General features: G+C 47.0%; 47 protein-coding genes and 1 riboswitch. Of the genes, 19 read left to right on the top strand and 28 right to left on the bottom strand.

Going from position 1 to position 53,950, the window contains the following annotated elements; all coding sequences use genetic code 11:
* Nucleotides 1-286: 286 nt before the first annotated feature.
* Both ampE and ampD read right to left on the bottom strand, forming a co-directional pair.
* Nucleotides 287-1,159: a beta-lactamase regulator AmpE gene (gene ampE / locus ACXAH6_RS16555; protein WP_474878614.1), complete on the bottom strand. Its 873-nt coding sequence runs from the start codon at nucleotides 1,157-1,159 to the stop codon at nucleotides 287-289.
* Between the two features lie 6 nt (nucleotides 1,160-1,165).
* Nucleotides 1,166-1,723: a 1,6-anhydro-N-acetylmuramyl-L-alanine amidase AmpD gene (gene ampD / locus ACXAH6_RS16550; protein ID WP_474878612.1), complete on the bottom strand. Its 558-nt coding sequence runs from the start codon at nucleotides 1,721-1,723 to the stop codon at nucleotides 1,166-1,168.
* Nucleotides 1,724-1,805: 82 nt separating this feature from the next.
* On the opposite strand from ampD, the gene ACXAH6_RS16545 reads away from it, so the two are divergent.
* The 10 genes from ACXAH6_RS16545 (at nucleotide 1,806) to ACXAH6_RS16500 (ending at nucleotide 9,404) form a co-directional block, all read left to right on the top strand.
* Nucleotides 1,806-2,321 carry a retropepsin-like aspartic protease family protein gene (locus ACXAH6_RS16545; protein ID WP_474878610.1) on the top strand — a complete coding sequence of 172 codons (516 nt, stop codon included), beginning with the start codon at nucleotides 1,806-1,808 and terminating at the stop codon, nucleotides 2,319-2,321.
* A 20-nt stretch (nucleotides 2,322-2,341) separates the two neighbouring features.
* Nucleotides 2,342-3,202 (top strand): carboxylating nicotinate-nucleotide diphosphorylase, encoded by an 861-nt coding sequence (gene nadC / locus ACXAH6_RS16540; RefSeq protein ID WP_474878609.1) that lies wholly within the window; start codon nucleotides 2,342-2,344, stop codon nucleotides 3,200-3,202.
* 242 nt (nucleotides 3,203-3,444) lie between these two features.
* The gene (locus tag ACXAH6_RS16535; RefSeq protein WP_474878607.1) at nucleotides 3,445-3,888 is read left to right on the top strand and encodes a pilin; all 444 of its coding nucleotides are present in this window, start codon (nucleotides 3,445-3,447) and stop codon (nucleotides 3,886-3,888) included.
* A 90-nt stretch (nucleotides 3,889-3,978) separates the two neighbouring features.
* Nucleotides 3,979-5,190, top strand: a complete 1,212-nt coding sequence (locus ACXAH6_RS16530; RefSeq protein WP_474878606.1) for a type II secretion system F family protein — start codon at nucleotides 3,979-3,981, stop codon at nucleotides 5,188-5,190.
* A gap of 62 nt (nucleotides 5,191-5,252) precedes the next feature.
* Nucleotides 5,253-6,137, top strand: coding sequence for a prepilin peptidase (locus ACXAH6_RS16525; protein ID WP_474878604.1), 885 nt, complete (start codon nucleotides 5,253-5,255; stop codon nucleotides 6,135-6,137).
* Nucleotides 6,137-6,760: a dephospho-CoA kinase gene (coaE, locus tag ACXAH6_RS16520; RefSeq protein ID WP_474878602.1), complete on the top strand. Its 624-nt coding sequence runs from the start codon at nucleotides 6,137-6,139 to the stop codon at nucleotides 6,758-6,760. Before ACXAH6_RS16525 ends, coaE begins: the two co-directional genes overlap by 1 nt.
* 99 nt (nucleotides 6,761-6,859) lie before the next feature.
* Complete coding sequence (gene zapD / locus ACXAH6_RS16515; protein ID WP_474878600.1) at nucleotides 6,860-7,612, top strand: cell division protein ZapD; 753 nt, start codon at nucleotides 6,860-6,862, stop codon at nucleotides 7,610-7,612.
* Nucleotides 7,613-7,614: 2 nt separating this feature from the next.
* On the top strand, nucleotides 7,615-7,842 hold the full coding sequence (gene yacG / locus ACXAH6_RS16510; protein WP_474878598.1) for a DNA gyrase inhibitor YacG: 228 nt from the start codon (nucleotides 7,615-7,617) through the stop codon (nucleotides 7,840-7,842).
* Nucleotides 7,843-7,850: 8 nt separating this feature from the next.
* Nucleotides 7,851-8,720: an aspartoacylase gene (locus ACXAH6_RS16505; protein WP_474878596.1), complete on the top strand. Its 870-nt coding sequence runs from the start codon at nucleotides 7,851-7,853 to the stop codon at nucleotides 8,718-8,720.
* A gap of 246 nt (nucleotides 8,721-8,966) precedes the next feature.
* Nucleotides 8,967-9,404 carry a (R)-mandelonitrile lyase gene (locus ACXAH6_RS16500; protein WP_474878595.1) on the top strand — a complete coding sequence of 146 codons (438 nt, stop codon included), beginning with the start codon at nucleotides 8,967-8,969 and terminating at the stop codon, nucleotides 9,402-9,404.
* An 87-nt stretch (nucleotides 9,405-9,491) separates the two neighbouring features.
* On the opposite strand, the gene mutT is transcribed toward ACXAH6_RS16500, so the two are convergent.
* The 20 genes from mutT to ACXAH6_RS16400 form a co-directional block, all read right to left on the bottom strand.
* Nucleotides 9,492-9,875, bottom strand: a complete 384-nt coding sequence (mutT, locus tag ACXAH6_RS16495; protein ID WP_474878593.1) for an 8-oxo-dGTP diphosphatase MutT — start codon at nucleotides 9,873-9,875, stop codon at nucleotides 9,492-9,494.
* Nucleotides 9,875-12,577 carry a preprotein translocase subunit SecA gene (gene secA, locus ACXAH6_RS16490; RefSeq protein ID WP_474878591.1) on the bottom strand — a complete coding sequence of 901 codons (2,703 nt, stop codon included), beginning with the start codon at nucleotides 12,575-12,577 and terminating at the stop codon, nucleotides 9,875-9,877. The genes mutT and secA overlap by 1 nt, the downstream gene beginning before the upstream one ends.
* Nucleotides 12,578-12,753: 176 nt before the next feature.
* Nucleotides 12,754-13,647: a M23 family metallopeptidase gene (locus ACXAH6_RS16485; RefSeq protein WP_474878589.1), complete on the bottom strand. Its 894-nt coding sequence runs from the start codon at nucleotides 13,645-13,647 to the stop codon at nucleotides 12,754-12,756.
* Between the two features lie 166 nt (nucleotides 13,648-13,813).
* The gene (gene lpxC, locus ACXAH6_RS16480) at nucleotides 13,814-14,725 is read right to left on the bottom strand and encodes a UDP-3-O-acyl-N-acetylglucosamine deacetylase (RefSeq protein ID WP_474878587.1); all 912 of its coding nucleotides are present in this window, start codon (nucleotides 14,723-14,725) and stop codon (nucleotides 13,814-13,816) included.
* Between the two features lie 153 nt (nucleotides 14,726-14,878).
* On the bottom strand, nucleotides 14,879-16,036 hold the full coding sequence (gene ftsZ, locus ACXAH6_RS16475; RefSeq protein ID WP_474878586.1) for a cell division protein FtsZ: 1,158 nt from the start codon (nucleotides 16,034-16,036) through the stop codon (nucleotides 14,879-14,881).
* A gap of 108 nt (nucleotides 16,037-16,144) precedes the next feature.
* Nucleotides 16,145-17,374, bottom strand: a complete 1,230-nt coding sequence (ftsA, locus tag ACXAH6_RS16470) for a cell division protein FtsA (RefSeq protein WP_474878584.1) — start codon at nucleotides 17,372-17,374, stop codon at nucleotides 16,145-16,147.
* Between the two features lie 22 nt (nucleotides 17,375-17,396).
* Complete coding sequence (locus tag ACXAH6_RS16465; RefSeq protein WP_474878583.1) at nucleotides 17,397-18,137, bottom strand: cell division protein FtsQ/DivIB; 741 nt, start codon at nucleotides 18,135-18,137, stop codon at nucleotides 17,397-17,399.
* Nucleotides 18,137-19,087, bottom strand: coding sequence for a D-alanine--D-alanine ligase (locus ACXAH6_RS16460; protein WP_474878581.1), 951 nt, complete (start codon nucleotides 19,085-19,087; stop codon nucleotides 18,137-18,139). Before ACXAH6_RS16460 ends, ACXAH6_RS16465 begins: the two co-directional genes overlap by 1 nt.
* Nucleotides 19,087-20,532, bottom strand: coding sequence for a UDP-N-acetylmuramate--L-alanine ligase (gene murC, locus ACXAH6_RS16455; protein WP_474878579.1), 1,446 nt, complete (start codon nucleotides 20,530-20,532; stop codon nucleotides 19,087-19,089). The genes ACXAH6_RS16460 and murC overlap by 1 nt, the downstream gene beginning before the upstream one ends.
* Entirely contained in the window at nucleotides 20,532-21,599 is a 1,068-nt protein-coding gene (murG, locus tag ACXAH6_RS16450) for an undecaprenyldiphospho-muramoylpentapeptide beta-N-acetylglucosaminyltransferase (protein WP_474878577.1), read from the bottom strand. The genes murC and murG overlap by 1 nt, the downstream gene beginning before the upstream one ends.
* Complete coding sequence (gene ftsW, locus ACXAH6_RS16445) at nucleotides 21,592-22,881, bottom strand: cell division protein FtsW (RefSeq protein WP_474878575.1); 1,290 nt, start codon at nucleotides 22,879-22,881, stop codon at nucleotides 21,592-21,594. The genes murG and ftsW overlap by 8 nt, the downstream gene beginning before the upstream one ends.
* Nucleotides 22,878-24,185, bottom strand: coding sequence for a UDP-N-acetylmuramoyl-L-alanine--D-glutamate ligase (gene murD / locus ACXAH6_RS16440; protein WP_474878573.1), 1,308 nt, complete (start codon nucleotides 24,183-24,185; stop codon nucleotides 22,878-22,880). Before murD ends, ftsW begins: the two co-directional genes overlap by 4 nt.
* On the bottom strand, nucleotides 24,185-25,267 hold the full coding sequence (mraY, locus tag ACXAH6_RS16435; protein ID WP_474878571.1) for a phospho-N-acetylmuramoyl-pentapeptide-transferase: 1,083 nt from the start codon (nucleotides 25,265-25,267) through the stop codon (nucleotides 24,185-24,187). Before mraY ends, murD begins: the two co-directional genes overlap by 1 nt.
* Entirely contained in the window at nucleotides 25,261-26,667 is a 1,407-nt protein-coding gene (locus ACXAH6_RS16430) for a UDP-N-acetylmuramoyl-tripeptide--D-alanyl-D-alanine ligase (protein WP_474878570.1), read from the bottom strand. The genes mraY and ACXAH6_RS16430 overlap by 7 nt, the downstream gene beginning before the upstream one ends.
* Nucleotides 26,664-28,193, bottom strand: coding sequence for a UDP-N-acetylmuramoyl-L-alanyl-D-glutamate--2,6-diaminopimelate ligase (locus tag ACXAH6_RS16425; protein ID WP_474878569.1), 1,530 nt, complete (start codon nucleotides 28,191-28,193; stop codon nucleotides 26,664-26,666). Before ACXAH6_RS16425 ends, ACXAH6_RS16430 begins: the two co-directional genes overlap by 4 nt.
* Nucleotides 28,183-29,970, bottom strand: coding sequence for a penicillin-binding transpeptidase domain-containing protein (locus ACXAH6_RS16420; protein ID WP_474878567.1), 1,788 nt, complete (start codon nucleotides 29,968-29,970; stop codon nucleotides 28,183-28,185). Before ACXAH6_RS16420 ends, ACXAH6_RS16425 begins: the two co-directional genes overlap by 11 nt.
* On the bottom strand, nucleotides 29,967-30,287 hold the full coding sequence (gene ftsL, locus ACXAH6_RS16415; RefSeq protein WP_474878565.1) for a cell division protein FtsL: 321 nt from the start codon (nucleotides 30,285-30,287) through the stop codon (nucleotides 29,967-29,969). Before ftsL ends, ACXAH6_RS16420 begins: the two co-directional genes overlap by 4 nt.
* Nucleotides 30,284-31,222, bottom strand: coding sequence for a 16S rRNA (cytosine(1402)-N(4))-methyltransferase RsmH (rsmH, locus tag ACXAH6_RS16410; protein ID WP_474878564.1), 939 nt, complete (start codon nucleotides 31,220-31,222; stop codon nucleotides 30,284-30,286). The genes ftsL and rsmH overlap by 4 nt, the downstream gene beginning before the upstream one ends.
* Complete coding sequence (gene mraZ / locus ACXAH6_RS16405) at nucleotides 31,219-31,677, bottom strand: division/cell wall cluster transcriptional repressor MraZ (RefSeq protein WP_474878562.1); 459 nt, start codon at nucleotides 31,675-31,677, stop codon at nucleotides 31,219-31,221. The genes rsmH and mraZ overlap by 4 nt, the downstream gene beginning before the upstream one ends.
* 287 nt (nucleotides 31,678-31,964) lie before the next feature.
* On the bottom strand, nucleotides 31,965-32,735 hold the full coding sequence (locus tag ACXAH6_RS16400) for a SapC family protein (protein ID WP_474878560.1): 771 nt from the start codon (nucleotides 32,733-32,735) through the stop codon (nucleotides 31,965-31,967).
* Nucleotides 32,736-33,092: 357 nt separating this feature from the next.
* Here ACXAH6_RS16400 and ACXAH6_RS16395 point away from each other — a divergent pair, with 357 nt between their 5' ends.
* The 6 genes from ACXAH6_RS16395 (at nucleotide 33,093) to ACXAH6_RS16370 (ending at nucleotide 42,950) form a co-directional block, all read left to right on the top strand.
* Nucleotides 33,093-35,024, top strand: a complete 1,932-nt coding sequence (locus ACXAH6_RS16395) for a S9 family peptidase (RefSeq protein ID WP_474878559.1) — start codon at nucleotides 33,093-33,095, stop codon at nucleotides 35,022-35,024.
* A gap of 9 nt (nucleotides 35,025-35,033) precedes the next feature.
* Nucleotides 35,034-36,233: a dipeptidase gene (locus ACXAH6_RS16390; protein WP_474878557.1), complete on the top strand. Its 1,200-nt coding sequence runs from the start codon at nucleotides 35,034-35,036 to the stop codon at nucleotides 36,231-36,233.
* Between the two features lie 171 nt (nucleotides 36,234-36,404).
* Nucleotides 36,405-36,860: a hypothetical protein gene (locus tag ACXAH6_RS16385; RefSeq protein ID WP_474878556.1), complete on the top strand. Its 456-nt coding sequence runs from the start codon at nucleotides 36,405-36,407 to the stop codon at nucleotides 36,858-36,860.
* Between the two features lie 61 nt (nucleotides 36,861-36,921).
* On the top strand, nucleotides 36,922-38,277 hold the full coding sequence (locus ACXAH6_RS16380; RefSeq protein ID WP_474878554.1) for a TolC family protein: 1,356 nt from the start codon (nucleotides 36,922-36,924) through the stop codon (nucleotides 38,275-38,277).
* A gap of 1 nt (nucleotide 38,278) precedes the next feature.
* Nucleotides 38,279-39,781: an efflux RND transporter periplasmic adaptor subunit gene (locus tag ACXAH6_RS16375; RefSeq protein ID WP_474878553.1), complete on the top strand. Its 1,503-nt coding sequence runs from the start codon at nucleotides 38,279-38,281 to the stop codon at nucleotides 39,779-39,781.
* On the top strand, nucleotides 39,774-42,950 hold the full coding sequence (locus ACXAH6_RS16370; protein ID WP_474878551.1) for an efflux RND transporter permease subunit: 3,177 nt from the start codon (nucleotides 39,774-39,776) through the stop codon (nucleotides 42,948-42,950). The genes ACXAH6_RS16375 and ACXAH6_RS16370 overlap by 8 nt, the downstream gene beginning before the upstream one ends.
* Here ACXAH6_RS16370 and ACXAH6_RS16365 read toward each other — a convergent pair.
* Together ACXAH6_RS16365 and ACXAH6_RS16360 are read right to left on the bottom strand one after the other, a co-directional pair.
* Nucleotides 42,933-43,322, bottom strand: a complete 390-nt coding sequence (locus ACXAH6_RS16365; protein ID WP_474878549.1) for a YybH family protein — start codon at nucleotides 43,320-43,322, stop codon at nucleotides 42,933-42,935. The genes ACXAH6_RS16370 and ACXAH6_RS16365 overlap by 18 nt on opposite strands.
* Before the next feature lie 204 nt (nucleotides 43,323-43,526).
* The gene (locus ACXAH6_RS16360; protein ID WP_474878547.1) at nucleotides 43,527-44,600 is read right to left on the bottom strand and encodes an alpha/beta hydrolase; all 1,074 of its coding nucleotides are present in this window, start codon (nucleotides 44,598-44,600) and stop codon (nucleotides 43,527-43,529) included.
* Between the two features lie 198 nt (nucleotides 44,601-44,798).
* Nucleotides 44,799-44,890, top strand: a riboswitch (cyclic di-GMP riboswitch).
* A gap of 67 nt (nucleotides 44,891-44,957) precedes the next feature.
* On the opposite strand from ACXAH6_RS16360, the gene ACXAH6_RS16355 reads away from it, so the two are divergent.
* Nucleotides 44,958-45,653, top strand: coding sequence for an AAA family ATPase (locus ACXAH6_RS16355; RefSeq protein ID WP_474878546.1), 696 nt, complete (start codon nucleotides 44,958-44,960; stop codon nucleotides 45,651-45,653).
* Complete coding sequence (locus ACXAH6_RS16350; protein WP_474878544.1) at nucleotides 45,613-45,933, top strand: replication protein RepA; 321 nt, start codon at nucleotides 45,613-45,615, stop codon at nucleotides 45,931-45,933. The genes ACXAH6_RS16355 and ACXAH6_RS16350 overlap by 41 nt, the downstream gene beginning before the upstream one ends.
* 67 nt (nucleotides 45,934-46,000) lie before the next feature.
* On the opposite strand, the gene prsR is transcribed toward ACXAH6_RS16350, so the two are convergent.
* The 4 genes from prsR to ACXAH6_RS16330 all read right to left on the bottom strand — a co-directional run bounded on the left by prsR (nucleotide 46,001) and on the right by ACXAH6_RS16330 (nucleotide 52,699).
* Complete coding sequence (gene prsR / locus ACXAH6_RS16345; protein ID WP_474878543.1) at nucleotides 46,001-47,362, bottom strand: PEP-CTERM-box response regulator transcription factor; 1,362 nt, start codon at nucleotides 47,360-47,362, stop codon at nucleotides 46,001-46,003.
* 9 nt (nucleotides 47,363-47,371) lie between these two features.
* Nucleotides 47,372-49,411: an XrtA/PEP-CTERM system histidine kinase PrsK gene (prsK, locus tag ACXAH6_RS16340; protein WP_474878541.1), complete on the bottom strand. Its 2,040-nt coding sequence runs from the start codon at nucleotides 49,409-49,411 to the stop codon at nucleotides 47,372-47,374.
* Between the two features lie 127 nt (nucleotides 49,412-49,538).
* Complete coding sequence (locus tag ACXAH6_RS16335; RefSeq protein ID WP_474878540.1) at nucleotides 49,539-50,663, bottom strand: beta-ketoacyl-ACP synthase III; 1,125 nt, start codon at nucleotides 50,661-50,663, stop codon at nucleotides 49,539-49,541.
* Nucleotides 50,664-50,902: 239 nt separating this feature from the next.
* The gene (locus ACXAH6_RS16330) at nucleotides 50,903-52,699 is read right to left on the bottom strand and encodes a choice-of-anchor I family protein (RefSeq protein ID WP_474878539.1); all 1,797 of its coding nucleotides are present in this window, start codon (nucleotides 52,697-52,699) and stop codon (nucleotides 50,903-50,905) included.
* Between the two features lie 300 nt (nucleotides 52,700-52,999).
* Between ACXAH6_RS16330 and ACXAH6_RS16325 the strand changes: the two genes are divergently transcribed.
* Entirely contained in the window at nucleotides 53,000-53,794 is a 795-nt protein-coding gene (locus ACXAH6_RS16325) for a M48 family metallopeptidase (protein ID WP_474878538.1), read from the top strand.
* Nucleotides 53,795-53,950: the final 156 nt, after the last annotated feature.

The following is a 53,950-nucleotide window of genomic DNA, read 5'->3' as shown; positions in this document are numbered from 1 at the left end:
AGAAACCGTTCGCCGCAAGGATGCGGCGACACGAGCGTACAGGGAAGTATTCACCGCGTGTTTCTGAGCCGAGCCTGTTCACTGCCGAGCGAACTACGGAGAAACCAAGGTGGATGTCTCCGCTCAATACACCGAAGTTTCGAGTGCGCGCCAAGCGGTGGCAGTGTGCATCAGAAACCGTTTGCCACAGGGATGTGGCAATCCGAGCGCCCAGGGACTGGGTTTACAGCGTGTTTCTGAGGGACACTGTGACCGCCAAGCGAACGGACTACGGAGAAACCAAGAGTTAACTCAACAACCCCATCAACGTCAAAATCGCCGTTACACTCATTAATAAAACAATATTACGCTTCGCCAATGTAACCAATGCCTTAGGCTCAGTCGACGCATCCCATTCTTCACGAGGCGTAGCTTCTCGTACATACTCCGCTTGCCCCGCCACTTCCGTCAATACCACTTCGGCAGGCACAACAACATCAGGCAAGTAACGCAACCACACAGGTAAAGCCTTGGAAAAATCTCCAACCAACAGTAAGCCGAAAGCGGTGATCCGCGTGGGAACAAAATCAACGATATGCAGCAATTTTTTCAGCATTTTCGCTTTGTCTTCATCACCTTCAGAACAGAAATAAGAGAAATGTTCACGCAATAGAACGTAAAACACCGCCCCCGCCGCGCCAAACACCACAAAACTCAACAGCACAGCAGCATAGTGTTGATAATTCAACCAAAGAAGATGTTGACCAAAGCTCTTCCCCTGCTCCGCCGGCGCTTCTCCCGTCGGCGGCAATAATTCTCTACAGTGCCCCAATTGCTCTGTATATAAAGAACAGGCCTCTAAATCGCCACGCGACGCCGCATCTAAAAATTTACGGTAAATGTCGCGTAAGACCGGGCAACCAATACAGATAAATAAAATGACAGTCTCAGCAACAAAACCCAAGAACCCACCTAAGACCCAATCAGTGATAAGTGCGACCAAAAGCGCAGGTAAAAGTAATTGGCCGTAAACCGACACCGCATCAGTGCGCTCAGTTAACCAACCACGAGACGTTAACCATTCTCTGTAACGACGCGCATAGTACTGGCCTCTCCAGCCTTCGTTTTTTGCAACTAGGCGCTCCATAGCCAGTACAATAAGTAAGCTAATCAATACCATGATGTATTATTTTCTCCTTAAATCGGCAACCCGTTGGCGATAATGCCCCCAGTCAAATGCCACACCAGGATCGGTTTTTCGCCCTGGCGCAATGTCATTATGCCCCACAATTCGCCCCAACGTTACCTTCGGAAAATGAAAAAGTACATGCTGGGTTACCTCTACCAAGCGCGCATATTGAATAGGTGTGTAAGGCAATGTATCGGTCCCCTCCATTTCTATACCAATCGCATAGTCGTTGCAGCGCGCTCGCCCTTGAAAACTCGACACACCCGCATGCCACGCTCGCTGGCTAAATGGTACATACTGCTCCACAACACCGTCACGGCGAATGACGCAATGAGCAGAAACACGCAACGTCGCGATTTGTTCATAAAACGGGTGCTCATCAGGGTTAATATTCCCCGTAAACAATTGCTCAATACCTTTGCCGCCAAACTCGCCCGGAGGCAAACTAATGTTGTGAATAACAAGAACACTGACATCATCCGGATCAGGTCTGTCGTCAAAATGCGGAGAAGGAATGCGTACAGCTTGAGTAAAGTAATCGCGCTCAGACGACATACTTTCCACTCCATTAATGTTTGAATACTGCTAGTCTGACACTATTTAGTTATCAACACCATAAGGACACTAAGGCCACAGCATGAATGAAGAAAACCAAGTCAAACGCACAGGCGCATGGATGTACGTGCTAGCATGGATAAGTGGCTTTGTTTTACTTATTGCTGTTTTCGACGGTTTACTCGACTTTCAATACAACCCCAATGCTTCACCAGAGTCTCGTACGGTAGGTCGTCAAATTGAAGTTGTATTGAAGCGCAATAAACAAGGTCATTATGTGAGTGGGGGCACGATTAATGGGGTAAATGTCACCTTTATGGTTGATACTGGCGCTACATCTGTCGCTATACCAGCACAACTGGCCAATGACTTACACTTGACGCCCGAACGACAAGGCTACGCCAATACCGCAAATGGCCGAGTGGCAATCATGACAACGACTCTGCATGAACTCACCATTGGGAATATTGTTCTTAACGATATTCAAGCAGTGATCAACCCTGGTATGCAAGACGACGAAATATTACTGGGAATGAGTGTTTTAAAGCAGTTAGAGTTTACTCAACGACAAGATACGTTAATATTGCGCACACTATAGATGTAACAGGAAAAATTACCGTGTCTCAACCGCAACTCCCAGCCCAATCTCACATCGAAGAACAAGTCCGACAGGCTTTTGCCGAAGATTTAGGTGGCGTTTGTGACATGACACAAGATATCACCGCCAATCTCATTCCTGAACAACAGCAGTCATGCGCAACAATTATTACCCGTGAAGACTGCATTATTTGTGGTATTGCTTGGGCGAAGGCTGCATTCAGTATGGCCTCAGATACCATCAAGCAAGAATGGTTGGTCGCCGATGGTGATAAATTGTCAGCCAATAGTGAACTGGTAAAACTGTCTGGGCCTGCCCGAGCATTATTAACAGCAGAACGTATTGCCCTAAACTTTTTACAAACACTTTCGGCTACTGCAACCACAACACATTATTATGCAAGCCTATTATCGCATTCTAAAACCACCATATTAGACACGCGGAAAACACTTCCTGGTTTGCGTCTCGCACAAAAATACGCCGTAGCATGTGGTGGTGGTCAAAACCATCGTATTGGATTATTTGACGCTTATCTCATCAAAGAAAATCACATTGCCGCATGTGGTTCTATCGTTAATGCGGTTCGTCAAGCAAAGCAAAATAACCCCGGCAAGCCGGTAGAAGTAGAAGTGGAGTCTATCGACGAGCTTGAACAAGCTATTGAAGCACAAGCAGATATTGTAATGCTCGACAATTTCACCACAGAACAGATCCAACGCTCAGTAGCACTCAATCAAGGTAAATGTAAACTTGAGGTCTCAGGTAATGTGACAGATGCAAGATTGAGCGAACTCGCCGATTTAGGTGTGGACTTTATTTCTTCTGGAGCCCTCACTAAACACGTGCAAGCCATTGATTTATCGCTACGTATCACTATGTAGCGAGCTTCTGTCCAGTGCCTGTCACTCAGGTAGTGCATTGGGCAGAATGCGACCATTCGACAAGTAACTAAGTTATACGGTCTTTAAAAACCTAGACATGTGTATGATTTCTGATACTTGTCGACCAGCCATCTCCTTCTATACTGAGATCAAGTACTCCAAACGTGGTGACAGCGATAAGAGTATGAATTTTAACTTTACCATTTGTGACAAAGACTGAGCTTAGCGGCCTGGAGATGACCATGAAAAAAATCCAAGTAAATAATAAAGGTTTCACTTTAATCGAACTAATGATCGTTGTAGCCATTATCGGTATTTTGGCAGCCATTGCGCTTCCTGCTTACCAAAGCTACACAGAAAAAGCGCGTTTTACTGAAGTTATCAATGCAACATCTGTTGCAAAGTCAGCGGTTGAAGTGTGTGCACAAACTGCATCTGGTGCCACAGAAGCTGCAATTCTTGCAAACTGTAACGGTGGTGCTAGTGGCATTCCAACGAACGTAGTAGCGGCAGACGGCGTAACCGGTTTAGCAACTGCACTAGGTGTAGTAACAGCAACTAAAGCCACTGACTCAGCGATTCAAGGCGCAGGTACTTACACCCTAACACCTACACTTCCAGATATCGCCGACGGCAACCGCCGCGTAGCTTGGGCAGCAGCATGCGTGCCTACAACCTTGTGCTAAGAGCACTCACAACAACACAACGAAAGTAGCCCAGTTTCACTGGGCTTTTTCACCTCTGGCATTCCTATTTTCTGATTCTGGTTAACGTTTATGGCCAAAGCAACCACCACATTTACTTGGAACGGAACTGATCGTAGTGGCAGTAACCGCAAAGGAGAAATTTCTGCAGCTTCATTAATAGAAGCCCGAAATTTACTGCGACGCCAGGGAATATCGGTTGTTAAGGTTAAAAAGCTGGCCAAACCGCTTTTTGGCCGAAGCGCAGATAAAATAACCGCCACAGACATTTGTGTGATGTCTCGGCAAATCGCTACTATGCTTAGCGCGGGCGTAACACTTATTCAATCATTAGATATGATTGCCCAAGGGCACAACAAAGCTTCAATGCGCAAGTTGCTCAGTGACATTGCTAATGAAGTGAAAGCCGGTAACCCCTTGTCTCACGCATTGCGACAACACCCTAAATATTTTGACGACCTCTATTGCGACCTAGTAAAAACCGGCGAGCAATCTGGTGCACTTGAAACGATTTACGACCGTATTGCTACCTATAAAGAAAAGGCTGAAGCCCTTAAGTCAAAAATTAAAAAGGCCATGTTTTATCCCGTAGCAGTATTAGTCGTGGCATTTATTGTTACTACCATTTTGTTGATTTTCGTGGTGCCGCAATTTGAAGAAATTTTCAGTAGTTTTGGCGCCGAGCTGCCCGCCTTTACCCAGTTTGTTCTCGCAATTTCACGATTCGTTCAAGACTATGGGGTGTTTATTGGTATTGGGATGGCTATCGGCATTTTTATGTTTATCCGCGCCCATTCAAAATCACAAAAGCTACGTGATAATGTAGACAAAACCCTACTCAAAACCCCGATTATTGGCGAAATTTTAAAGAAAGCCTCGATTGCCCGTTTTACCCGAACCTTGTCGACTACCTTTGCCGCAGGCGTGCCACTGATTGGCGCACTGGAGTCGGCAGCCGGAGCGTCAGGCAACGCGGTTTATCGCGATGCCATTTTATTTATAAGAAAAGAAGTTGCCGGCGGTATGTTAATGAATACCGCCATGCGAGCCACAGCGGTATTCCCTGATATGGTGACACAGATGATCGCTATCGGCGAAGAATCGGGGGCGGTAGATGATATGCTCAGTAAAATTGCCACCATTTACGAAGCCGAAGTCGACGATATGGTTGATGGCCTCACAAGTCTCTTAGAGCCTATGATAATGGCAGTACTTGGCGTGGTAATCGGAGGTTTGATCGTAGCGATGTACCTTCCTATCTTTCAAATGGGTCAAGTGGTGTAATATCATAGGGTTAAACAGTCTGTTTCCCCGTAACAGATAATTCAATATCACATAAGGCAGCTATGCAGGCAGTAATACAACTCAGCTACGAACAACCTTGGTTTTTTACCGCTTTGGTATTTGTTGTCAGTCTAATGGTGGGTAGCTTTCTCAACGTGGTGATTTATCGTCTTCCCATTATGATGGAAAAAGATTGGAAGCAAGAATACCAATCTTATTTTCACCCTGAGCAATCGACATCCGATGATGATAGCCCTACGTTCAACCTCGCCAAGCCAGATAGCCGCTGTCCCAAATGCAACCACAAGATCCGTATATGGGAAAACATTCCGCTATTGAGTTACCTCATTTTGGGTGGAAAGTGTGCCGGTTGCCACACGTCGATTTCGCTGCGCTACCCTGCTGTTGAACTGCTTACCGCTCTATTGTGTGGCTGGGTAGCTTATTTTTATGGGCCAAGCCCACAAGCTTTAGCTGTGGTGTTATTCACATGGCTATTGGTAGCCATGACCTTCATTGATTTAGACAAAATGCTATTGCCGGATCAGCTTACACTTCCGCTATTGTGGATAGGGCTACTATTGAGCACTCAATCAATATTTGTCTCCCCTACCGATGCCATTACGGGCGCTGCCATTGGTTATCTCATTTTGTGGAGCATATATTGGCTATTCAAACTCGCCACTGGCAAAGAAGGCATGGGCTATGGCGACTTTAAGCTACTTGCCGCACTGGGAGCTTGGGTTGGTTGGCAAGGGCTGTTACCTATTATTTTGATCTCGTCTGTGGTCGGTACCCTGTTTGGTATTGTTATCGCTATTCGTCAACGACAGGGGCACAACTTAGCGATCCCATTTGGTCCCTATTTAGCCATTGCCGGATGGCTTACATTACTTTATGGTCAGGCGTTAACACAATGGTATCTCGCATGGGTAGCTAACGCATAATGCCACACAAATACAATAATACATGGGTAATAGGGTTAACAGGCGGCATAGGTTCTGGAAAAACCGCCGTCAGTGATGGGTTCGCAGAAAAAGGTGTACCAATTATTGATGCCGACATCATTGCGCGAGAAGTTGTTGCTATTGGCAGTCAAGGGTTAGAAAAAATAACGGCAAAGTTCGGCCCTTCGGTTGTTCTTGAGTCCGGAGAACTTAACCGCGCCTCGCTCAGAGAAATAGTCTTTCACAATTCAGAGGCCAAAGAGTGGCTGAATGAATGTTTACATCCTCTGATACGTGAAAAAATGTTACACGATATTCAGGCTGTAAATAGCCCTTATTGTATTCTGGCTGTGCCTTTGTTGCTAGAAAACGGCTTGGATGTTATGGTTGATCGCGTGTTAGTGGTTGATTGTAATGAAGAATTACAACTAGAGCGCGCCATGAAGCGAGACGGCAGCAATGAAGCGACGATCCGCAATATCATTGCCTCGCAGATCTCCCGAACAGAAAGAGTAAAACGCGCCGACGAGATTATACAAAATAACGGCTCGCTAGACGATTTATCCCCCCAGATTGAGGCGTTGCATCAGTCTTTCATGCAATTAGCCTGTACGCAATCTTAAGCGGTTTACGACACACGCTTTATTTCCCGTTAGTATAGACTTACACTACACATTGAATTCAACTTTAGTTGCACGTAGTTTTGCCCGTTAAGGACGTTAATGACCCAGGCTGTATATGAGTTTCCGCTGAAAGAAAAAGTACGAAATTATTTGCGTATCGAACAAATACTCGCGCAAATAAAAGCGGGCGCTGCTCAGTCTGAAGGTGATTCTCAGCGCTATTTCTTTGAACAACTATTTACCTTACTCGATCTATTCGACCGACTAGATCTGCGTACGGACATTATTAAAGACCTCGACAGCCACGAGAAAAACCTTGTGGTATGGTCGCAACACCCGCAAATAGACAATAACGCATTGCAGCAAACCTTGCGCAGTATCGTACATTTAAGAGATACCCTTAAAACCTGCAAAAAGTTTGGTACAGCCCTCAAAGAAGATAAATTTTTAGCTTCGATAAAACAGCGTTTTTCGATCCCTGGTGGCACGTGTAATTTTGATTTGCCCAATCTGTATTTTTGGCTTCAACAGCCATTGGACGAGCGCCAAGCCAATATGCGAAGCTGGCTAGACGAACTCGCCATACTTGATAATGCAATATCTATCGCGCTGTCGTTTTTACGAGAGAGGGGCAAACTACAACCCCTTGTTGCTAAGGGCGGTTTTTATCAGGGTGTTGCTGAAGACAAAGTCGAACTTATCCGTGTTGAGTGTGATGTTGACGGGGGCTATTACCCTACACTCAGCGGCAACAAATATCGCTTCGCACTCAGATTCTTGTGGTTTTCCCCTTCTGAAAATCAATCTTCGGCGGTAGAATCAGATATCCAATTTGCTATGGCCAACTGTTAAAAATGCACGTTAAATGTCCAACCTGCCAAGCTGACGTTGTTTGGCAAGAAGAAAGCCTATACAGACCATTTTGCTCAAAGAAATGCCAACTTATTGATTTGGGTGAATGGGCAAGTGAAGAAAAAGTAATTAGTACAAAAAACGATAAAGCTGACGCTCCGACAGAAATAGATATCGAAGAAATAGAAGCGATGTTGGCTGAACAACACGCCGACTTTTTTAAACACTGAGGATAACGATGATAAAATCAGTCGCGGTTATTGGTGCAACTCATGGCAATGAAATGAGTGGTATTCAATTAGTCAGTAATTGGATAAACCATGGCATTCCAGCCGAGTATGACGATCTAGCAATTAGCTGCCACCTTGCCAATCAAGCAGCGCTAGACGCTAACGTGAGATTTATAGAAGAAGATCTCAACCGTCAATTTACCGAGGCACGTCTTAACGACGAGAACACTCAGGTACTCGAAACAAAGTTAGCACAACAGCTCAACCAGTTACTTGGCCCCAAAGGTAATGCAAAGCACGACCTTGTGATCGATATACACAACACCACAAGTAACATGGGCGCCACCCTCATTATTCTTGAAGCAGATGACTTTAATCTGCAAATGGCTCGCTACGTAAAACACGTAATGCCTGAAGCCAACATATTGGTTGAAGACGAAAAACCCTACCTCGATCATCACTACCTGTGCACAACAGGCTCTAAAGGCGTAATGATAGAGGTTGGCGCACAGCCACAAGGTTTATTGCGCGCCGATGTGTATCTGGCCACCGAAAAAATGGCGCACGCCATTCTGACGTTCGTTCAGCTATACAACGACAACGCTTTACCCGCGTTACCCCAGTGTGAAGCCTTTCGCTTTGGTGAAAATATTCTTTACCCTATGGACGAACAAGGGCGAAGAACTGCCATGATCCACGACTCTTTACAAGATCGTGATTTTGAAACCTTAGGCCCTGAAGAACCGGCGTTCCAAGCCTTTACTGGGGAAACTATAGGCTGGCAAGGGGATGAAGTTACCTACCCTCATTTTATTAATGAAGCCGCATATCACAAGCTCAACGTTGCTTTCGCTACCGCCAAACGTTTCATGCTGTAGCAAGGTGAAATGCGCTAACAGATAGGCAGTGACCAACAAGGCTGCCTATTCCCCCCAACCCTACCTATTCACTATCTGCACGAATAGGCAATACATACAGACGAACAAGCATTTCACTTATGCCTCTTGGGTCTTAGCATAGTTATTTTACGCTGGGCCGCTGGCGACAATTGCTATCCTCCCCCACAGGCTCCGGCCCAGCTTTTCAAACCGTTTAAAAGGCGGTTATTTTGACTGGAGCGGATCATGAATAGTGAACAACATACACCTGATATGACAATTCAACGCCAAGGCGAATTTGATGTAATAAAAGGGCCTGCAGATTGGTTTACTGGAGACGTACACATCAGCAGCATGCTCAGTGGAGACGCCCCGTCGCGAGTAGCAGCAGCCGTGGTTAATTTTACCGCTGGTGCCCGAACTCACTGGCATACTCACCCTCTCGGTCAAATACTTTACGTGACAAAAGGTAAAGGTTGGACCCAATGTGAAAATGGCCCCAAAAAAGAAATTCGCGAAGGCGACCTTATTTGGTGTAACTGTGGACGTCGACACTGGCATGGCGCTACTGAGAGTGAAAACATGCAGCACGTTGCGATACAAGAAGCCCTGGAAGGCAAGCCCGTTGACTGGTTTGAAGCGGTCACCGACGAACAATATCTGGTGCCTGTAGAACAAGACTAAGGCCCTATCGAAATACGCACAGCACAACTGCTAAACGTAAAAAGGGCGCATCTTCATGCGCCCTTTTGCTTTATCATTTTTTCCACGTTAGCGTTGTAACGCTTTAATAATCGCCACATTAGCTTTGGGGAAGTCTTCTGGGCGTAACGCACTTACGCTAACCCACTTGCTCGGCTGATTTTCTTTGCCTGTGGGTTCACCTGTAAAGCCTGTTACGCGATAAACGTTTAACGTAACATGCTTATCGCCATAGTCATGGTTAATCTCTACAAGTGGCGCTGAGTGCGTAACCTGAATGCCAATTTCTTCATCCAGTTCTCGTGCTAACGCATCAACAACTGATTCGTTCGCTTCCACTTTGCCACCGGGAAATTCCCACTTTCCACCTTGGTGTACGTCATCGGGGCGCAAACACACAAAGATTTCATCATTGCGCTGTACCACCCCAACGGCGACATTTACGGTTTTCATTAACTCAATTTACCGTGACACTGCTTGTATTTTTTGCCAGAGCCACAAGGACAAGGGTCGTTACGGCCCACTTTCGGCCCTTGGCGCACACCAGCCTGCCCTTGGTCTGACTCGACATTTGCACCGCTTTCTTCGTGTTCAAAGTGCTTAGGTACGTTATCGGCTTGGCGACGCTGCTCTTCTACTTTCTCAACGTCAGACTCAGCTTTCACTTGTACCTTGCTCAGTACCGTAATCACTTCCACTTTCAAGTTTTCAAGCATAGCTGAGAACAATTCGAACGACTCGCGCTTATACTCTTGCTTAGGATTCTTTTGAGCGTAACCACGCAAGTGAATACCCTGACGCAAGTGATCCATCGCCGCTAAGTGCTCTTTCCAGCTTGAGTCCAAATTCTGTAACATCACCGCTTTTTCGAACTGACGTAATACTTCTGGACCTACGATATCTTCTTTCGCTTTGTAAGCCGCTACCACAGTTTCCAAAATACGCTCGCGTAGCTTCTCTTCAAACAGCTTGTCGTCAGCGTCTAGCCACTGCTGAACAGGGGCATCAACTGAGAAATCTGCTTTTAAGCGCTGTTCCAAACCAGCAATATCCCACATTTCTTCCAATGACTGGGGCGGAATATATTCTGATACAACACCGTCCACTACGTCAGCACGAATAGCTTCAATAGTTTCACTGATATCGGCTTCATCCAGCAATTCATTGCGCTGTTCGTAAATCACTTTACGCTGATCATTGGCAACATCATCGTACTCAAGCAATTGCTTACGAATATCGAAGTTACGCCCTTCAACTTTGCGTTGTGCATTTTCAATGGCACGTGTTACCCAAGGGTGTTCAATGGCCTCGCCACGCTCCATACCCAAACGCTTCATCATGCTCGCCATTTTTTCAGACGCAAAGATACGCATTAGGGCATCATCAAGTGACAAATAGAAACGCGAAGAACCTGGGTCACCCTGACGGCCAGAACGACCACGTAACTGGTTATCGATACGGCGAGATTCGTGACGCTCTGTACCAATAATGTGAAGACCACCCGACGCTAACACCGCATCGTGATTTGCCTTCCATTCTTCTTTAATTTTGGCAATTTGTGCTTCTGTTGGGTTTTCTAATTTTTCAACTTCAGCATTCCAATTACCGCCCAACACAATATCGGTACCACGACCCGCCATGTTCGTTGCAATAGTTACTGCACCCGGCTTACCCGCTTGCGCAATAATGTCTGCTTCTTGGGCGTGGAATTTGGCGTTCAGTACCTTGTGGGCAATTTTTTCTTTCTTAAGAATACGTGACAGTAACTCAGAGTTTTCGATAGAAACCGTACCCACCAAGCAAGGTTGGCCACGTTTAACGCATTCTTGAATATCCGCAATAATGGCTTCGTATTTTTCTTCAGCCGTTAGATAGATTAAATCAGCTTTGTCGTCACGAACCATAGGACGGTTAGTTGGGATAACAACTGTTTCGAGGCCGTAAATATGGTTAAACTCAAACGCTTCAGTATCAGCAGTACCTGTCATACCAGCTAGCTTGTCAAACAAGCGGAAATAATTCTGGAAGGTAATAGAGGCAAGTGTTTGGTTTTCGTTTTGAATACGTACACCTTCTTTTGCTTCTACCGCTTGATGCAGGCCTTCAGACCAACGACGTCCTTCCATCGTACGGCCAGTGTGTTCGTCAACGATAACAATTTCACCGTCTTTTACGATGTAATCAACATCTTTTTGGAACAGCTTGTGTGCTCGCAATGCCGCGTTAACATGATGAAGAAGCGAGATATTCCCCGCTGCGAACAACGACTCACCATCAGGCAAGACACCATTGCGCTGAAGAATTTCTTCTACGTGAATTTGGCCTTTTTCGGTCAGGTGAATCTGACGTCCTTTCTCGTCGATAGTAAAATCACCATCGCCTTCTTTGCCTTCTTCGTCTTCTTTTTCCTGTTGTACTAGTTCAGGAATAATAGTGTTGATCTGCATGTACAGCGCCGAACTGTCTTCTGCGGCACCAGAAATAATAAGCGGCGTACGCGCTTCATCAATCAGGATAGAGTCAACTTCATCGATTACCGCATAGTACAAATTGCGCTGTACGCGATCATTCGGGCTAAACGCCATGTTGTCGCGTAGATAATCAAAACCGAATTCGTTATTGGTACCGTAAATAATGTCGCAGCTATAGGCTTCGCGCTTTTGCTCTGGTGACATACCGGGTACGTTACAGCCAACGCTCAAGCCCAAAAATTCATACAGTGAACGGCTCCATTCCGCATCACGACGGGCCAAATAATCATTCACTGTAACAACGTAAACACCTTTACCAGTAAGTGCATTCAGATACGTAGGAGAAGTCGCGGTTAAGGTTTTACCTTCACCAGTACGCATCTCGGCAATTTTACCTTGATGAAGTACTTGGCCACCTAACATTTGCACATCGAAGTGGCGCATGCCATACACGCGCTTACTAGCTTCACGCACAGTAGCGAAGGCCTCTATAAGAATATCATCAAGGCTTTCACCTTTTTCGATACGGCCTTTAAATTCAACCGTTTTTTGCTTTAACGCTTCATCATCCAAAGCCTCGAACGTAGGTTCTAGCACATTTATGGCATCAACGTTTTTTTGTAATTTTTTTAATAGTCGGTCGTTTCGACTGCCAAATACTTTTCTAAGGATGCTTGAAAACATTACTTTGATTTTTCCACTACTGTCTAAAGGGGTTTATCATTGCCAATGGTGACAAGAAAACATGTTAGTTGCATGACAAACCGTGGATTATGACGGTTTAGCCTATGCGATTACAAGACTTAGATTGTCTTGCGTTTAGATTGGCAAAGATAAAGAGAGTTGGCTGCTGCTATAAGCTACTTTTTGTAGACATATGGCAGAGGATCGATTTGTTGCCCGTGTTTTATCACTTCGTAGTGAACATGTGCACCCGTTGAACGACCTGTATTACCCATTAAAGCAATAACCTGTCCTTTGGTAACGACGTCACCCACTGCAACTTCTACAGATTGATTGTGACCATAGCGTGTAACCAACCCATCGCCATGTTCAATCTCAACCAAATAGCCGTAACCGTAACGTTCGCCTGCCCATGTTACAATACCAGCGGCTGTGGCCACTACGCCTTCTCCAGACTCGCCGGCAAAATCTAACCCTTTGTGCATTGCTGGCTCCCCGGTAAAGGGATCAACCCGCATGCCATAATATGAAGACAGCCAACCTGTCTCTATCGGTCTACCCGATAAGCTAATCTGCTCATCTATATGGTGACCCATTACCAATCTTTCAAGCGTCTGCAATTGCATCGTTTTCACTTGCAGCTCAGCTTGTAATTCTTTTATTGGCCCAAGTAACGCATCGCGCTCTTGGCCCAAACCGATATCATCGTTATTTGTTGCAGCTAAAGCAAAGTCATCTAGCGCGTCTTCCTTCATTCCTAGCTCTTTTGCTAGCGCACGAGATTGACCGTCTAATTGACCTAGCATGGTTTGCATTTCAGCCAGCTGCTCTGTAATGACTGATAGCTTTGCATCAGTTTGTGATTTTAACCGAGAAACGGATTCTGATTCTTGCGCAAGATCAGTTTGCGCTAATCGAACTCGGGCGGTGTTTTCCCAAGCTGATTCAGTCGAGCGGCTAGAAACCAATACAAATAACGAAGACAACACGGTAACGCCCACCAGTGTACGTACACTGATGCTTTTTCTGTAGCGCCCCTGCTTCCCACTAAAAGTGATTGTTAATTTCATCGTTATTCGACCCGCCAACTGCGAAGGGTATTTATTATCTGAGCTAGTGTAACCTGTATAGCCGTTCGTTACAATCTAACCAAAAGTTTGATTTTTGTACGATTAACGCTTTTTACGGGCACAAAAAAACCGCCGATTAAGGCGGTTTTTCTTTAGTCTTTTGTGCTTACGCCAATACGGGCTCTGCGTAACGAATAGGGGCTTCTTCGTTAGACTCGTATGTAACGTATTCCCAACAATCTTGCTGAGCAAGCATTGCATTGAGCAACTTGTTGTTCAGGCCGTGACCCGTTTTATATGCATTCAATTCACCGATAATGCTGTGACCACCTAAGTAAAGGTCACCCACTGCATCGAGGATCTTGTGCTTCAAAAACTCGTCATCGTAACGCAAGCCTTCAGGGTTCAACACGCGGAATTCATCAAGCGCTACGGCATTTTCCATGCTGCCGCCAAGTGCCAGATTATTCGCGTTCATGTACTCAAGGTCACGCATAAACCCAAATGTACGCGCACGGCTGATTTCTTCAACGTAAGAGCTGCTGCTGAAATCCATCACCATGTGCTGACGTGTTTGGCTTATAACTGGGTGATCGAAATCGATACGGAAATCGACACGGAAACCGTCGTAAGGACGCAATTCCGCCCACTTATCGCCGTCTTCAACACGAATGGGCTTCTTAATTTGAATAAAACGTTTGGGTGCATTCAGCTCTTCAATGCCTGCTGATTGCAGCAAGAATACAAACGGACTCGCACTACCATCCATGATGGGTAGTTCATTACTGTTTACTTCAACAATAATGTTATCAATACCCAACCCTGCGAGAGCAGACGCCAAGTGCTCCACTGTGTGGATACTCACGCCATCTTCGTTGTTCAAGCAAGTACAAAGCATGGTATTTCCCACCGCATCAGCGCGTGAAGGAATGTCAACAAATGGGTCCAGGTCAATACGCCGAAACACAATTCCCGTGTTCGCAGGCGCAGGCCGGAGAGTCATAGTGACCTTTTCCCCTTTGTGTAAGCCTATACCAGTTTCTTGAACTGAGTTTTTAATGGTACGTTGTCTGATCATTTTTGTATGCTTTTTAACCTATCCAAAAGCGGCCGCGCAGTATACATATACTATTGGCTAATGTCAAAATAGTGTCATATTTATATCGGACACACAAAACAAATTCGTAATACTTTTACAAACTTTGACATTCAGACAGGCTAACCAAACGCTTTAGTCAGCCTGTTTGCGTAGAAACGCTGGAATATCGAGGTATTCCAAATCATTGCCCGGTTGCGCACTTTCATCCGCTTTTAACGCTTGGTTGCCGTCGGTGGCAACTGAGCGACCATGACTTTCTACAGAGCTCGTGAACTCACGACTGTTGCTGATACGCGTTGGCTCATTACTCACCAAAGAGATATCAGGTTTACGCTCTGCACCAATACCCGTTGCTACTACTGTGACACGTAATTCGTCTTGAAGTTCCATGTCAATCACAGTACCAACAACCACAGTGGCGTTTTCTGAAGCGAACGCTTTAACCGCGTTACCCACAGTTTCGAATTCGTCAATTGCGAAATCTGGACCAGCAGTAATGTTCACCAAAATACCACGTGCGCCAGACAAATCGATGTCTTCCAACAACGGGCTGGCAATAGCGGCCTCGGCGGCTTCTTCTGCACGGTCAGCACCCGATGCAGAGCCACTGCCCATCATAGCTTTACCCATTTCAGACATCACTGTGCGAACGTCGGCGAAGTCGACGTTGATAAGACCAGGGCGAGTGATCAATTCAGCAATACCTTGAACCGCTCCACGCAATACATCATTCGCTGCGCTAAACGCTTGTAACAATGGCGTGCCCGGCCCCATCACTTTCAACAGCTTTTCATTAGGGATTGTGATTAATGAATCAACGTTGTTCGCCAATTCAACAATACCCTGCTCGGCAAAAGTCGTACGCTTTTTACCTTCAAACGGGAACGGCTTAGTCACAACAGCAACGGTTAAGATACCCATTTCACGGGCAATCTTGGCCACTTCTGGTGCTGCACCTGTTCCTGTACCACCGCCCATTCCGGCAGTGATGAAAACCATATCCGCGCCATCAAGTGACTGACGAATAGTTTCGCGGTCTTCCTGCGCGGCATCGCGACCCACGTTTGGATCTGCGCCAGCACCAAGACCTTTGGTCACATTCGAGCCAATCTGCAACGTGACGTTGGCAGATGAACTACGCAATACTTGGGCATCGGTATTGATGGCGATAAACTCAACGCCTTCAATGCTATGCGATACCATGTGTTCTACTGCATTACCGCCGCCACCGCCGACACCGATAACTTTAATTACGGCTTCTTCGCCGTGACTATCCATTAATTCAAACATACTGACTCTCCGGTTTGGTACGTTGTATTACATTGAGCTTAGCCTTCAGGTGATCAGATGCCTCCGTGCCAATCACGATGAGTTGACTAAGCGCCCCCTATTTAAAACTTAAAATTCACCTTTAAACCAGCTTTGCACGCGTTTGAAGATACTTTCTCCATTGCGTTGCGTACTGGACTTCTTATTATCCGCTTGTGCTTTGCCGTATTGCAGCAAACCTACAACAGTAGCAAAACTAGCGTCATCCGTATACTCAGAAAGACCAATAATATCAATAGGTTTACCGACTCTTACTGGCATCTGAAAAATTTCTTCTGCAAACTCGACAGCCCCTTCCATTTTGGCTGTCCCTCCGGTTAGTACTAAACCGGCGGCTATTTGCTCTTCAAAACCACTGGCGCGAATCTCGTCGTGCACCAGTTCAAACAGTTCTTGATAACGAGGCTCGATAACTTCAGCCAAGGTATGACGCGACATTACACGCGCTGGGCGACCGCCCACACTTGGCACCTCAATGCTATCTTCCATGCTCACCATGTCTTTCAGTGCGCAGGCATAATTCACTTTAATCTCTTCCGCATTACTAATAGGCGTACGGAAAATTTTGGCGATATCACTGGTAATCTGGTTACCGGCTACTGGGATCACCGCAGTGTGGCGAATTGCGCCATCTGTGTAGATCACCATATCGATAGTGCCACCACCGATATCAACCACACACACTCCCAGTTCGCGTTCGTCATCCGTTAACACGGCATAACTCGACGCTAACGCAGAGAAAATCAATTGGTCTGCGTGCAAGTTGCAACGCTCAACACATTTTACTAAGTTTTTCGCCATGTCATCAGCACATGTGATGATGTGAGCGTCGGCTTCCATACGCACACCAGACATACCCACAGGGTTTTTAATCCCCTCTTGTACATCAATGGTGTACTCTTGAGGCAACACGTGAAGCAAACGACGTTCAGCCGCAATCGGCACTGAACGCGCAGCGTGGATCACGTTATCGACGTCTTCTTGTGTAACTTCCTGATTGTTAATGGGCACCATGCCATTTTCGTTCTGGCACTTTACGTGACGACCTGAAATCGACATAAACACAGAAGACACACGGCAATCAGCCATCAATTCCATTTCGTTCACAGCGCGCTCTACTGACTGAACTACTAGGTTCAGGTCATTAACCCCACCTTTGTCCATGCCTTTTGCGCTGTGCGTACCTACACCAACAATGCTGATGCGGTCGTCGTCCAGCAACTCACCAACAACGGCTTTTACGTGGCTGGTACCAATATCCAAGCCAACGATAAGGTTGCGTTCAGCAGGTTTTGACATAGTGCGTAATTCTCTGTGTTATCTAACTATCTGTATTTTTCGCTTCGGATTTCCATCCTACTGCGAGTCCGGTGTCGTATCGTAAATCGACGTAATCAACAGGCTTTTCTTGTTCACTTAGCAACGGATATAAATCAATAAACCGCTGCAACCTATCGATAAACTCTTGGCGACCTAAGTTCAATTCGATACCGCTATGTAACTCTATTTGCCACGCAAATCGTTCACTTAACGACAGTTCATCAATACTCATTGATGTGCTCGCTAACAACGACTGCATCGCATGAAAACCTTCTAATGCTGTTTTTTCACTGCCACCCGGCCCAAAGAGCTGGGGCAGTGTAGGCTCAGCAACGCGCCCATCAAATTTACCGGCGAATGTGTCGCCGTATGGGTTGAGCAATAAGTCGTCATTCCAACGCGCTACTGGCTTTTGCTCAACCAAGTACACTTTCAACGTATTCGGCCATTGCTTGCGCACCGAGGCGCGATACACCCAAGGGTGCTGCTCTAGCAAATTGTGTACGTCGTTCACATCCAGTGCGAAAAAACTGCCTGGTTGTGATTTGCGTATCAATTTTTCTAGTTTCAGAATATCGACATAGTGATACTCACCAGAAAAATCAATCACTTGGACCGGCATTTTTTGTTCATCCTGAAGCCAGTCTCGTATCACAAAACCGCTGCGTATCAAGCCGACAATCACTATCAACAAAAACACAACGCCTGACCACAAGCGTACGTTGTACGCTCTACCTGCCATTAGGGCGCGGCCTCCGTACTTGTGCTGACAATCGCCATCACTAATTGATTGAAACTCACACCTGCTGCCGCAGCCGCTTTTGGTACTAAACTCTTTTCTGTCATGCCCGGTACGGTATTCGCTTCAAGCAAATAAAACCCACCGTTGCGGTCTTGCATGAGATCAACGCGCCCCCAACCGGAGGCCGATAACGCTTTAAACGCTTGCGTTGTTAATGCCGCTATATAATTTTCACTTTCGGCCGATAACCCACTTGGACAAAAATATTCCGTGGTGTTGTCTTGATACTTAGCCGAGTAATCATAAAACGTGTGAGGCGTAGACATGCGAATAGACGGCAAAGCCTGCCCCTGTACAACAGAAACAGTAAACTCTGGACCGTCTATAAACTGCTCCAACAAGACTTGATTATCGTATTTAAAGGCGTCTTGAATGGCAGCGTGAAGTGATTCTGCGCAAGTCACTTTGGCCATACCAATACTCGAACCTTCTCGAGCTGGTTTCACCATGACTATTCCCCCCAACCTACGTATTATAGCCTCGCATGATCCAGCTTCAAAGCAGCTTTTGTCAGCAATTTCGTATTTTGCAGTAGGTAAACCTAAACATTGCCAAATTTGTTTAGTATGAATTTTGTCCATTGCCAGTGCGGAGCCTAAAACGCCACTGCCAGTATAAGGAATTTTTAGCTGAGTAAGGGCGCCCTGCAGCGTGCCGTCTTCTCCTCCTCTGCCATGCAGCATAATCACCACACGGTCGACTTTCTCATCAACTAACTCAACCAATTTACGTTCAGCAGGATCAAAGCCAAAAGCATCCACGCCCTCCGCAAGCAGCGCATTGAGCACAGCATGGCCTGAACGCAAAGACACTTCACGCTCAGCCGAGTCACCACCAAACATTACCGCCACGCGGCCACACTCTTGGGGTGTGAGTTGATTAAATTTCATCAGTGTTTCTCACCTTTCATTTCCGCAGGCTCCAAACCTGTGCTCGCCAAGGTCTTTGCAATCTGCCCAATATTGCCCGCCCCTTGGGTCATCACAATATCTTGGTCACGCATAACATTGGCTAAAATACTACTTAGCGCGTCTTTGTCGCTCACGTAAATGGGTTCAACCTGGCCGCGTAAGCGAATACTGCGGCATAAACTTTTACTGTCTGCGCCATCGATAGGCTGTTCGCTTGCTGCGTAAACATCTAACAATAGCAACACATCAACTTGAGAAAGCACTTCTACAAAGTCTTCATACAAGTCACGGGTACGGGTATATCTGTGAGGTTGGTACACCATCACTAAACGGTTGTCTGGCCAGTTTTCACGAGCGGCAGCGATTGTGGCAGCCACTTCTGTTGGGTGGTGACCATAATCGTCAACCAGAGTGACATCGCCAACAGACGTAGCAAACTCGCCTAACACTTCAAAGCGACGGCCTATGCCACCAAAACTCGCCAATGCGCGACAGATAGATTCATCATCGATATCTTCATCTGTGGCAACCGCAATGGCAGCCAAGGCATTCAATACGTTGTGTTTACCGGTTAATTTTAATGTGACTGACAACGGTGCTTTGCCCGGACGTAACACGTCGAATGTTGCACAACCAAAGCTGAATACCAGATTAACTGCGCGAACGTCGTTTTGTTCGCCAAAACCATAGGTGGTGATACTGCGGCCAATTCTCGGACGTAGAGATTGAATCACCTCGTCGTCGCCGCACACTATCGCTTGTCCGTAAAATGGCAGGTTGTGCAGGAAGTCGACGAAGGTGTCTGTCATCTTTGAAAAGTCACCGTCGTAAGTGTCCATGTGATCAGCTTCGATATTAGTGACTACACTGACCATAGGTTGCAAATGTAAGAATGACGCGTCGCTTTCATCAGCCTCAGCAATCAAATATCGACTACTCCCCAAACGGGCATTGGTACCAGCGCTATTTAGCAAGCCACCGATGACAAACGTGGGGTCGAGTTCAGCTTCTGCGAAAATGGTTGCAATCAAGCTCGTAGTGGTCGTTTTACCATGAGTGCCCGCAATAGCGATGCCATGGCGGAAACGCATAAGCTCGGCCAGCATTTCAGCACGACGAATAATTGGGATGCGATTCGCCCGCGCATATTGAATTTCGGGGTTGGCTTCGTTTATCGCACTCGACACCACCACTACATCTGCTTCTTTCGCGTTGTCTTCGTGATGTCCAATTTTAATTTGTGCGCCTAACGCCACAAGACGCTCAGTCATCGCGCTTGTTTGAATATCTGAGCCTGCGATTTGATACCCCTCGTTCAACAATACTTCGGCAATACCACCCATACCCGCTCCACCAATACCGATGAAGAAGATACGCGTAATCTTGCGCATTTGCGGACTTTGAAATGGGGTTTCCAATACCATCAGGCTACCTCTTTTTGCAATGCTTCACATTGCGTTACTACTAATTCTGTTGCTTGTAGGCTCGCTTGTTCGCGCGCTTTTTTGCCCATTTTCAAGCATTTTTCTGGTTCTTTCACCCATGCAGCAATACGGCTGCCTAAGGTGGCATCTAAGGCCGCTTGGGGTATTAACACCGCCGCGCCCATCATGCTTAACGACTCTGCATTTTTCGTTTGATGGTCATCCACAGCAAACGGCAGAGGCACAAATATGGCTGCTCTACCTGCTGCGGCAACTTCAGCAACAGTGAGTGCGCCGGCGCGACAAACAACAAAGTCTGCCCATGTATACGCAGCAGCCATATCATCAATAAACTCGGTCACCTTCACGTCGCGCTGACCATAAGCCTCGCGCACGGCATCGGCATTGCCCTTGCCGCTTTGATGCCACACTTCAACATCGGGGTGAGATTGCATCACCTCCGGTACAATTTGGTTCAGTGGTCTGGCACCTAAACTGCCGCCTACCACTAACATTTTTAACGGCGAAGAAACGGACGTTTTCTCTTCAATAGCACGAATTTCATCGCGCACTGGGTTCCCCACGGTTTGGCATTTCGCCAACATACGTGAGAACTGTAATCCTGCGGCATCAAACCCAAGTAAAATGCGTTTTGCGAAACGGCCCAAAATTCGATTGGTTAACCCTGCGGCCGCGTTTTGTTCGTGTACGATCACAGGAATTCCTAAGCTCCACGCGGCAATACCGCCTGGGCCACTGGCATAGCCGCCCATTCCCAACACAAATTGCGGCTTTAGCGTTTTCACGATTCGGCGTGCGCTAACAAGCCCTTTGAACAACTCGAGTACACCGGTCACTTTCGACAGCAAGCCTTTGCCACGCAAGCCTTTTACCGGTACAAAATGAATTGGGAAGCCGTGCTTTGGCACCACGTCTGCTTCCATTCTTTCGGCCGTACCCAGCCAATGCACTTCCCACCCTTTTGCGGTTAATGCGTGAGCCACAGCTAAACCGGGGAATACGTGACCACCGGTACCGCCAGCCATGATTAAACAACGCTTAGTCATGCTTAACCTCCTCGCTTTCTGCGATATCTTCACCGGTTTCAGCCACTTCGTCGATCAGAGCTTTGGCTTTCTTTTTCGCTGCTTTTTTCTTTTTCTCGCCTTTGCTTAACGCTTGTACGCCTTCGACTCTTAATTCAAAGTCGATGCGTAGCAGCAAGCCGACCGCGATCGCCATAATAATTAAGCTTGAACCGCCATAGCTGACCAAGGGCAGTGTTAAGCCTTTGGTGGGTAAAATGCCAGCACTGGCGCCAATGTTGACCGCGGTTTGAAAGCTAAACCAAATACCAATGGCATACGCTAGGTAACCGTCGAATGCGCGCCCAGCAGCTACCGCTTTATTACCTATTTTCAATGCTCGGATCACCATCCACAAAATGAGTCCAAGTACGGTCATTACCCCAACGAAACCGAGCTCTTCCGCCAAAATCGCCATAACGAAATCGGTGTGCGCTTCTGGCAAAAATTCGAGTTTTTGTAAGCTGTTACCCAAGCCCTGACCAAACCAATTGCCTCGACCGTAAGCCATCAATGATTGCGTTAGCTGATAACCGCTACCGAATGGGTCGGCCCAAGGGTCAAGGAAAGACGTAACTCGCTTCAAACGATATTCTTCAAACACAATCAAGGCCACAACAGCAAGTAACCCAACAAAAACGAGCGCGAAGAACTGCCACAACCTTGCGCCCGCGAGGAATAGCAAGCCAATGGTCGTGGCGAACATCACAACAACCGTACCCAAGTCGGGTTGAGCCAGTAGCAATAACGCCAAAACAAAGAACACCACGAGGGGTTTAATAAAGCCCTTCAAGTTCTCGGTTACTTCTTCGTAGCGGCGTACCAGGTAGCCCGCAAGGTAGCAGAAGAAAAACAACTTAGCAGGTTCAGCAGCCTGAATAGTAATAGGCCCAAGTGCCAACCAACGGGTACTCCCGTTCACATTACGACCAATCACTAGTACCGCAAGCAGCAACCCGATTGCGGCAAGTAACATATAAGGGTTACCGATACGCCAGAATTGCATAGGTAGCTGAATGACCACCATGGCAGCGATGGTGGCAGCAATTAAATAAATACAGTGACGAATGGCAAAGTGAAACGGATTGTCGAACAAACGATCTGCCACTGGCATTGAAGCCGACGTTACGATCACCAAGCCGATAGCCATCAGCGCAAGAGACACCACTACAATACCTGCATCGTAAGGTGTGCTGGGCACTGGCTTGCTATCGTCGTGACGCAATGAAAAGAGTTTGGACAATGAAGCGCTCGCCGTCATCATGACAATGCCTCCACCGCTTGCGTAAATATTGCAGCGCGTTCCGCGTAGTTAGCGAACATATCGATACTGGCACATGCCGGCGACAACAACACCACATCACCCGCTTGGGCGTAAGCGGCCGCTTTGTTGACTGCGCTTTGCATCGTGTTTACGTAATCCGCCTTGTCTGCAAGTGCGCAAATTGCTTGGCCGTCTTTGCCTAAGCCAACAACATAGCTTACGTGTTGTTCAAAATACGGTTTAAGTACTGACACATCAGCGCCTTTAGCGTCGCCACCCACGATCATGATCAATTTGCCTTGCACCGTATCAGCAAGGCCAGAAATAGCGGCAATGGTCGCACCTACGTTAGTCGCTTTAGAATCATCGATGTAGCGCACCCCCTGTTTCATCGCTACTTGCACGCAACGATGAGGAGCAGGTTGGAATGAACACACCGCTTTACACGCGGTTTTCACGTCAACACCGGCTGCCATCACCAATCCTAATGCGGCTTGAATATTCATCACATTGTGCAAGCCAACGAGCTGACAATCTGCCATGGCCAGCACGGGCGCACCGAGATAAGTGATAGATTGACTGGTAGCTTCCCAGCCAAAATCAGCAAACTGATGAGTCACGCTGTACGTGACTTGCTCTTGCAGGTTTTCAGGGAAAGTATTGCCATCATCAACATTAACCACAGCGCAGGCAGCATGCTCAAAAATACGATGTTTAATCTCGCGATACGCGTCCATCGTGTGGTGACGATCTAAGTGATCGTCGGTCACATTCAGTACCGTAGCAGCCGTTAACGACAGTGACGAGGTGGTTTCTAATTGAAAACTAGACAGTTCTAGCACGATCCAATCGGCGTCTTGAGATAGTTGTTCGATGGCCACTTCGCCTACATTACCAGCGGCTATCGACTTGAGCCCACAGGTATTGAGGATGTGGTTGGTCAGCAAGGTCACGGTGGTTTTACCGTTCGAGCCAGTAATGCCCAATGTAGGTATTTGGTTAAACTGCGCGAACAGCTCAATTTCACCAATAACAGGGACATTAGCTGCTTTTGCAGCTAAAAGACTGGGGTGCTCAAGTGACAGACCGGGGCTTACCACAACTAAATCTGTGTTGTTCCAGATTTGATTATCAATATCACCCTTAATAACTTGGGCCTGAATATCGTCGGGTACAATGACATTTTCACGCGTATCCCAACAAGTCACCTGTTTGGCTCGGCCTTGTAAAAAGCGCACGCACGCCTGACCGGTTTTACCCAAACCAGCCACGACAACATGTTGTGCGCTCAATGTTTCTATCATTATCTCAACTTCAAGGTTGCCAAACCCACCAACACGAGCATTAAAGAAATGATCCAAAAGCGCACGATAACGCGCGGCTCTGGCCAGCCTTTTAGTTCGTAGTGATGGTGAATTGGTGCCATTCTAAAAATACGTTGGCCTCTTAACTTATAAGAGCCTACTTGCAAAATAACCGACAAGGTTTCCATCACGAACACACCGCCCATGATTATTAATACGATTTCTTGGCGCACCAGTACCGCAAGCACACCCAAGGTGCCGCCCAAAGCTAACGAACCTACGTCGCCCATAAAGACCATAGCTGGGTAGGTGTTAAACCAGAGAAAACCCAACCCTGCGCCGACAATAGCGGTACACACAATGACAAGTTCACTACTCAAAGGAATGTGTGGAATATTCAAATATTCAGAAAAGTTGGCGTTGCCCGTTACATAAGCAAAAATGGCGAAAGCGCCCGCTACCATCACGGTAGGTACTATCGCAAGGCCATCTAAACCATCGGTCAGGTTTACCGCGTTGCTAGTGCCCACAATGGCAAAATAAGTAACCACGATATAAAACAGCCCTAATTGCGGCATGACTTCTTTGAAGAAAGGCACGATTAACGCGGTTTCTGCTGCATCATTTGCGGTGGCGTACAAGAAACCAGCCACGCCAATGGCAATAACGGATTGCCAGAAATACTTCCAACGGGCGATGAGCCCTTTTGAGTCTTTGCGTACCACTTTGCGGTAATCATCAACAAACCCAATAATGCCGTACCCGATTACTACCGTGAGGGTCACCAGTACATAACGGTTTGATAAATCAGCCCAAAGTAAGGTACTAATTACTACGGCAGCCAAAATCAATAGCCCGCCCATCGTTGGCGTTCCGGCTTTCGATAAATGGCTTTCTGGGCCGTCATCGCGAACGGTTTGACCTATTTGCATGCGCTGCAAACCGCGGATCATTTTAGGCCCGATCAAAATAGCAATCATGAGCGCCGTTAAGGTGCTTAAAATTGCGCGTAACGTGAGGTACGAAAATACGTTAAAGCCACTTTCATATTGTGAAAGCCATTCGGCAAGCCAAATTAACATGCGATGCGCTCCCGTCGGCGTTCAAACTTTCCCAAGCTAGATTCCTCCAATGCAGATACCACTCTTTCCATTCGTGCACTGCGAGATCCTTTCACCAAAATAGTAAGATCTCGTTGCTCATGTAATAAATCTGATTCTAGTGCGGCTACCAAAGCGTCCATATCGCTGTGGTGCGAGCCTTGACCGTGAAACGCAGTACTCGCGCTTTGACTCAATACACCTAGTGTATACAGGCTATCGATGCCTTTTTCGGTTGCATACTCACCAACTTGTTCGTGGTAGTGGCGTGCTTTTCCACCTAGTTCGGCCATATCTCCAAGAATTAAGATGCGCTTACCAGCGAAGCTCGACAATGTGTCTATTGCCGCTTTTACTGACCCCACGTTGGCGTTGTAACTGTCGTCTAGCAAACGAACGTGTTCGGTAAGCATATTGACCTGCATACGCCCTTTCACTTGGGTCATATTGAGCAAGCCCATTTTGACGTCTTCGAGGCTAGCGCCAACACGAATAGCCAAAGCTGCGGCAACGAGCGCATTGCCCACGTTGTGCATACCGGGGATGGTTAATGTGATGCCAATTTGCCCTTTCGGACAAACCAGTGTGAACTCAGCACAGCCGTTAATACCAATAGCTACGTCTTCAGCGCGATATTCTGCATCAGCGCTGCCACTGTCTGGAGCGAATCGCTCAACATGTAGATGCTTGAGTTTACCTAACCAAAATTCAGCAAACTGGCTGTCGGCATTGACTATGGCCGTGCCTGTGGCATCTAAGCCTTTAAAAATTTCACTCTTGGCGCGAGCTACGCCGAACAAACTGCCAAAACCTTCGAGATGGGCTGCTGCTGCATTGACAATAGTGGCAACGTCGGGTTTAACTAACGAGGTGGTGTAGGCAATTTCACCCAAATGATTCGCCCCTAACTCAACCACAGCAAAATCATGCTCAGGCGTTAATCTAAGTAAGGTAAGCGGCACGCCAATTTCATTGTTAAAGTTACCCGCGGTCGACAACACATTACCTCGGCGAGATAAAATGGCCGCAGTCATTTCTTTAACCGTGGTTTTACCGCTACTTCCTGTAATGGCGATAGTTTTAGGCCCTACTTCTGCTTTTATTGCAGCACCTAAGCACCCGAGTGCAAGTTTGGTATCGTCAACGTAAATAACTGGCACATCAACATCTAGCGGTTCACTGGCAACAACAGCAATGGCACCTGCCTCTACCGCTTGTTTGGCAAATTGATGACCATTAAAGTTGTCACCGACCAAGGCTAAATACAAATCGCCTTCGGCAATGGTGCGGGTGTCAGTGCTCACGGCACTCACTTGTCTATCTTGTCCGTCTAAGCGACCACTTATTTTGTCTGCAATCCATGTTAGTGTCGTTGTAATCATTGGCTGCACTCCCGTTGCAAACGCGCAATCATTGCCCGCTCGTCGTAGTCTTTGTGTTCGTTGTTGATGATTTGATAGGTTTCGTGCCCTTTTCCGGCCATTAATATCATGTCTTCCGGTTTTGCTTGTGTCAGGCAATAACGCAGCGCCAACTCTCGGTCTGGCTCTTCATAAGCAGCCGAAGGTAGCAATAATCCAGTTTTAATATCAGCAGCGATACTTTCAGGTGTTTCGCTGCGGCTGTTATCTGTAGTAATCACAATGTGATCAGCCATTTTCTCTGCGGCAGCTGCCATTAATGGGCGCTTGCCCTTATCTCGGTCTCCGCCACAGCCAAATACACACCATACGTCTTGGTTGGTGTGCTTGCGCACCGCTTTTAAGGCTTGCTCTAACGCGTCGGGAGTATGCGCGTAGTCCACAACCACATTGGCTTTATCCGCAAAAGTAAACACTTCCATTCTGCCAATCACAGGACGAACATCTTCTAGCACTTTTACTACGCGTTCGAACCGCTCACCTTCAACCAGTAAACAAGCCACGGCTGAGAGTAAATTGGCGATGTTGAACTCTCCTAATAACGGGATATTCACGTCTTGCTCACCCCAACTAGTCTCAAGCCTAAAACGGCAACCATTGGGATGATATTTCACATTTGTGGCGAAACTATAGCGATGTTCTGGCAAAGTCGGCGCAGACTGTTCAATACCTGTCCAAACCCTTTCAATACTGGCGTCAGCAGCATTATCCCATGCTTCACTTTCGGCATCATTGTGATTCAAAATGACACTTTTTAGCCCACTTTGATTAAGCAGTGATCGCTTGGCCTTAGCATAAGCTTCCATGTCACCGTGGTAATCCAAATGATCGCGGCTTAAATTGGTAAAAATTGCGACATCCGTTTTCACTTGTGCCAAACGCCCTTGCACCAAAGCGTGAGAAGAGGCTTCAAACGCCACATGCCTGACTTCTTGTTGGGCAAACTCCGCTAACTGATACTGCAAAGTGATTGCGTCGGGCGTAGTGTTTGCGGCTTCGGTTTGGGCTAGCGTGTTTGCTTGAGGTTCATAAATCCCACTACCCAAGGTACCGATAGAAGCGCTGCGTGTTCCCAATGCGTGTTTCATTTGCGTAATAAGTTGCACCACAGAAGTTTTACCATTGGTGCCAGTTACAGCAACCGTGGCTAATTTGTTCGCTGGGTAATCATAAAATGCCGCGGCAAGTGCTGACAGAATTGAGGGCAAACCAAACAGTGAAATAATCACACTTTGGTCGCGCATGGTCACAGTGCCGTGTTCATCTTGATGATCAGCTTCAGCCAAGATAACACGAGCGCCAAGGCTAATAGCCTGAGGGATAAAGTCACGGCCATCTCTGGCATGCCCTTTTATCGCCACAAACGCCATATTGTGATTCACCAAACGACTGTCTAAAGTAAGACCTTGTACGCGGATATCGGGTGCGACTACACCAAACTTGGCCAACAAAGCACTCACGCTTTGGGTGAAGGCACTAACCACCATATTGGCCTCCACTTACAGTTGTCGTTGAACTAATTTGACGATCATCAGGAGCCACGTTAAGCATTTGCAACGCGCCGCCCATTATAGAAGAGAATACTGGCGCAGCGGTGTCTCCGGCATAATACAAATCGCCGCTAGGTTCGTTAATCAGTACCACAGTCACTAATTTAGGGTTGGTCACTGGCGCCACACCGGCAAATATATTCACGTATTCTTCACCGTAACCACCGGCCACGGCTTTACGGCTAGTCCCGGTTTTACCGGCAACGCGATACCCAGCTACGCGTGCTTTAGTACCCGAGCCACCTTTTTGGGTTACGCTTTCCATCATTTCCAATACTGCACGGGCATTTTCTTCGCTCAGAATGCGTTCTGGCTCTGGGCGATATGTTTTTGCATCTTGATTTTTAATGATGTTCAAGGGGCGCTTAATACCGCCGTTGGCGATGGTTAAATACATACGAGCAAGTTGAGTGGTGGTTACCGAAATTCCGTAACCAAACGACAATGTTGCTAACTCAAACTTGGACCAACGACTGCGCTCATGAAAAATGCCCGTACTTTCACCCGGCAGGTTAATACCCGTGTCAGACATGAGGCCCATGTTGTAGTAGTTATCTAACAAGAATTGCTTTGGCACAGACAGGGCGAGTTTAGACGTTCCCATGTTACTGGAATGCTGAATAATTTCTTCTAACGTCAGCTTGCCATAATTGCGCGAGTCTTTGACTAGGCTGCCACCTACACGCATCCAACCCGGCGATGTATCGATTACATCACCAACGTGCACTTCACCAAATTCGAGGGCACTGAGTACCGCTAAAGGCTTGAGCGATGACCCCGGCTCAAAGGCGTCGGTAATGGCTCGGTTGCGCATACGACGTGGCGAAATGTCGCTGCGATCATTGGGGTTGAATGACGGTGCATTCACCATTGCCAACACATCGCCGGTATCCACATCAATCACAATGGCAGAGGCTGACGACGCTTGGTAATACAGCATCGCTTCTTTAATTTCTTTGTATGCCAAGGCTTGAATACGCTGGTCAATGGTTAGCGATAAATTACCCGCTGCTTCGCCTTCTTTGGTTTCGAGTACTTCTACTTGGCGCCCTTTAGCGTCGCGACGAATTTTGAGGCTGCCAGGAGAACCGGTGAGCCAATCGTCATATAAACGCTCAAGGCCTTCGATGCCTTGATCATCAACATTCGTAATACCAATTAACTGAGCGGTAGTTTCACCGGTTGGATAATAACGGCGAGATTCTTTGCGCAGATAAACACCGGGAATATCAAGCTTTTCTACGTACTCTGCCATGGCTGGTGAAACTTGGCGCTGCAAATACACAAAGCGACGCTCAGGGTTGCCCACTTTGTCTTGTAAATCATCGACATCGCGGCCTAACACGTCGGCTAAGGCTTCCCAGCGACGCTGGTCAGCAAAGCCATTTTCTTTGTGGATCACTTTGGGATCTGCCCAAATCGCGCGAACGGGCACGCTCACCGCCAATTCAACGCCATTACGGTCGGTGATCAAACCGCGATAAGTAGGCATATTACGGGTACGCAATGTACGGCTATCACCTTGCTGAATAAGGTCATCGGGCGATATAACCTGAATAAAAGCAGCACGAGCAGCCAGCACCATAAACACCATTACAACCACAACCAGCACGACAACAAAACGCCAATGCACCAAACTTGGTTTGACATTTTGTTTTGCCCCTTTGCGGGTATTTTTGGCGGCTTTATTGCCCTTTATCGAAGCTGTGGTCATTTTATTCTCACCACTTTTTCGTCTTCAGGGCCTGGACGACGCATATCAAGCTTCTTCTGTACCAAGCTTTCAATGCGGTTGTGTTCAGTTAAAGCCCGCTGTTCCAATACCAAATTACGCCATTCCACATCCAAATCGTCTTTTTCACGCATGAGCGATTCCAGCGCGATATTTTGCTGACGATTGTGGTGGCTGCTAAGGATCACAGCTAAGGCACTGCCAATAACCAATAAAAACAACAAAACCCGCAGCTTGTGGCGGGCGAGATCTGAGACCAGAATGAGCAGTAAATTGAAATTCGGCTTGGAGGCTGTCATCTTTTTTCGGCCACCCTCAGCACCGCGCTTCGAGAGCGCACATTTTGCTCTATTTCCTCCTTAGTTGGTTTAATCGCTTTACCGACTAAGGTGAGGACTTTATCTGCATCGATTTCAGCTTGAGTTAACGGTAACCCAGGCGGTGCACTCTTGCCTTTGCTTTGATCTTTCATAAAACGTTTTACAAGGCGATCTTCCAATGAATGGAAGGCAATCACAGCTAGACGCCCTGTAGGCTTGAGCACTGAAACGGCCGCTTTTAGGCCGTCCCGTAGTTGATCCAACTCAGCGTTGATATAAATACGAATGCCTTGGAATGCACGCGTTGCTGGATGCTTAAATTTGTCTTTTACCGGTACAGCTTCGTCGATCAGCTCCGCCAACTCAGTAGTACGAGTAACAGGCGCAGTTTGGCGGCGATTCACAATGGCATGGGCAATGCGCTTGCCAAATTTTTCTTCACCAAACTCTTTGATCACTTGGGCAATGTCTTGCTCGTCAGCTTTTGCCAACCAATCAGCCGCGCTGATACCACGTGTGGTATCCATACGCATGTCTAATGGCCCGTCACGCAAGAAGCTAAAGCCCCGTTCCGCGTCATCGAGCTGTGGAGAGGACACGCCTATATCCATCAACACACCATCAATTTTACCTGACAAGCCGAGTTTCTCGATTTCCACATCAAGATTGGCAAAAGGTTCATGGATAATGCTAAAGCGCGGATCGTCGGCAAAGCGTTTGGCTGCTTCAATTGCTTGAGGATCTCGATCGAAGGCTATGAGTCGCCCGTTGGCGCCGAGTTGTTGTAATATTGCGCCTGAGTGACCACCACGACCAAAAGTCGCATCAATGTAAATACCGTCTGGTTTAATAGCCAAACCGTCAAGGCATTCTTGTAGAAGTACAGAAATGTGCGAAAACGCGCTCTGGGTCATAATGTGAAATCCTGCAATCGATCTGTCAGTTCGAAGTTTCCGGCGCGTTCCGTTTCCATGTCACTTTCAATTTGATCTTGCCAAACATCAGCAGACCAAATTTCAAACTTATTCAATTGCCCCACCAGCATCAGCTCTTTGTCGAGCTTGGCATGCTGGCGCAAAGGCGCAGTCAAGAGCAAACGCCCGCTCTTGTCCATTTCACATTCGGTTGCATAACCCAACAACAAACGTACCATTCTACGTTCTTGAGGGACCATGCTGGAAAACTTGCTTAATTTGAGTTCTATTTCTTCCCATTCGGGAAGTGGGTAAAGCAGCAAACAACTTTGTTGTGTGTCTATGGTACAGATCAGCTGTCCGGCGCAATCATCCTGCAAGGTGTGACGATACCGAGTAGGTATAGCCATCCTTCCCTTGGAATCCAGATTGATTGCGTTAGCGCCGCGGAACATTCCCCTAGCCTTTTTTGTCGTTTAGTTGCTTTTCTTGTTTTTTGAGTGCTGATCTGCAAAACGTTGGTATTTCGATCCACAATTCGCCACTTTTACCCACTTTCGACAGTTTAGGTATCATGTGTTCCCACTGTCAAGCAAAAAACCGATTTAAAATGATGGCTGGAGACGGCAGAAAATAAGCGCTCCACGTGAAGTCGCTGATTTTTTGGGGGAATTGTGGGGAGGCTGCGTAGAAAAGAAAAAAGCCGGCGAATGCCGGCTTCGTTTCTGAGTCACTCAAGCAATTATTGCGCAGGGGCTTCTTGCTGTGCGTCTTCTGGTTTAACAACACTCAATTGCATAGTGCGAATTGGGTTTTCTAATGTGCTGCTTAGCTCTACAAGACGATTCAATTGTGCAACAGACATCATAGTGGCATAAGCTGCCCCCAAGAAACCTGATTTGTGTAGGTCGAGTACTACGTCGTCAGCAAGTTCAACCAACTTCTTCTCGTTGATGCTGAACATACCAGTGACGTTACGCTGAGAACCATCAACGTATAGTACGCGGATTTGAACAGGCTCTAGTAGGTCAAGTTCAACCAACTTCTTCACGAAGCGTTGTGTCATCATTTCGCTGTTCGCAAGGTCAGACAATAGCTGTTGACGATTTTTAAGGAAGTCAGACGCTTCTTCACCATTTTCAGAGAAAAGGGCTAGGCCATCTTCTTTGATTAGCGGGCTGTTTTCGTCGATGTACACACCCAACTTTTCGCCATCAGGACGAACGTCGAATGGGTAGCGAAGAATGTTCATTGGTACGTGTGGACCCTGCCAACGCTCACCTTGAAGGAACAAGTTCTGACCTTGTTCTACACCTAGCATAGCAACTGCATGGTGGTTTTGTGATTTAGGGTCTTGAATGAATACGATTGGCATAGTGCTAGCCAATTGTGCAAATTCACGGATAGAAGCCGCAGCTAGGTGCGTGTTCTTAGCAAAAGCAAAAGCATTGTCGACCGCAACTTTTACATCTTTATGCTTTTCTTTATCGAGCGGTACGTAGTTCATCGCCATAGTTCTGTCTCAATTACTGTTCCTGGTGGTTGAGTTCGCAGAAGGCGAACTGTTTTTTATTCCCACGCAAAATTAATTAATCATTGCCCCGATGAGTCCATTTCTCTCGGTAGCTCGCGGGGCAGTATTACCCATTTGAATTGCAGTGTCATCCCCAGCTTGCCTATTTTACCGTCACTTCGATGATCTTCAGACCACAACCGGACAATAATTGTACAAATCACGCTAAATTTGATTCAAATGCGCTGGGTTAGACTGGTTTACCGTAAATTTGTTTCAGTTCCACGACAGAAGTATTGTTTTCGTTTGTGCAGTTTCCTAATCTGGCTATTACATCAACGGTTTTTGGAGTTCCCCATGTTCAAAGGATTGCGCCCTTTTTCCGCTATTGTCCTTTTTTCAGGTCTTGCGTCGTCACACATTACTCAGGCAAACACCTGGCCTTATCCACAAGACACACCCACACCTCAAGCAGTGTCGGTAGGTCTTGCGGGTGACATGCCTGTCGACATCACACGATTTTTACTGGCTCATGGCGCATCTCAAGTTAAAGTTAATCAACAAGGCACTCAGGTCGCCTTTGTGAGCCGAGTGACAGGATCTCCACAGCTATGGGTACAGCCAATCGAAGGCGGGCAAGCAACGCAATTAACTTTCGGTAATGGCATTACCTTCTACCAATGGCATCCAGATGGCGAACACCTACTTTATGGTGCCGACAACGACGGTAACGAGCGCGAAGCGTTTTATCTAATCAGTGGCAATGGTGAACAGGAACAACTTGTGCTCCCTCATAGCCAAGCGTTTAGGCAATTTGGACGCTTTTCGCCCGACGGCAAAAAATTCACTTTCGCATCGACCGAGCGCAACGGACGAGATTTCGACATCTATGTACATGATTTTGCATCGGGCAAATCGCATATGTTGTGGGAAGCGCAATTTGGCTATTACCCCAGCGCTTGGCAACCTAGTAGCCAAACTATGGTGATAACCGAAGTGCGCGGAGAAGACGCCTCGGATGTGTATTTATTAAATGCGCATACACGAGAAATGCGCCCTCTGTTCAAGCCTCAGGTAGCCGCCGAATTTAAAAATATTCAATGGTCGCAAGACGGCAAATGGCTTTATTACAGTAGCAATGACGACCGCGAAATGATGGCGCTCATGCGAATGGATGCCAAAACGCATAATGTAACCTTACTCCGAGAAAGCCGGTACGACTTAGAGAACCTGCACCTTTGCGACCACGACTCGGTGATGGCATGGACAGAGAACAATCAAGGTTTCGATACCTTGTGGCTGATGGACATGGCTTCACAACAAGTGCAAAAAGTGGCATTAGAAGCGGGAGTTTACAATATCAGTTGTGCCGCCAATGCAAGCGCAATGACGGTAAATGTGAGTGGTCCAAGTACACCCGGCGATATTTACACCGTAGATACGCACACAGGCACAACCCGAAAGCTAAGAGCTGCTTCATTGGCTGGTATCCAAAAACAAGAGTTAGTCACGCCAGAACCTATTAGTTTCCCAGCACAAGATGGCGTAATGTTATATGGCCTGCTTTATTTACCTCAAGGCGAAGTCACACAGGCACCTTTGGTTGTTGATGTGCACGGTGGGCCTACAGCTCAAGCAAGACCTAGTTGGCAAGCACTTACTCAATATCTGGTAGGCAAAGGTATAGCTGTACTCGACATCAATGTGCGCGGCTCGACAGGTTACGGCAAAACGTTCATGCGATTAGACAACCAAACCAACCGTTTAAACAGTGTACGTGACCTTACTGATGCGCTGACTTATTTGAAAGATGACCCTCGTATTAACGCAAGTAAAGCAGCCGTAATGGGCGGCTCTTATGGCGGGTATATGGTTAATGCGGTTATGGGACTATACCCAGGTAAATTTGCTGCTGGCGCTTCATTTGTAGGCGTGTCTGACTGGGTACGCGCCTTGCAAACCGCTTCGCCCGGTTTGAAAGCCTCTGATCGCATCGAATACGGTGATATTCGCGAGTCACACTGGCAAGCATTTTATGCCGATAATTCTCCCATCAATACCGTACATAATATTGCTTCACCGATGTTTTATGAGCATGGTGTAAACGACCCTCGCGACCCAGTGACAGAGTCTGATCGCATGGTGAGGGTATTGCGAGAAAAACGCATTCCTGTGACATATTTGCGTTTCCCCGATGAAGGTCACAGTGTCAGTAAATTAGCAAATCGGGTGGTTTTTTACCGCGAACTCGCGGCATTTTTAGAACGACATCTTACAACAACAAAATAAGGAACACTCATGGCACACTCAAAGAGATTGCTCTCGCTTTTTGCGCTTTCTACTCTGCCATTCGCTCAGGCAATGGCAGAAGTTACACCCAGTAAGCAAGCACTCGCTATCGCAAAAGAAACTATTATTATTGATAGTCACATTGACGTACCTTACCGCATGCACAACAAGTGGGTAGATGTATCAAAAGCAACAGAAGACGGTGACTTTGATTACCCTCGCGCAGTAGCGGGCGGCTTAAATGCCCCATTTATGTCAATTTACGTACCTGCGAGTTTGGATAATTCAGACCAATCTACCCAATTAGCCCATGTACTGATTGATTCAGTGGAAGCCATGGTACAACGCGACCCCGACAAATTTGCGATTGCTTATAGCTCTGAGGATGTAAAAGCCCAATTTAAGCAAGGTGTGATTTCTCTGCCAATGGGTATGGAAAATGGGTCACCACTGCAAGGCAGCGTGGATAACCTCAAGCATTTTTACCAACGCGGTATTCGTTACATCACGCTTGCACATTCTAAAGCCAATCACATCAGTGATTCCTCGTATGATATACGTCGTCGCTGGCATGGCCTTAGCCCCTTTGGTCAGTCGCTCATTCCTGAAATGAACAATATCGGGATGCTTATTGATATTTCTCACGTATCTGACGATGCGTTTTATCAGTCGATTGAGTTATCCAAAACTCCCGTCATTGCCTCTCATTCATCGTTGCGTAAATTCACGCCGGGTTTTGAACGCAATATGGATGACGACATGGTGAAAGCATTGGGTAAAAACGGCGGTGTCATTATGATTAACTTTGGCTCAGGGTTTGTGTCGAAAGGTTCTCGTATCTGGCGCGATAATCTCACCAAGGCCAAAAATGCCGCAATAAAAGAATTTGGCGAAGACAGTGACATCGTTAAAAACTTTGACGACACTTACAAAAAAGAAAACCCTTACCCGTATTCGACGTTAGAAGAAGTGTTAGATCATATTGATCACGTAGTGGAACTGATCGGTATCGAACACGTTGGAATAGGTTCTGACTACGATGGTGTGGGTGACTCATTGCCTATCGGCCTGAAAGACGTGTCTAGTTACCCAAATCTGGTACAAGGATTACTCGATCGCGATTACAGCCGAGAAGATATCGAAAAGATCCTCAGTGGTAACTTCCTTCGCGTGTGGGCAAAAGTCGAGGATTACGCAAGTAAACACTAATGCCATTATCCATATGAGCCGTATTGGCGTTATTTAAGCCCGTCGCTGAACAAACAGATACCCGCTATCACCAAAGCTTGTTCAGTGACGAAGCTTTCGCGTATACTGGTTTTGTATACTAAAGGTAAGATATCAGTTAAACCTGATGTAATTTTCACTAATTTCGGTCTTATGCGTACGTTTATTTTCCATTTAATTGTGTTGTCTCTGACGATATTGCCTTTCGGCAGTAATGCGTCTGTGCAACTAATGGAAATGCATGGTCAAATAACACAAAGCATGACACATAACGCCATGGTGAATACGTCGAATCAACATCATGGTATGTCGTCGGCCACTGCTGACTGTGAGCAACCAGCGCCAACAATGCCTCATGAGCACGGTGCGAGTAGCCACCATTTCTCAGACCATAGTTGCTGTGATGATGCAGCAACAACAATAGACCATAGCGACTGCTGCCAAGGGCAATGTCAGTGTAATTCTGTAGCACAATGCACGCACATTGCGCTCATCCCTGTACAGCATCTCGCCATTGGTTATTCGCGAGCGAAAGTTACCATTTCGCATATGGCGCTTCCCCCCGCTCCCCTACTTCAAAACGACGAACCACCCGTTATTACTGCCTAAATTCAGCTATTTCTCACTGGCCTTATCGCTAGTTGTTACATCGTGTTTTTAGGTAAAAGTCATGACAAAAATTCAATCGCGCTTTCAGTGTGTGTGCATTATCACCACAGTTGTTGTTGCTATTTTTAGCTCCCCTCTGTTTGCAGCAGAGCAAGTAAAACCGCTTTCTTTTTGGCTTAAAAAAGCCCAGCAGCAAGATGATTGGCTTTCCCAAAGCCAATGGCAAGAAAAAGCCTTAGTAGCGCAAAGTGAGGGCGTGAATGCCTTGCCCGACCCTCGTGTGGGTATCTCCATCGCGAATATGCCGCTAGATTCGCTATCACTCGACCAAGAAGCCATGACACAAATAAAAGTGTCTGCGTCGCAGCAGTTTCCCCGTGGGGATTCCGTTGCGTTAACCGCTCAAAAGCTACAACAAGAAGCAGGAAAACAGCCCATACTACGCCGGTTACGGCAAAAAGAGGTCACCCGCGACTTCACCTTGCGCTTTATCGCCGCCACCAGCGCGAAACAAAGTGAAAACTTGATCGCCAAAAACCAAGATTTGTTTTCCCAACTTGCTCACACGGTGGAAAGCGATTATGCCGTGACTTCAAAAAGTACGTCTCAATACGACGTGTTGTCGGCACAAGTGATGCTTGCAGACATTCAAGATCGCGTGGAGCAATTGCACATCGACGCCGACAACGCTCTGTTCGCGATGTTGAGCTATCTTGACCCTACTAACGATGCAACCCCCTTGCGCCAGACACTTGAAAACACGGCGTCAGAATGGCTTCACTCTTATGCTACCTTAGCGTTAAACCAAGCCTCTGAAACCAACAATCAAACCTTATTAGCTACGCTGTCTTCGCACCCGAAAATACAAGGGGTCGTTCAAGCAATGGGCGTTAATAATGTAGAAAGCCAGTTGGTTGAAGCCTCATTCGAGCCACAATGGGGCGTTGAAACCAGCTACGCCCATCGCCAAGATTCGAACTCGGTATCACGACCTGATTTTTTCTCTGTGGGCGTATCAGTCGACGTCCCACTATTTAGTCGTGACACCCGCTCGCCCAAATTACTTGCCACACAAGCGAAAGGCGAAGAGCTGGAAACCCAGCGTCGTTTGTTGTTAAAGCAAATGTTAGCCGAATACCAACGGCTTCAAAGCCAATGGCAAGGCATGATGCAAAGACTTGCCCGCATCGAAACCGCGATTATTCCCATTCGAGAACAACAAGCCGATGCCGCGCTCAATGCCTACACCAATGATACCAGTAGCTTTTCAGACGTACTGGAGAGTCGAATTAACTTGTTAGAAGCCCAGCTAAACCGAGTGAAACTGCTGCAACAGCTCGCTCAACTACAAGCTCAGCTGCACTATTACTTACCAGCCCCTCAAGACAATGGCATGGGCAACGAGGAGTCGTATTAATATGAAATATTTGATTATTGTTATCATTACATTGGCGCTGGGTGTAGCCATTGGACGCTTGGGAATTCAGCACCCACCGACTCAAAATGAACACCAACCAGCACGTGAGATCTTGTATTGGGTTGCCCCTATGGATAGCAGTTACCGCCGCGAGGCACCGGGTAAGTCTCCTATGGGAATGGACCTGATCCCCGTATACGCTGATGACGCAAAAACAAACGCCACTGGCGTTGATATTCCCAAAGGCGTGCAACAGCAGTTAAATATTACAACGGCGGTTGCGGCGTATCGTAATATTTCGCCAAGAATTGAGGCGGTTGGATTTGTCGCTTTCAACGAAGACAAATTGATCCACGTTCACCCTAGGGTTAAAGGATGGATTGAGGATCTTTCGGTAACAACCGAGGGGCAAAGTGTCACTCAAAATCAGACGCTGTATACCTTGTATTCGCCTGAATTAGTGAATGCGCAAGAAGAGCTCGTATTAGCCCTGTCGAGAAAGAATCCGAGTTTGATCGCCGCAGCAGAAGCTAAACTCAACGCGCTTAATATACCTTCGTCTTATATCGAGGGCTTAAAGCAAGGTAAAAAAGTAAGCCAACACATTGCTTTTCCCGCGCCTCAATCGGGCATTGTCGCCAACCTAAATATCCGTCCGGGGTTCTTCGTTGAACCTGGCACCACTATGATGGCCATTGCCAACCTCGACGAGGTATGGATATTGGCCGATGTATTCGAACGCCAGGCCGATCAAATCAGTGTTGGACAAACAGCCAAGGTCACTTTTGACGCTCTGCCAAGCAAAAACTGGCAAGCTGAAGTGGATTACATCTACCCCATTATCGACGGTAATACGCGTTCACTAAAAGTGCGCTTTCGCATGCATAACCCCAATGGGTTGCTTAAACCCAATATGTTGGCCAACCTTACTTTGAACCCTCACAGTGACAAACCTGTACTGAGTGTGCCAGCCAACGCCGTAATACGCACTCACGAACAATCTCGGGTTGTCATACAAACTGACGATAAACAATTTCAATCGGTTGCCGTTACAACTGGCTTGATCACCCATGATTTCATTGAAGTAACCAAAGGTTTGAACGACGGAGACCGGGTGGTCACTCAAGCTCAATTTCTTATCGACTCTGAAAGTGATGTGACAACCGCGCTCAATAAAGTCAGCGCTGGGATGCCTGACGGCCATCACGATATGGCTGAGCATACACGCACACCAGAACCAAGTTTGCCCACCGCCACCGTGATGGGTGTGGTGAACAGTATTGATGCAGACAATCATGTGATCAACATCTCACGAGGCGCTATTGAAAAATGGGATCGCGGCCCGGCCACCATGGATTTCAGCGTAGCGCATGGCGTGTCACTCGCGAAGATAAGCGAAGGCCAAGAGGTACACTTTACCTTTGTGATCGACAACGGCGAATTCATCGTCACGCACATCATGCCGATGTCGATGGAAATTCACGGAGCTCATCAACATGATTGAGGCGATTATTCGATATTCACTCCAACACCGGGTACTCGTGTTGATCGCGGCGCTGATACTTACAGGCAGTGGCTTTTGGGCAGTCAAGCACACACCCGTTGATGCCATTCCCGACCTATCTGACGTTCAGGTAATCGTTAAAACGGCCTATCCTGGCCAAGCACCGTCGGTGGTGGAAGACCAAGTTACCTATCCACTTACCACCGCCATGCTGGCCGTTCCTGGCGCGAAAACGGTAAGAGGGTTTTCTTTTTTTGGCGACTCTTATGTTTACGTACTTTTTGAGGATGGTGTAGACATGTACTGGGCGAGAAGCCGCGTACTCGAATCACTGTCTCGTGTGAGCGCCCAGTTACCGACGAATGCGCAGCCTGAACTCGGGCCTGATGCAACTGGCGTGGGTTGGGTATACGCCTACGCCCTCAGTGATACCAGTGGCAAGCTAAATCTCAGTGATCTACGTGCATTACAAGACTGGCAGCTCAAATTCGCATTGCAAACCGTACCCGGCGTGGCTGAAGTCGCCACTGTTGGCGGCATGGTAAAGCAATACCAAATAGTGGTAGACCCCAACAAGCTCGCTGCTCTTAACCTGCCGTTAAGCCTGATTGAACAAGCAGTAGCAAGAAGCAATCAGGAAATTGGTGCGTCGGTAGTCGAAATGGCCGAAGCGGAATACATGGTAACGGTAACCGGCTACATCAAGCAGCTTGATGCGTTGCGCTCGATTCCCCTTGGCGCAACACTCAACGGTGTGCCAATCACCTTGTCAGATGTAGCTAGTGTACAGTTAGGCCCTCAATCTCGTCGTGGTATTGCTGAGTTAAATGGAGAAGGCGAAACTGTGGGGGGTATTATCGTGATGCGATACGGTGCCAATGCTCAACAGACCATTGACGGCGTAAAATCAGCGCTTGATAACCTCAAAGCGAGTTTACCTGACGGCGTAACCATCACCACTGTGTATGATCGCTCTGCCCTCATCGATCGGGCAGTGGATACCTTGTGGCAAAAACTGCTCGAAGAGTTAATTATCGTCGCGCTAGTGTGCGCCTTATTTTTACTCCATTTACGCTCGGCGTTAGTGGCTTTGGTTACCCTGCCACTGGGTATATTGAGTGCATTTATCCTGATGCATTGGCAAGGGATCAACGCCAACATTATGTCTTTAGGTGGTATTGCTATCGCCATTGGAGCTATGACCGATGGCGCCATCGTAATGATCGAAAATCTCCATAAACACATGGCAAATGCGAAGGATAGTGAATCCTCTGAGCAGCACTGGCAACGAGTGGCAACGGCTGCGACGGAAGTGGGGCCTGCGTTATTTTTCTCGTTGCTGATCATCACGGTGAGTTTTTTACCCGTGTTTATGCTTGAAGCCCAAGAAGGTAAGATGTTTTCGCCACTGGCTTACACCAAAACCTATGCCATGGCAGCGTCGGCGGGGCTTGCGATCACGTTAATCCCTGTCTTGTTGGGTTACTTTGTACGTGGGAAGATTCGCCCTAGTGAAAACAACCCGCTTAATTATGGATTGCAAGCGGGATATCGCCCAGTATTAAAAGCCGTGCTAAACGCCCCAAAAACCACGCTGTCGATATTGCTGATACTGACCGTCATAGGCTTTTACCCTATTACACAATTGCAATCGGAGTTTATGCCTGAGCTAGACGAAGGCGATTTAATGTATATGCCTACCACCTATGCGGGCATTTCGATTGATGAAGCGAGACGGGTACTACAAAAAACCGACCAGTTAATCCGCACTATTCCTGAAGTCAGTACTGTTTTTGGTAAAGTCGGTCGTGCCGACACGGCTACTGATCCCGCCCCACTCACCATGATAGAAACCTTTATTCAATTAAAGCCCAAGTCGCAGTGGCGCGAAGGTATGACATCAGCAAAATTGCAGGCAGAGTTGGATCAAACTATTCGCTTTCCCGGTGTCACTAACGCTTGGGTAATGCCCATTCGCACTCGTCTAGATATGCTGACTACCGGCATCAAAACCCCACTGGGTATAAAAGTCAGTGGCGAAGACTTCTCAACCATTCAAAATATTGGTCAGCAAATCGAATCTGTACTCAGTGAGCTTAACGCTACCCAGTCGGTCTACGCAGAGAGGGTTGCGGGGGCGCGCTACATTAATATTGATATTAATCGAGACAAGGCTGCTCGGTTTGGTATGACTATCGCTGATATTCAGCAAGTGATTGCTACCGCCATTGGCGGAAAAGTACTGACCACGACAGTGGAAGGACGAGAGCGTTACCCAGTGAATATGCGCTATCCCCAGTCGTACCGCAACAGCCCTGAGAGTATGGGGCTATTACCTATTGTTACGCCTTTGGGCCAACGGATTGCCCTTGCCGATGTCGCCAACATTTCAATTGAACAAGGCCCACCGGCCATTAAAAGCGAAAATGCTCGCGTAACCGGCTACGTATTTATTGATGTAGACGATGTGGATATCACTGACTACGTACGAATGGCCCAGCGAGCCATTGACCAGCACGTCACGATCCCAACCGGTTATCAACTCACATGGGCAGGCCAGTTTGAATCCATGGCAAGAGCCGAAGAGAAACTCAGCTATGTGCTCCCGATAACCCTAGCCGTTATCATCGCGCTTTTGTATTTGAGCTTCAGGCGTGCCAGTGATGTAGCGCTTATACTGATCACCCTCCCCTTAGCCATGGTAGGAGGTTTATGGTTACTCTACAGCTTAGACTACAAGTTAAGTGTGGCCGTGATGGTAGGCTTTATAGCATTGGCCGGTGTAGCGGTAGAAATCGGCGTTATTATGTTGGTTTATCTCAACAGTGCAGTAGCCGAACTAAAACAACAATGGCTAGCAGAACAGGATGAACCTAGCCGCGATCAACGCGCTTATAACCAAGCGCTTAAATCAGCCATTATTGAGGGAGCGAGCCAGCGGGTTCGTCCTATTGTGATGACAGTGTCTACTGTAATGATTGGCCTCATGCCGGTGTTGTTTAGCCACAGTGATGGTGCTGAAGTGATGAGCCGAATCGCAGCCCCCATGGTAGGAGGCATGGCCAGTGCATTGCTGCTCTCGCTCATTCTCCTCCCGTTGGCCTATTATTTTTCAGCACGGCAATACCAGATATCTTTACCGTTAACGTCATCAGGCAAAATCGAGTAAGTCTGTACCAAAGAAATTGTCGATAATGCAGCGCCATTGACCATCACTTTGGCGTTGCATCACATACAAGGCTCGCTTGCCTTCACAAGGTGTGGCATTAGGCGCGGCTTTGGGGATCAAATACAACTTACTGATCACCAGCGCGATATCCCCTGCTTCAATGACTATCTCATCACCGGTTGTGACTAAATGTGATGGCATGTATTTGTTCTGAAATGCTTGTAATGCACTCACGCAATCATGTTGCTGCTGGCCTAGTGGCGTAGCCACAACCTTGGCGTTATCACTGTAGCAATCAGAAATAGTTTGAAGGTCACCGCTGTTCACGGCGTGATGCAAACGAGCAAGTAATTCGGTGATGGATTCTTTCATGGCTGTCGTCTCTGTTTTTTAGTGTTACCGCAAAGACTGACAAACAAAAAACCCGCCTTTGCGGCGGGTTTCGGTAATAGTTATTTACGTACTATCAAACCCGCCAATTATTAATAATAGCGAGGAGGATAATGTTGAGTGCAACGGCAGGCTTAAAGCCTGTTCGTGATTCAGTACGTAATGTCATAGTTGCAGTATTCATCGTCACTCAGTGAAAGTCAACGGCTTTTGTGGCTCAGGTTGTTTTGCGTAAAATCCCAAAAACCCTGTCAACGCCGACATCATGGTAACAAATTGTGGGTTGGCTTTAGGTACAGCGCACTGCTCTTCGGTATTCGCGACCCGGCTTTTGTCAAAATTCATCTCGCGGATCATCGACCAACTCACCACAAGGTCAGCATGGCAAAGTGCATAGCTCTCATCTATTCTGAAAAAAGTATTGTCTGAATCGGTGTGATTGAGCAGATCATCAATACCCTCAATTGGCGTAGTCACATCCGCTTCTGAATGAGCGGCAAATAAGGGCACCTCAATACGCTTTCCCTGCTCAAATTTATCGCGAATATCCTCAATGATATCCATTAATTCTAATCCAGCGAAGCCTGCCACATCAGGGTATTTGTATGGGTTCGGGCCATCGGTAATATAGTCGCCATCAATCAGTTTTGCGACCCACTTAATCCCCCAGATACGCGACATCCCCTCTGCGTTGTCAGACAATGCCAACGCGCCAGAGAATAATACTATGCCGCCAATGTTGTCCGGTGCATCTAAATACTGTTGTACCGCTAGCGCACCGCCGGTAGAAAAACCACCGATAAAGACTTTTTCACCCAACTTCGGTGCCAACGCCATCACGTCATCGACGTGCGCTTGCCAGCGCTCGGCCAATTGGCTGTCTTTCATGTCATCTTCAGCGTCTTTTAATCCGTGTCCGGGAAGCAAAGGCACCACTACCGTATAGCCTTGGTTATATAATTCCAAAGCGATAGAGCGTAGAAAAAATGGCGAATCACTCAAACCGTGAAACAACACAATAACGTTGTCGGTTTTTCTGTAATGATGAAGGATAAACGGCGCATTGCCTTCGTTGCGAAGTGCTGGGGAACACACAGCGTAACTGTTTTTATAGGGTTGTCGACAACGCTCTGTTTGTCCTAACTCTTGCTTGTACAAGTTGGTAAATTTTTCCAGCGTTGGCTGTACAAACTCTGAAGGTTGCGCCGCCACAGAAAAAGTCACTAATGCTAAAAAACCGCTTACGATCGTCCTGAACAAGATGAACTCCCCAATGAATAAAACCGTCAGGCGCATAGTAGAGGGGTTCCCATTGCTTTGCAATTATTAGCTCGGAATGCCTTTGGGTATAATGCGCTATACCCTTTTTCTAAATACCATGCCGTATCCCTCTAGCGAACACTTCCAAGCTTACATACCATTACATTGACGCATTGCAGCAAGGCTAGCAATAAGTCACGACGAAAAAGGCAAAGCGGCGCGAAAGCCCGTGACGCAAAGCTACCGGTCTACGCCTGCATACACTGAGGCTTGATAGCGGAGTTACCGAACGAGTTCTAGAAACCCCGTTTCTGCGCGTTCACTTTTTCAATCACTATTGAACAAGAGGACCAAGTCATGATTATTTTAGTGGGCGGCGAAAAAGGCGGCAGTGGAAAAAGCTGCATCGCCCAAAACATCGCCGTATATTTGCGAACCGAAAAGCAAGCCAATGTATTAATGGTAGACTGCGATCCACAGCGCACCACGTCTGATTGGGTACAAGAGCGCAGTAATGACGAAAGTTTGCCAAACATTAATTGCATTCAGCTTTACGGGAAAATCCGCAATGAACTAATGAGTTTTCGGGATCGTTACGACTACGTGATTATTGATTGCGGTGGTCAGGACAACCTCGCGTTACGTTCTTCTATGGCAGTGGCAGACCACATTCTGATCCCTCTACGACCGAAGCGCCGAGATCTCAAAACCGTGCCACATATGGAAGACATTTTATCAACTTGTAAAATGGTCAACCCCAAGATGAACGCCGCATTTGTGATCACACAATGCCCGTCTTTGCCAAGCTTAGCCAGCCGTATCATAGAGGCGAAAGAAGTGTGCCGCTCTTTTGAAATTCCGGTGCTCAATTCGGTTACTTACAGTCGTAATATGTATGATGATTCTGAAGAATCGGGACGTTCGGTGATGGAAAGTGAGCCTCAAGGGAAAGCAGCTGTGGAAATTCGCAGTATTATTGAAGAATTACTCGCCCGTAAAAAAGAGGACGCCTATGAGTTTGGTCAGTCTATGCCGCTCCACGCGGTCAACTAATAAAGCGGTACGAGCGGTTTCTTCTGATGAGTTTATTGATGACGCCTTGCGTTATGCAATGGGCGCGAATGCGCCTGAAGCAAACCCGACGGTTCACCCAATAACTCACAATGAGACAAACGAACATAAACCGGCAGAATCAGGCCCGATGAGAAGAGCGACATTTACGCTTTCTACGGAATGCATCGCAAAACTGTCTCACTTGAGTGAAACGTCTGAGACATCACGATCAGCCTTGATCAGGCACTGGATCACTACCCAATTTGATGCCAATACATAACCGATTCACCCCATAAAAAAACGCAGAGGCCCTAGCACTCTGCGTTTTTTGTGATGCGAGAATACAGCTAGTTGCTGCTTTTGAGATCTTCGAGGTTGTATTTATCTATCAATGAATACAAGGTTGGCCGTGTCACTCCAAGGGCTTCTGCTGTCTTCGACATATTTTTATCCGCCGCTTGATACGCACGACGAATTGCCCGACTCTCAGCCGCTTCTCGTACTTCTCGCAAATTCAATATCTCAGGCTCTTTACTCGACGATGACGCAAACAAACCCAGATCATCCGCTTGCACTACCGCTCCTTCCGCCATAATCACTGCCGACTTCAGCTTGTTTTGCATCTCGCGAATATTACCCGGCCACTTGTGAGCTAACATGGCTTGAATGGCGTCGTCGCTAAAGCTCTTAGCCTTGGCATTAAACTCTTCGCGGTATTGATTTAAGAAGGTGCGAGCAAGCAAAATAATATCCTGATCACGTTCCCGTAGCGGAGGAATATTAATGGGTATTTCTCCCACGCGGTAGAACAAATCCTCACGGAAGGTTTCTTGTTCGACCATTTGCGGGATATTCCTGTGTGTAGCGCAGATCACGCGAATATCTACAGGAATTTCGTTGCGCCCCCCCACTCGTTCAATAACACGCTCTTGTAAAAAGCGCAGCATTTTCGCTTGCAAACCTATGGGCATATCGCCAATTTCATCTAAGAAAAGCGTTCCACCTTGAGCGGTTTCAATTTTACCAACAGTGGTTTTATTAGCCCCCGTAAACGCCCCTTTTTCATAGCCAAAAAGTTCACTTTCTAATAGGTTTTCAGGGATCGACGCACAGTTGATCGCCACAAACGGTTTGTCTTTTCGTGGGCTGTGTTCGTGAATGCTGCGGGCAAAGACTTCTTTACCTGTACCACTTTCACCGAGTAGCAACACACTGATATCTGTTTGCGCAATTTTTTCCGCTTTGCGCATCACAGCTTGAATGGCGTCACTGTTACCAATAATTCGGCCCATAGCTGGCTTGGCACGCGCTAGCACGCGGTTTTCTTCTTCCAAGTTGGCCAAATTTAGCGCGCGATTCACTAGTAATTGAATGGTGTCAGAGTCGATGGGTTTTTGATAAAAATCATAAGCGCCTAGATCAACCGCTCGCAAGGCATTTTCTTTATCATTATTACCCGTCACTACGATCACTTTGGTTCTGGGTGCTAAAGCCAAAATCTCTTCAAGGGCTTTTAACCCTTCAGAAGCATTCGCTGGATCTGGCGGTAATCCCAAATCCAGAGTGATGACTTTGGGCTCAAAACGTCGTAATTGCGCAATAGCAGAACTTCTGTCCTCAGCAAATACAACGTTAAAGCCACTAAAACTCCATTTTAATTGTTTTTGAATGCCGAGATCATCATCGACAACCAAGATGGTATCCGTCATGCCTGCTTCCTATTTGCTTGATGCTTGTATTAGCCCAGTAGGAAAAGTCAGCGTAAACATACTGCCTTCTCCCACTACACTTTGTACTTCTAATTTTCCGCCTATGGATTCCATGTAGGTCTTGGCATCATAGGCGCCTATTCCCATTCCCGCGTTCCCTTTCGTCGTATCGAAAGGTTTGAATAAGCGTTGCTCTATAAACGCTCTTTCCATGCCTATACCGGAGTCTTCTATGATGACACGCTGTTGTCCTTCACTCACCAGTAAGGTAACGGTAATCACGCCGTTGTCATCGGTCGCCTGTTGGGCATTGCTCAACAAGTGATACATCACATTGTTAAACTTTTCGTGATCGAGCATCACCCTATGCTCTTCTATTACCGTCATTTGCGGTGTGGGGGTTAATTGGTGACAGCGCTGACTGATCACCTGTTCGATTAACTCTGATAGTTTATGGGAAGACAAGCTGCCTGTCTCTGCTACTTTCTTCTCATTTAACTGCTTTAACATGCGATCCATCCTACTTTTAGTGTGATGGAGCGTTTCAAACGTATCGTCAATAAACTCAGGATTATCTTTATGTTGCTCAGCGTTACACAGAATGAGATCGATTTGGGCCATGACATTTTTCAAGTCGTGTAAAACAAACGCCGACATACGACTAAATGCCGCAAACTGTGCATTTTCCGCTAAAACTTTAGCTGCTTCATGCAAGTTAACATAGTTGCTCACCTGTTCAGCCACTGCATTGAGGTAATCTCTTACTTCCCAGTTAACCACAATTTTTTGCCGATCAATAGTTTGCAGTAAGGCACATCCCCAGAGTTTTTCTTCGTGATAAAACGGGATCAATATTTGAAACTGACATTCATCTGTCTCACTGCGCGACAGCGGTAAGTCGTCATAGGCATAAGGCTTATTGCGAAAGCTGGCGATATCAATCAACCAACTCTTATCTTGATGGCGTCTAATTTTTTGCAATAAATTAAGATCAGCGTCATTGAGCGTGCCATACCGGCTTTGGGCAACTATGACAAAGTCTTCATTTTGTAACTTAACCAAGCTCCCGCTGTCGTAATCAATCGTATCAAGCATGCTCTCTAATGCAACGGTATACACATCTTCGAGACTTTCGGTAGGTTGAGACAGAGCCTGAGTAAGGTGGATCCACTCTTCGCGGTAATCGTATTGATTAGCAAAAAAATGCTTGGTTATAAATACCTTAATACGAGTGCGTACCTGATTCGACATAAACAAGGTGCCGAGTAACACCACAGACAAACCCATCAAGACAATTTGAACGGTGCTGCCCCAACTTCCGCCAATATAATTAATGGCATAACCGACTATCGCCATTAAAAACAAATACGCACTGGCAACCAATAACAGTGAGCTATGCAATACAATTTCGCGGGAGATAAATATCGTGATCCCCCACTGCTGAATGCGCCTGATAGACAACACCAGCAACGGCAGCAACATCACGTAAAGATACCCACGGGCAGCGATATACCCCAAATCGATATAGGTCACGAGTGACGCATTCGCATACATCACAAAGTCGAACAGACTGGTTGCACCCAAATACAGCACCAGCGGTTTGTATGCCCATTTGTTGTCGCCTGCTTGACGATACAAAAGCTCTAATAAGGTCAATATTTCAAGGGCAAGGATAATGTGAGCGAGGTAGATCCAGTTAATACTTACCGAGGTTAATGACACGACTCCCAAGGCAACGACGGGGGGAGTCATAATAGCTAATGTGGAGCTGTTTTTAAGAATTTGCGCTAGGCTGGTAAAGTCGCTGCGCAAGCAACTTGCTAGAAAAAGTAACCATATGCCCTGCTTCACGACATCCAGTGTGAGCAGGTAATACAAATTGATCGGCCCGAATAACTTCGTTACTAATCCACCCGCCCAGACTACAGTTACAACACTGGCCAGCATGAGCAGATACTTGGCTAAACCGGCTTTTCTGACTGTAAGTAGTAGCAACAATAAAAGTGTGTACGCAACGGCGGTAAGTGCGTAGCCTATGTCTGCAATCATCCTGACTCTGCTCTGCTAACAATAGTAAAGCGGCTTTTCTTTATCTAAAAAGCTTGGGTGCTTGTACAAAAAGAAGGTAGCCACCTCTCAATAAATAGGGGTTGCAGGCTACCTAATGATGCGGCAACTAGCGCTTTTTAATCACTAAACTACCGATTGAATAACCTGCCCCAAAAGAACAGATTACGCCAAGATCGCCTGCTTGCAAATCTTCATGATGTAAAGCAAATGCGATTATCGACCCAGCTGACGCTGTATTTGCATAGGTATCGAGCACGATTGGCGCTTCTTCTCGCGACGCATCGCGTTCTAGCAGCTTTCTAATAATTAGCGTGTTCATATTGATGTTGGCTTGGTGTAGATACCAGCGTTTAACATCAACCGGCGCCAAGTCGTGACGAGCAAGGTGAGACGCAATGTGTTCTGCGGCCATCGGGCACACTTCTTTAAACACTTTACGGCCCGCTTGGTGAAATAATTTATCGGCACCGTAAGGGTCAACGTCATTCGCTCTGGTGATGTAGCCGAAGTTAGAGCGAATATTATTTGAAAATTGGGTTTTCGCTTGGGTGCTCAACACGTCATAGACATGTTTTGCTGTAGCCGTCTGTGCCCCTTCAATAACCGTTGCAGTTGCCACGTCGCCAAAAATAAAGTGGCTGTCGCGGTCGGCATAGTTAATTTGTGGCGAAACCAATTCTGGGTTAATCACCAACACAGCTTTGGCATTGCCCGACGCAACCATTTCCCACGCACGATGCATACCAAACGTAGCGGCTGAACACGCAACAAGCATATCAAACCCAAAGCCTTCGATACCCAGCGCTTCTTGCACTTCAATGGCGATAGCCGGATATGAGCGTTGGGTGTAGGCGCAAGATACGATCACTGCATCGATATCTGCCGCCGATTTATTGGCTGCTGCTAAGGCTTTTTTGGCCGCTTCTATGGCAATTTCCGCTTGGTCAGACAATTCATCTTCTGCGCGTTCGGGAATGATTGGGCGCATGCGTTCAACATCAAGTGCGCCCTCTTTGCGGTAAATATAACGGCTTTTGATCCCAGACGCCTTTTCGATAAACTCAGCGCTTGAATGCGGTTTAGCCGTCACGGTTCCGGCTTCAATTTCGTCAGCGTTTTCTGTATTGAATGCGTCGGCATAAGCATTGTAGCTCTGCACTAACTCTTCGTTGCTGATGCTGTACTCTGGCGTCCATACGCCCACACCGCTTATAACAACTTGCTGTGACATAGAATTTCTCTTATTTGTACCACAATCATGAATGAGCCAGGCTTCTCATTCGTCGTATACTGCCCTAATCAGTTGTACTCAGAAGAAAAAACGAGCACATCACCTTCATGCCTCAATGTGAGCATAAATGGCAGCATTTTGCGGATAATAGTAGCTGTTTGAGGGTAAAATGTCATGAAACAAAAACGGCGTACTTCATTAGTACGCCGTTACATTACACAAAATTTAAAAAAATTGGTTTAAAGCTGAGTGATGTTCCAAACAGACACTGAACCACTCACTTCGTTACCGACCAACAGAATAGGAGTGCCTGTAGGGCTGTTTTCAGCAGCAACAAACACCAAACTTTCTGGCGCGAGGTCACCAATACTATCGTCCACATCCAAGCCTTCGGTTAGGTCACGGTTAATCACATAATCAACAAAAAAAGCTTCGTATGGGTTGGTGATGTCATATACAAATATACCGCCCATGCGCTCAAGACCGATGAATGCATAAGTGCGGTCACCAATTTGGCCAACGGTTAATGCTTCTGGCTCTGGGCCTTTGTTCTCAGAACGTGAATCCCCTTCGTTTTCGTCATCGCCGTTATTAAACGCCGCGCCGTGTACTGAGGCAGTAATGCGTTCAAAATCATCACCCGAATCAAACACAACCAAGCCATTTTGATCCCAAATCGTAAAAGAGCGGGCGCCGTATGTATAAGCCGCGTCGTACTCGCCATCACCGTCAGCATCACCCAAGGCTTTGGTGACGCGAAGGTCATCAATATCACCTTGTGTTTGCAACGCTTCCAGCAATGAGCCGGCTTCTGCGTCTAGGTTTTTCACTTTTACTTCGTCGGTATAGGCAAAGCAATCGCCGTCGTCGTAATCTTCGCCGCCAGCAGCAGTGCACGCTTCTTCGGTTTCTGTTTCAAAAATATACTCGCGCGCATCGCCTTCGTTCGCCGTTAAGATAAAGGTCGCGCCTTTCCATTCGTATTTCGTAATTGTGTCTGGCATATACACGCCATACAGGCCTTCGTACATACCAAAGCTGACTTCGCCATCTTCTTGCGCATCAATGTACAATTCAGACCAATCTTTAAAGCCCAAACCGACAATTTCAACCGAGTTATCTGTCAAATCGATCACGGCGAGGCCGTTGTTTTCTTGCAGCGAAACATACGCAACGTCATTGGTAGCAGTAATGTATTCAGGCTCAAGATCTTGCGCCACCGTTGTGGCGATAGTCACACCGTTAATCGTACGGCCCGACGGGTTTGGGAACTGCATGCCCATTGCTTCGAGATCGGCTTGCGCGCCATTAAATGACTGGAAGTTGATCATAGTGGCGGTATCCGCTGGCGTACCATCTGTCACGGCGATAACCGATACTGAACCTTCTGGGTCAACAGTGTAGTCGCTGCTTGGTTCACCTTCGTTTGCCACAAGCACCTTAGTACCATCAGGCGTGAATGTGACCATGTCTGGCAAATTGCCCACTTCTACCGCTTTGATAAATACAGGCGCGGCATTATCCAAACCGTTGTAGAACAACACAAAGCCGTTATCAGCTTTCGCATCAGCGGGGATCGCAACCGCTAACATGTCACCTGAAACTGCAATACTGGTAAGGCTATCCAAGGCAATGTCATTCACACTCTCAGGTAGCGCAAAACTGTTAACTGCGAGATTGGTTTCTGTAGTCGGCGAGGTTAACTCTGTCGTTGTTAACGCAGACGCGTCAATGATAGACACGCTATTGTCGGAGCTACTGGTGGCATAAATAGTATGTGTAGCGGCGTGATACTGCACAATTTCAGCCGAGCCAACACCGTCCAAACCGGCTCGACCAATCACGCTCAACGCCACTCCTAGAGTTGCGTCAGCCCCATCACTGCCATCCGCACCGTCTTGACCATCTTGTCCCGCTTCACCTTGTGCTCCCGTTGCGCCTTGCTCTCCGTCGTCACCTTCTAAACTGCAACCAGTTAACACCGTTGCCAATAAGGTAGCAAGCATACTCAATTTGAATTTGTTTTTAATTATCATGGTTTTTCCTACTCCGTGAGTGTAGTGCAAGCGCTTTCTTCTGAAGCACTTATAGTTCGTAATCAGTGGGTTAAACCATGTAAGGCTAGGCGGGAGGAATGACAAATTAATGTCACTGAAGTGACAAATCTATTACACCGTGAAGATTTCCCTTGGCGACAACGGGGATTACCTTCATTATTTACTTATTCAATATAATGTTAGCATGTCGATATGTGATCGAATTGCTTTCGATTTGCTTACGAAGTACATGGAAGGCTGTTAACCGCCTTGAATTCACCACCATCAGAGGATTGATTGATGAAGTTGAAAAATGCCGCGTTGGCACTGCTAGTCGCGTTGGGTGTGACAAGCTGCGCAACCTCACCTACGGGTCGAAGCCAATTTTTGTTATACACACCCGCACAGTTAAACGAAATGGGTGATCAGGCTTTCACATCGATGAAAGAAGAACTGAAAATTTCGAGTAAACCTGTGCAAAACAGCTATGTGCAATGTGTGGCAGACCAACTAACGCCTCTCGTACCTCAATCTATCTACGACGGTGAATGGGAAGTGGTGGTATTTGAAGACGAACAAGTAAATGCCTTCGCACTGCCGGGCGGCAAAATTGGTGTATATACCGGCTTACTAAATGTGGCCGTTAATCAAGATCAACTAGCTGCAGTTATCGGCCACGAAATTGGCCATGTTATTGCTCAGCATGGTAACGAGCGTATGTCTCAATCTGCCGCAATTAACATGACGTCGTCGGCAGTATCTCAAGTATTAGAGGCGAATGAAGTGGCTCAAAGTGGTGCCATCATGGCGGGTATTGGCATGGGGTTCCAAGTTGGTGTTCAATTGCCTTTCAGTCGTACTCATGAATCAGAGGCAGATTTAATTGGCCTTGATTTAATGGCTAAAGGCGGCTTTAACCCTGAGCAGTCAGTAACGTTATGGCAAAATATGTCTGCAGCTAGCAGTGGTGAGCGCCCGCTAGAGTTATTGTCGACTCACCCTTCACCAGACTCGCGAATTGAAAACCTACAAGCACACATGCAAGACGCGCTAACCGCCTATAATGCCTCGGGCAGTCGTCCGCAATGTAAATAAATGTCCACCAGCGCAGTGTAAATACTCAAGCATCGCGCCATTTGGATAGATTCCCCCGGGCATGCCCGGGGTTCTATCGGTTACAGCTCCATTCGGAGCTGATCTGAATCCTTCCGACCTTGATGCTCAACGTAGTTCCGTATTGTGTGCTCGTCT

This window comes from Alteromonas sp. ABE4_545 (assembly GCF_056161325.1).
The sequence above is the reverse complement of the archived record's forward strand: the minus strand, read 5'-3'. Positions and strand labels throughout refer to the sequence as shown.

Bases quoted from the DNA above. Each gene is read 5' to 3' on its own strand.
- ACXAH6_RS16335 (WP_474878540.1), bottom strand. From the start codon at position 50,663: ATGTCACAGCAAGTTGTTATAAGCGGTGTGGGCGTATGGACGCCAGAG.
- ACXAH6_RS16385 (WP_474878556.1), top strand. From the start codon at position 36,405: ATGCGTACGTTTATTTTCCATTTAATTGTGTTGTCTCTGACGATATTG.
- ACXAH6_RS16395 (WP_474878559.1), top strand. From the start codon at position 33,093: ATGTTCAAAGGATTGCGCCCTTTTTCCGCTATTGTCCTTTTTTCAGGT.
- ACXAH6_RS16325 (WP_474878538.1), top strand. From the start codon at position 53,000: ATGAAGTTGAAAAATGCCGCGTTGGCACTGCTAGTCGCGTTGGGTGTG.
- prsR (WP_474878543.1), bottom strand. From the start codon at position 47,362: ATGACGGATACCATCTTGGTTGTCGATGATGATCTCGGCATTCAAAAA.
- ftsL (WP_474878565.1), bottom strand. From the start codon at position 30,287: ATGACAGCCTCCAAGCCGAATTTCAATTTACTGCTCATTCTGGTCTCA.
- mraZ (WP_474878562.1), bottom strand. From the start codon at position 31,677: ATGTTCCGCGGCGCTAACGCAATCAATCTGGATTCCAAGGGAAGGATG.
- secA (WP_474878591.1), bottom strand. From the start codon at position 12,577: ATGTTTTCAAGCATCCTTAGAAAAGTATTTGGCAGTCGAAACGACCGA.
- ACXAH6_RS16505 (WP_474878596.1), top strand. From the start codon at position 7,851: ATGATAAAATCAGTCGCGGTTATTGGTGCAACTCATGGCAATGAAATG.
- zapD (WP_474878600.1), top strand. From the start codon at position 6,860: ATGACCCAGGCTGTATATGAGTTTCCGCTGAAAGAAAAAGTACGAAAT.
- ACXAH6_RS16370 (WP_474878551.1), top strand. From the start codon at position 39,774: ATGATTGAGGCGATTATTCGATATTCACTCCAACACCGGGTACTCGTG.
- ACXAH6_RS16400 (WP_474878560.1), bottom strand. From the start codon at position 32,735: ATGGCGATGAACTACGTACCGCTCGATAAAGAAAAGCATAAAGATGTA.
- ampD (WP_474878612.1), bottom strand. From the start codon at position 1,723: ATGTCGTCTGAGCGCGATTACTTTACTCAAGCTGTACGCATTCCTTCT.
- ACXAH6_RS16430 (WP_474878570.1), bottom strand. From the start codon at position 26,667: ATGATTACAACGACACTAACATGGATTGCAGACAAAATAAGTGGTCGC.
- ACXAH6_RS16545 (WP_474878610.1), top strand. From the start codon at position 1,806: ATGAATGAAGAAAACCAAGTCAAACGCACAGGCGCATGGATGTACGTG.
- prsK (WP_474878541.1), bottom strand. From the start codon at position 49,411: ATGATTGCAGACATAGGCTACGCACTTACCGCCGTTGCGTACACACTT.
- ACXAH6_RS16420 (WP_474878567.1), bottom strand. From the start codon at position 29,970: ATGACCACAGCTTCGATAAAGGGCAATAAAGCCGCCAAAAATACCCGC.
- ACXAH6_RS16525 (WP_474878604.1), top strand. From the start codon at position 5,253: ATGCAGGCAGTAATACAACTCAGCTACGAACAACCTTGGTTTTTTACC.
- ACXAH6_RS16500 (WP_474878595.1), top strand. From the start codon at position 8,967: ATGAATAGTGAACAACATACACCTGATATGACAATTCAACGCCAAGGC.
- ACXAH6_RS16460 (WP_474878581.1), bottom strand. From the start codon at position 19,087: ATGAAATTTAATCAACTCACACCCCAAGAGTGTGGCCGCGTGGCGGTA.
- ACXAH6_RS16330 (WP_474878539.1), bottom strand. From the start codon at position 52,699: ATGATAATTAAAAACAAATTCAAATTGAGTATGCTTGCTACCTTATTG.
- ACXAH6_RS16535 (WP_474878607.1), top strand. From the start codon at position 3,445: ATGAAAAAAATCCAAGTAAATAATAAAGGTTTCACTTTAATCGAACTA.
- yacG (WP_474878598.1), top strand. From the start codon at position 7,615: ATGCACGTTAAATGTCCAACCTGCCAAGCTGACGTTGTTTGGCAAGAA.
- ftsW (WP_474878575.1), bottom strand. From the start codon at position 22,881: ATGATGACGGCGAGCGCTTCATTGTCCAAACTCTTTTCATTGCGTCAC.
- ACXAH6_RS16530 (WP_474878606.1), top strand. From the start codon at position 3,979: ATGGCCAAAGCAACCACCACATTTACTTGGAACGGAACTGATCGTAGT.
- ACXAH6_RS16350 (WP_474878544.1), top strand. From the start codon at position 45,613: ATGAGTTTGGTCAGTCTATGCCGCTCCACGCGGTCAACTAATAAAGCG.
- mutT (WP_474878593.1), bottom strand. From the start codon at position 9,875: ATGAAAACCGTAAATGTCGCCGTTGGGGTGGTACAGCGCAATGATGAA.
- mraY (WP_474878571.1), bottom strand. From the start codon at position 25,267: ATGTTAATTTGGCTTGCCGAATGGCTTTCACAATATGAAAGTGGCTTT.
- ACXAH6_RS16375 (WP_474878553.1), top strand. From the start codon at position 38,279: ATGAAATATTTGATTATTGTTATCATTACATTGGCGCTGGGTGTAGCC.
- murC (WP_474878579.1), bottom strand. From the start codon at position 20,532: ATGGTATTGGAAACCCCATTTCAAAGTCCGCAAATGCGCAAGATTACG.
- ACXAH6_RS16425 (WP_474878569.1), bottom strand. From the start codon at position 28,193: ATGGTGGTTAGTGCCTTCACCCAAAGCGTGAGTGCTTTGTTGGCCAAG.
- ACXAH6_RS16390 (WP_474878557.1), top strand. From the start codon at position 35,034: ATGGCACACTCAAAGAGATTGCTCTCGCTTTTTGCGCTTTCTACTCTG.
- ACXAH6_RS16380 (WP_474878554.1), top strand. From the start codon at position 36,922: ATGACAAAAATTCAATCGCGCTTTCAGTGTGTGTGCATTATCACCACA.
- coaE (WP_474878602.1), top strand. From the start codon at position 6,137: ATGCCACACAAATACAATAATACATGGGTAATAGGGTTAACAGGCGGC.
- ACXAH6_RS16465 (WP_474878583.1), bottom strand. From the start codon at position 18,137: ATGGCAGGTAGAGCGTACAACGTACGCTTGTGGTCAGGCGTTGTGTTT.
- murG (WP_474878577.1), bottom strand. From the start codon at position 21,599: ATGACTAAGCGTTGTTTAATCATGGCTGGCGGTACCGGTGGTCACGTA.
- lpxC (WP_474878587.1), bottom strand. From the start codon at position 14,725: ATGATCAGACAACGTACCATTAAAAACTCAGTTCAAGAAACTGGTATA.
- ftsZ (WP_474878586.1), bottom strand. From the start codon at position 16,036: ATGTTTGAATTAATGGATAGTCACGGCGAAGAAGCCGTAATTAAAGTT.
- ampE (WP_474878614.1), bottom strand. From the start codon at position 1,159: ATGGTATTGATTAGCTTACTTATTGTACTGGCTATGGAGCGCCTAGTT.
- ACXAH6_RS16365 (WP_474878549.1), bottom strand. From the start codon at position 43,322: ATGAAAGAATCCATCACCGAATTACTTGCTCGTTTGCATCACGCCGTG.
- murD (WP_474878573.1), bottom strand. From the start codon at position 24,185: ATGATAGAAACATTGAGCGCACAACATGTTGTCGTGGCTGGTTTGGGT.
- ftsA (WP_474878584.1), bottom strand. From the start codon at position 17,374: ATGTCAAAACCTGCTGAACGCAACCTTATCGTTGGCTTGGATATTGGT.
- ACXAH6_RS16355 (WP_474878546.1), top strand. From the start codon at position 44,958: ATGATTATTTTAGTGGGCGGCGAAAAAGGCGGCAGTGGAAAAAGCTGC.
- rsmH (WP_474878564.1), bottom strand. From the start codon at position 31,222: ATGACCCAGAGCGCGTTTTCGCACATTTCTGTACTTCTACAAGAATGC.
- ACXAH6_RS16485 (WP_474878589.1), bottom strand. From the start codon at position 13,647: ATGAAATTAACAATCACTTTTAGTGGGAAGCAGGGGCGCTACAGAAAA.